Raw genomic sequence first — 56,762 nt, forward strand, 5'->3', positions numbered from 1 at the left:
CCGAACTCAGAAGTGAAACGCCGTAGCGCCGATGGTAGTGTGGGGTCTCCCCATGTGAGAGTAGGGAACTGCCAGGCATCAAACAAGTGAAGAGCCCATCCTGACGGATGGGCTTTTTGCGTTTTTGAAGTAAATTTGCTTTTTTCCTGCCACGGGCAACATTTCTCGCTCTTGTGCGGGACGCCTGCTGTCCGAGGGTATCGCTGGCTCTCATGCGCAGAATCTCCCCATCTTGTTGATACAGATAACGTTTTATCTTTTATTGCCTGCATCATCCTTGTGAGCGTCTCTGTTTCTGTGGAGGCCGCCCCGAAAACTACCAATTAGCCGCTACGAAGAATGAAAATACATTTATGGCAGCGTAATTATTTATTGGAAAATAATCGACGATAAATTCGCTTTCTGAATGAAATAATATCCTGAGGCGTTGTTTTCTATTGATTGGCAATTGACAAAGAAATAACCATATATATAAACCTGCTTCTTAATATTTAATGTGAATTATTTAAAGAATATTTCTGTGCTAATTCTTAAGTTACTCTAATGTAAATATATTAACAAACAGGTGAGAAAGCTTCGCGACGCGGCGGGCTATGGGCATAACCGCTGGACTTTTTCAGCGAAATGTCTTAGTGTCCTTAACACTTTGTTAACTCGATCTGGTTTAAGTTAATTCAAATTTGCTAAAAACATAGGGTGCATTGCCTGTATGGAAGCTAACCCGGTAACGTCTTTTGACGAATAATGCATGTTACCGGCTGGCAATATGAGAATAGTAATGAAAATTCTGATTAACTGGCCTCCTTTGCGCCAACTGATAAATTATATCCAGGAGCGTTTTACCTTTCTGGTTTTGCTCTGCTGGCCGGCGATTATCTGGCTGGTTTGTTGGCTGCTCGTATGGCTAACGGAGAGCGTAATGACGATGCTGGGCAAGTCGGTAGACCACTCATTTACCGTGAATTTACAGCCTTTTATGACGCTAAGTACGCTGCTGCGAATCTCCGTTAGCTGGGTGCTGCTGCTATTTATCCTGTTCAGCATGGCGATGGGATTCACCTGGCTCCTGCGGCGCTTTATGAACCGTAAGAAATAGAGCCGGTACGGCGACAAGCGACGATACCGGCATGACCTCAGGCCATTTCCCCGATCGTCTTACGAAAACGCAGTAGCGCGATAGTAAAAAACACGCCACCGATAGCCAGCAGCGTCAGAAACTGCGGCCAGACGATAGAGAAATCAGCGCCTCGATAAAGAATAGCCTGCGCCAGACTAACAAAGTGGGTTGTCGGCATGGTGAGCATAATGTCCTGTACTGCCTGCGGCATACTTTCGCGAGGCGTGGAGCCGCCGGATAGCATCTGCAGTGGCAAAAGCACCAGAATCATCAGCAGCCCCAGCTGCGGCATTGAACGCGCCACCGTCCCCATAAAAATGCCGATTGAGGTGGTAGCAAACAGGCTCAGGGCTACCCCCAGCATAAATAGCGGTATTGAGCCCTCTATCGGTACCTGCAGAACCCCCTGAACCATCAGCATCAGCGAGAGCCCGGAAACCACCAGCACCACCAGCCCCATTGACCATATCTTTGCCATCATGATTTCGAACGGCGTGACCGGCATAACCAGCAGGTGCTCCACGGTACCATGTTCCCGCTCGCGTATCAGCGCCGACCCGGTCAGCACGATCGCCAGCATGGTGATATTGTTAATGATTGCCATGACGGCGCCGAAACGCTCCTGCTCCAGATTCGGGTTAAAACGCATTCTGACGGCCAGCTCAACCGGCAGCGTGCCGTTGTCCCGGTAGCGGGCGACAAAGCTGTTCACCTCGCCGGTGACAATATTCTGGATATAGCTATTGCCGGTAAACGCCTGGCTCATTCGCGTCGCGTCCACGTTAACCTGCAGCTCGGGGTGGCGTCCGGCCAGAACGTCGCGCTGAAAATCCGGCGGGATATTGATGGCGAAAGTATACCGCCCCGCATCCAGTCCGGCGTCCATCTCATCAGCTGTAATCAGCTCCGGAGGCAAAAACCAGGGCCGGTAAAAACCATTGATGATACGCGATGAAAGCTGCGACTTATCCATGTCGGCAATAGCGATGGGCGCCAGATGCAGCGAACCCGGCATGACGGTTGCGGAGGAGTAAACCGAGACGGTAAAAGCGAAGACAATTAACGTCAGCATCGCTTTATCGCCCAACAGGCTACGGAGCTCTTTCATTCCCAAATTATAAATATTGCGTAGTCCGCGCATTATCCCTCCTGTTTTTTCAACAGCCACACGCTCAGGCCCAGCACCAGCGGAACCGCGATAAGTAGCGGAATAAAGGATCCCCACAGGTCGGTCAGATTCAGCGCTTTGGAAAACGTTCCTCGCGCAATCGTCAGAAAGTGGCTGGTTGGATAAATCTGGCCAATCCAGCGCCCAGGCCCTTCCAGCGAGGCGACGGGGTCGATCATCCCGGAAAACTGCGTCGCCGGGATAAGCGTAATGATCGCGGTGCCGAAAATCGCCGCAATCTGACTTTTCATAAAGGTTGAAATCAGCAGGCCAAGTCCGGTGGCGATAGTGACGTAGAGCAGCGCGGCCAGGGTGAGCGTCAGAAAACTCCCTTTGTGCGGTACGCCAAAGACAAAGACCGACAGTGCGCAGAGCAGAAAGAAGTTAAACATCCCCAGTACGATATACGGCAGCTGTTTACCCAGCAGAAATTCGCTGCGAGTGGTTGGCGTCACGTATAAATTGATGATTGAACCAAGCTCTTTCTCGCGGACCACGCTGAGCGCGCTGAGCATCGCCGGGATCATCATCAACAGTAGCGGGATCACCGCCGGAACAATAGCCGGCAGGCTCTTCACATCCGGGTTATAGCGGTAGCGGGTCTCAATGGAAATCAGTGAAGTATCGCGATTGGGGCTAGCCTGGCGGCTGGCCATCTCCTGCAGCCAGGCCAGATGCATGGCCTGCACGTAGCCGCGCACGGTTTCCGCGCGGTTCGGCATCGCGCCGTCCACCCAGACGCCAATTTGCACCGGCGTCCCTCGGGCGATATCGCGGCCAAAGTTGGGCGGGATCTCGATAGCCACCGCCAGCTCGCCGTTGCGCATTCTTCTGTCCAGTTCACTATAGCTTTGTAGCGGTGGCTGTTCGATGAAGTAGCGCGAGCCGGCGATATTTTGCGACCATCCCTGGCTGCTGACGGTCTGGTCGCGGTCGAGCACCGCAAATCGCAGATCTTCGACGTCCATACTGATCCCGTAACCCATGATAAACATCAGGATCACCGTGCCGAGCAGCGCCAGGGTCGATCGAACCGGATCGCGGCGCAGCTCAAGCGCCTCGCGGCGACTGTAGCTAAACAGGCGCTGCAGGCTGAACGCCTGTCGCGGCACACTGCTTTCGGTTTTGTGTTCTATCGCGGGAACCGCTGTAGCCTGCGCATCTGGCGGCTGCGTCGCCTCTGCCGCCTCCTGTAGCCAGGCGATAAATGCCTCTTCAAGCGTGGCCGAACCGCGCTGTTCGACCAGTGCCTGCGGCGTATCGCTGGCCAGGACTTTTCCGGCATGCATCAGCGAAATGCGATCGCAGCGTTCCGCTTCATTCATAAAGTGGGTGGAGATAAAAATGGTCACCCGATCCTGACGGGCCAGATCGACCATTAGCTGCCAGAACATATCCCTGGCCACCGGATCGACGCCGGAGGTAGGTTCGTCAAGAATTAACATTTCCGGGCGATGAATCACCGCGACCGCCAGCGAGAGCCGCTGACGAATACCTAACGGTAGCGAAGCGGGCAGGGTATCCTCTACCTCTTCCAGCATAAAGCGCTGGCTTATTTCGGCGATCCGCCCGGGGATCTCCGCATCCGGAATGTGGAACAGGCGGGCATGCAGCTCAAGGTTTTGCCGTACGGTCAGTTCGCTATAGAGAGAGAAGGCCTGCGACATATAGCCGACGCGGCGGCGGGTTTCGATATCTCTGGGATCGACCGGTTGTCCAAACAGCCACGCCTCGCCTTCGCTGGCCGGTAGCAGTCCGGTCAGCATTTTCATGGTTGTTGATTTGCCGCAGCCGTTAGATCCGAGGAAGCCGAAAATCTCGCCGCGGGCGATGCGAAAGTTGACGTGATCAACGGCGACAAATTGACCGAAGCGCATCGTCAGCCCGCGCGCTTCAATCGCAATTTCGCTTTCATCGGCATTGCGCGGTGGGATGATCACTTCTTTATGCGCCAGGCGCTGGGCTTCGGGAAGCAGAGCGATAAACGCCTGTTCCAGCGTCTGACTTGCCGTATGCGCTTTAAGCTCATCGGCGCTGCCGGTTGCCAGAACTTCCCCCGCGTTCATGGCTACCAGCCAGTCAAAACGTTCCGCCTCCTCCATGTAAGCGGTGGCGACCAGCACGCTCATGTCCGGCTGACGCTGGCGAATGCTGTCGATCAGATCCCAAAACTGCGCTCGCGAGAGGGGATCGACGCCGGTGGTAGGTTCATCAAGAATCAGCAGCTGCGGGTCGTGAATAAGCGCGCAGCACAGGCCGAGCTTTTGCTTCATCCCGCCGGAGAGTTTTCCCGCCGGACGGTCGCGAAACGGCGCCAGGCCGGTACTCTGCAGCAACTCATTGATGCGGATGTCGCGTTCGGCTTTATCATGGCCGAACAGACGAGCAAAGAAATCGACATTTTCATAGACCGACAGGGTATGGTAGAGGTTCTTTCCTAGCCCCTGCGGCATCCAGGCGATTTTCGGGCAGACGTCCCGGCGATGGCGCACATCGCTCATATCGCCGCCGAGCACCATGACGTTACCGTGCTCAATCACTCGCGCGCCGGAGATCAACGATAGCAGGCTGGACTTGCCCACGCCGTCAGGCCCGATCAGGCCCACCATACAGCGGGCGGGAATGCTCAGCGTAATGTCCTTCAGCGCGACGGTTACGCCAAAGTGCTGGCTGACGTTTTCCAGGCGGGCGACGGTTTTCATTGCGGCAACCTCACCTTCAGCGCTTCAGGCCACGCCTGCTGGTTATCCAGACGGACCCATGCCATACCGGGCAGGCCGGTCTTCACATACTCCAGATGCTCTGCCAGCAGCTCTGGCGGAATGCGGGCTTTCACGCGGAACATCAGCTTCAGCCGTTCATCGCTGGTTTCCACCGTTTTGGGCGTAAACTGCGCCACGCTGGCGACAAAACTGATATTGGCGGGAATCACCAGGTTCGGCGCGGCATCAAGGATAATTCGCGCTTCGCTGCCCAGCGCCAGCAGACCCGCCTGCTCGGTCGGCAGGAAGAAGGTCATATAAACGTCGGACAAGTCGACCATATTCAGCACCCGGCCTCCCGCCGCCAGTACCTCTCCTGGTTCGGCAACGCGGTACTGAATACGGCCATCGCGCGGCGCTTTCAGCTCGCTATCGTCGATGTCGGCGATAATCCGCCGTTCGGTCGCCTGGGCGGCCTCGACCCGGGTTTGCGCCTGAATGATGCTGGTTCGCGCCGCCTCAATCGCGGCCCTGGCGGCAGAGACCTGAGATTTCGCGGATTCCAGCGCCGCCCTGGCGCTTTCTGCCGCCGCCTGGTCGTCATCCAGTTGCTGGGCGGAGACTGCACCGCGCTGCGAGAGCGTGCTGGAGCGGACGTGGCGTTTAGCCGAGGAGTTCAGCTCCGCCTGCCGCTGCTTCACCACCGCTTCCGTGGCGCGCATTTCGCTTTGACGCTGGTCGAGCAGGGCTTTCGCGGCGGCAATCGCGCTCTCTGCTTCCTTGATTTGCGCGGCGGCCTCCAGCCGCTGTTCGTTGAGCACTCGGGTGTCCATACGCGCCAGCACATCGCCCTGACGAACAAACTGCCCCTCTTTGACCAGGATGGTATCGATACGTCCGGCGGTTTTGGTGGCAATATCGACTTCTGTGGCTTCGATTCTACCGTTACTGCTGGCAAATCCTGCCGGAACCCCCGGCGGGCGCAGCATCCACCATGCCGCAGCGGCAATCACCACTGCTAAACCAATAACGTATCCAACCCAACGTCGTTTGATTTTGTCCATACGCGACTCGCTTTTTTCCATTGGCTGAGTGGTGCGCGCTTCTCCTCCGCATGGCGAAGTTTCGTCTCTTCAGGAAAGGGAGAAATCGGGGATAAGGCCAACCGGCGCAGGGTTCCAGCAGCGCTGCTAACCGGTCAGAAGGAGGTGCGATCAATGTGGTCATCATCAGCAATCCTCGCCTTAAATGAAACACGCATATTTATTGCTACCGTCAATGTCATACTAACACCCGCGATGAGTATGTCCATATACAAAGCAGGGTCTTGTCGTTGAGTTAACATAAAAACGGTCCGCAGCGCAGTGGGTCAATATTATCCATTATGCTTATTGGGTTTTATGCTCCGGATACCGGCGCAGATAATCTTTCCGCGCTTCATTAAATCATCGTACATATAAGCTATTTTTCAGCGCTAATAACCAGAGGATATTATTCCCGGGCGACTGGTGCATTTTTAATCTGGTTGCTCCTGGAGAACTGTTGTATGATCGGCGGCCCTGAAAATACACTCACGCCGGGCGAGCGCTTTATTCAATGAAAGATGAAAGCCAAAAATATATCTCAATTATTTTTAAGGAGTGGTTGCCGCTGTACGACAGCCTGACGCCGGAAGTGAGGGCGGTACTTAAAAATATTGCCGGGCAGCAGGCGGAGGCGTTAGCGACCCGTTTTTATGATTTTATTTTCCAGGATCCTGACATCGCGCGGCACCTTAGCTATGACTTAGTTCAGGAACGGCTCAGCAGCTCGCTGGCCGGATGGGTGAAAGATATCCTGATGTGCGATAAGGAAAATTTGCAGGCGCTGGCGGAGCGGCAGTATCTGATCGGCAGCATTCATTCACGCATCGGAATCCCGGCAGAGGCGGTACTTCGCGGCGCGCGCCAGCTGAAAGCCGGGCTGATTGAAAATATCCGCGATAGTCACTTCGATCGCGAGACCAGCGTCGCCGCCATCTACTACGCCATCATGGCCATTAATATGGCGGTAGAAATGATGTGCCATGCCTATACCCTGTCGCACTATCGGGCGACGAAAAATGAAGAGGCCTACCGCCTGTATAGCCTGATGGATAACGTGCCGCTGGAATATGGCAAACAGCAGGCTTCGCTCTCCGGATGGGAAAATACCGCTATTTTTAATATTGTCAGCGATAATAAAACGGATATTAACGGGGCGTTATTATCTGATTCGGAATTTGGCCTGTGGTTCCGCCATAAATGCGTGCGTTATTTTAACAAAAATCCGCAAATGCAGGAAATCGCCGATTTAATTAGCAAGGTGGATGCGCTGTTATCCGCCTGGAAATCCTCATCTGACGGTTCTGAGTATAAAAATACGCAGGCTCTGCTGCAGGGGATCCATATCCATTGCCAGCAGATCGGCAGCCAGCTGGGCGTGCTGTTTAGCAGCCTGTCGCAGATGCAAAGCGGTAAAGATACGTTGACCAGCCTGCTGAACCGCCGCTATCTGCCGGTGGTGCTTAAGCATGAAGTGACGCTGGCGATGGAATATGAACTGCCGATGACGGTGGCGATTATCGATATCGACCACTTTAAAGAGATCAATGATAGCTGGGGTCATATGGTCGGCGACCGGGCGATTAAGCACGTTGCGGAGCTGCTCAGCGATAATATTCGCTCCAGCGATTATATCTTCCGCTACGGCGGCGAAGAGTTTCTGCTGGTGCTGGTGGAGACCGGCGCTGCGGAAGCCTTTACTATCCTCGAACGGCTGCGTAAAAAAATCAGCCAGCTGGCATTTAGCGTTGGCGCTGACAATGAGATTTCGATTACCGCCAGCATCGGCTACGCCGTCCACTCCGGTCATCCGGATTACAATCTGCTGCTGCGCGATGCCGACAGCGCGCTGTACGTCGCCAAGCGCAATGGGCGCAACTGCGTGAAGATGCATGAAGGCGACGGGAATTAATCTGCCAATCTGCCGAGCCCTTCCCGGAGGCGGCGCGCTGCGCCTGTCCGGGCTACCTGACCGCAGGCGGCGGTGAACCTGTAGCCCGGGCAAGGCGCGTCAGGCGCCGCCCCCGGGAGAGATATGGCAACGGCTTTCAACGCGGAGATATTTCCACGCCTCAAAACAGCACCGGCAGCCCCAGCCCGCGTTTTACTTCATGCAGCGTCCGTTGTGTCAGTTCGTGCGCCCGTTCGCTTCCCCGGCGCAGCAGCGCCAGCAGCATGCCTTTATCCTGAATATAAGTCGCCCGACGCTCGCGTATCGGCGCCAGCAGCTCCTGTAAGCAGGTCTCCAGCGCATTTTTGCACTGCCTGTCTCCCAGCCCTCCGCGCCGATAGTGGGCTTTCATCTCGGCAACGAAGGCCTTATCAGCATGAAAGGCATCGAGATAAGTAAAGACCACGTTGCCTTCTGTCTGACCCGGGTCGGCGACCCGCAGGTGATTCGGATCGGTATACATGGCGCTGACCGCACGATGGATCTCCTCTTCGCTGGCCGAAAGGGTGAGCGTGTTGCCCAGCGATTTCGACATTTTGGCGTTGCCATCGATGCCCGGCAGGCGGCTGACGTCGCTGAGCAGCGCTTTGCAGTGCTGTAAGATCGGCGTCGTCGTCAGGCTATTCATTTTGTGCACGATCTCGTTGGTCTGTTCAATCATCGGTAGCTGATCGTCGCCAACCGGCACCAGTTCGGCCTTAAAGGCGGTGATATCGGCGGCCTGGCTTATGGGATAGGCTAAAAATCCCACCGGCAGCGAGCGGGAAAACCCCTTCTGGGCGATTTCATTTTTTACCGTCGGATTGCGCTCAACCCGGGCGACGGTGACGATATTCATATACAGCGCGCTGAGTTCGGCCAGCGCCGGCAGAGCGGATTGCAGGCAAATGGTGGTCTTCTGCGGATCGATACCGACGGCGAGATAATCGGCCATCACCTCAAGGATATTGCTGCTGATTTTTTGTGGGTTACTGCCGTTGTCGGTCAGTCCCTGCAGGTCCGCGACGAGGATAAACTGCTGATGGTCGTGCTGGAGCAGCACGCGCTGGCGCAGGGAACCAACGTAGTGGCCGAGGTGCAGCTGGCCGGTAGGACGGTCGCCGGTCAGGATCGTTTGGCTGGTGTTCATGAGTGACTCCTTAGGATGCTATCAGGCCGAAGGGCGACACTCAGAAACAACAAAGCCGCCTTCCGGCGGCTTTGAATAGAGGAAACGTGAAATCTTGCCGCCTGTTATGCAGGCAGCCACCAACGGCGGAGGTGAGAGATGACAACGTTTCTGTTCATCTTTTTATCCTGCCACGAAAAGTGGCGCGAGTGAAAGCCCTTTTTTCATTTAGCGATAAACCGGTAGCAGGTTAAAACTGGATAAAACATGAATTATCGCGTTGGCGCCGCCGAAGCATAAAATCAGGATAATCATGGCATTGCCGCCCCAGACCCGATAGTTCGGGCTGCCGAAACGCCTGCGCGAGGCGCGCGCCAGCAGGGCGGGGACGATAGCGGCCCAGACGGTAGCGGCGAGACCGGCGAAGCCAATGGCGTAGATAAAACCGTCAGGCCACAGCAGACCGCCGGCGATCGGCGGCAGAAAGGTCACCAGCGCGGTTTTAAACCGCCCCAGCCGGCTATCGTCAAACTTAAACAGATCCGCCAGGTAATCGAACAGGCCGAGTGTTACGCCCAGGAATGAGCTGGCGACGGCGAAGTTGGAAAAGACGGTCAGCAATAAATCGAGAGTCGAACTGTTCAGCAGGCCGCTTAAGGTCTGCACCAGCACGTCGATGTTGCCGCCTTTTTCGGCGATAGCGATAAACGCCGGGCGCGGAATATTGCCCATTGTGCCGACCAGCCAGATGATATATAGCACCAGCGCCATCAGCGTGCCGAGCAGCAGGCAGCGGCGAATGATAAGCGGGTCTTTACCGTAGTACTTCATCAGGCTGGGGACGTTGCCGTGATAGCCAAAGGAGGCCAGGCAGAACGGCAGCGTCATCAGAACGTAGGGCAGATAGGACGCATTGACCTCCGCGCGGTTAAACAGAATCGCGGGCTCCACGTGCCACATCAGACCGCCAAAGGTCATAAAGAAGGTGAGAATTTTGGCGCCCAGCACGATAGTCGTCATCCGGCTTACCGCTTTCGTACTCAGCCAGACGATAAAGGCGACGATCAGCGCGAACGCCAGCCCGCCCAGGCGTGCGGGAACCGCGAGGTTCATCTGCGCAAAAGTATGCTGAATAACTGAACCGCTGGCGGAAATATAGGCGTAGGTCAGGATATATAATACAAAGGCGACGGTCAGACCGTTGATAATATTCCAGCCGTTTCCCAGTAAATCTTTCGTAATCGTGTCGAAGCTGGCGCCAATATGATAATTGAGATTGGCTTCGAGGATCATTAGCCCGGAATGCAGCATGCAAAACCAGGTAAAGATAAGCGCCAGCAGCGACCAGAAAAACCAGGCACCGGACATCACCACCGGTAAAGAAAACATGCCTGCGCCAATAATCGTGCCGCCGATAATCATCGCTCCGCCAATCAGCGATGGTGTATTAGTTGAGACCGCTTTTGAGACTGATAATGTAGCCATAAGGTGCATTCCTCACGTGGCTATATAGTAAATAACGGGCTGCGGGCAAACGGCTACCCGGCGCAACCCGAATAATTGAGCTTAAAAAGATGGAGTTAAATTAATGGCGCTCTTATTGCGAGAGCGCCCTGATAGGGTTTATTTCACCGGTTTCAGTCTGGCGACGAAGTGGCGCAGTACCGGCGGTTCATAGGTAAAGGTCAGGCCCTTAATCGTGGCGGCGCGCGCCTTAACGGCGATCAGCGCATCAGCGATATAGTCCATATGATCGTTGGTATAAACCCGACGCGGAATGGTCAGGCGCAGCAGCTCCATCGGCGACGCCTTCTGCTTACCGGTTTCCGGGTCGCGTCCCAGCAGCAGGGAGCCGATTTCCACGCTGCGAATGCCCGCTTCCAGATACAGCTCGTTGTTTAGCGCGTGCGCCGGGAACTGCTCCGGCGGAATATGCGGCAGCAGCAGCTTAGCATCGACGAACACCGCATGGCCGCCGGTCGGATACTGAATCGGAATGCCGCCTTCGCGCAGGCGTTCACCGAGGTACTCCACCTGATTGATGCGATAAGCGAGGTAATCCTCGTTGGTCCCTTCTTCCAGACCGATAGCCAGCGCCTCCATATCGCGCCCCGCCAGGCCGCCGTAGGTGACAAAGCCTTCCATCGGCACGCAGCGAATGCGCACTTCGTTGAAGAGCTCTTCGTCATCGCGGAAGCAGCACAGTCCGCCAATATTCACCATCGGGTCTTTCTTGGCGGACATGGTCAGCATATCGCCGTACTGGTACATCTCGAGAATAATCTCTTTCACCGATTTATCGGCATAGCCCTCTTCGCGCTGTTTAATAAACCAGGCGTTTTCGCAGAAGCGGGCGGAGTCGATTACCACCGGAATATTGTTCTGGCGCGCAATTTGATACACCTCGCGCATATTCGCCAGCGATACCGGCTGGCCGCCGGAACTGTTACAGGTGACGGTAGTAATAATCGCCGCCACGTTTTCCGCGCCGTGCTCGGCGATGGTCGCTTTCAGTAAATCAATATCAAAGTTGCCTTTCCAGTCGTACCACGAGGTCGTGTCGAAGGCTTTCGGCGTCACCACGTTAATGGCTTTTGCGCCGTTAAGCTCCACGTGAGCGGCGGTAGTATCGAAGTGGAAGTTGGAAATAAACACCGGATGCGCCGACTTGCGGCGAGCAATCAGGCTTGGGAACAGAATCTGCTCCGCGCCGCGCCCCTGGTGGGTGGGAATGGTATACGGATAGCCGATAATCTCTTTGACCTTTTCACACAGATGCTGATAGTTACGCGACCCGGCGTAGGCTTCGTCGCCCATCATCAGCCCGGCCCATTGATGGTCGCTCATCGCGCCGGTGCCGGAGTCGGTCAGCAGGTCGATATACACGTCCTGGCTATTGAGCAAAAACGGGTTATAGCCCGCCTCTTCCAGCGCTTTGACGCGATCGTCAAAGGTGGTCATACGAATATTTTCGACCATTTTAATGCGGAACGGCTCAGGGATACGTTTCATTTATTTTCTCCATGGGAATGCTGTGCCGCGTCTGGCTATTTGGCGACAAGTAATGGGCGCAACAAATAGCGACTAAACGCAGTGCTGAATTAATTTTTTTAGGGAGTAAACAGCAGCGGAGAATTAACGAGGGAAGTCGTTGGAGATGCGGTGATCTAAATTATACCAGTCGTCCAGGCCGCCCTGGGCGATGAGGCGATAAATCGATTTTTGCGTCATGACATCGTCCTCTGTGGTTGAAGGGATGCCATAAAAATAAGGTAATATGAGAAAATAACCACGATTAAAATCACAAAAAATTAGTTATTGATAAGTGGAGTATAAAAATTTGACGCTCGTCGTATTTTTAGCGTTATTGATTATTTGGTTAGCAGGCGATGGTTTTTTGTTTTTTTAATTGTGCCAATGACGGCTTATTTAGTAGGGGTATTTAGCGCCTTCACCGCAATAAATGAAGGCGCAGGAGTGACTTACATGCTGGAAAAGACGTTCATAATGATGCCGCCGGAGATGATCAGCACCATGGCGAGGATGGCCGGAATATCCGGTTTCTGCTTATAGAGGATCATCGAGCAAATCGTGACGCCGACGATACCAAAGCCGCACCATAACGAGTAGGCGACGCCGACCGGAATAGTGCTCATCGCGCGGGTGAGGGCGAAGTAGCACAGGCCGTAGGCGCAGACCACCAGCACCGACGGCGCCAGTTTACTGAAGCCGTTGGTCTTTTTGATCATCGACGTGCCGGTGATTTCGGAGCCGATAGACAGCGCCAGCCATAAAAATCCGAGGTTAAACATATGCGATTCCTTTTCAGTTAGTTGGCGACTTTTTTGTCCAGCGATGAAGCAGCCGAGGCTTCTGCGGGCGCTTCCTCGCTCTCTTCGCTACCCATTTTGGAAAACAGATTCATGATCACAATACCGCTGGCGATAACCGCCATGCCGATAATGGCGGCGGTATCCGGGTGCTGGCCGTAAAACGCCATTCCCAGCGTCGATACCACGAGGATGCCGGTACCGGACCAGGTGGCGTAGGCCAGACCGACGGGAATATCTTTCACCGCGCGGGACAGCGAGTAGTAGCAGGTGCAATACAGCAGTACCAGCAGCCCGAGCAGCAGCATTTTGGTTATCCCTTCACTGCTGCCGAACATTTTGAGGGTGGAGGTGGCTGAGGTTTCGGAAACGATAACCAGCAGCATCCATAGCCAACACTTTGTTTTTGAAGACATAAGTTAAACTCCGGGTTTACTATTTAAGGTAAGGTTCTTTTTTTCTGTTTTTTAAAAAATCGATAGCGGCATCGGTTAACTGCGCTTGAGGCGCACCGGCCAGCGCCGGATTATTCACCACGTCTGTGACAGTGAGATAACGGCGCGGACCGCTCGCCGGCGCCACCGTTACTTCGCGACCCGACGCCAGCTTCTCCAGCAATTCGTTCATGGTGCACAGCGTGACGCCGCATTCGGCCAGGCGGGAAAGCGTGGCCTGCATATGCCCGGCGTAAGCGGTATCAGGCTGCGCGCCCCGCAGCTGGTTAAGCTCGCTGGCGGGATCGCAGTGATAGCGCAGCGCCAGCACCGGCAGACCGCTCAGCAGAGCATCGTGCACGCGGCGGGCAAAGGGACTGTGCAGAGAACCATTCACCAGATCCGCCGCCAGCGGGTAGTCGAGAAATGGCAGCAGCAGCGCTTTATACGCAGCGGACGGCAGCCCATATTGCCAGTCAGCCGCCGGTAGCGTTTTACCGATACTCTGCCACTGCTCGCCGTCGTCAATGCCGCTATCCAGCGCCAGGTGCAGGCTCTCGCCGCAGCCGGCCAGCCGCTGGCGAATAGCGTGCCGGTAGCCCGCCGCGGCGGTCACCATTACCAGTACCGGCGGCCGCAGACGCTGGACAATGCGTTCAACCAGCTCTTCCATCTGTTGGTTGGTCATGGCGAGCCTCCGTTAGCCGATGAGCGCGACCTGCGCGCCGTTTTTCAAGCCGGCGGCGTTGGCCTCTTCGGTATCAATATGAAACTCCAGCGCGAAGTCTTCGCGTACCCGCACGACCACTTCATCGAAGGTCAGCTGGCGTTCACCGTTGCTGCGGACGCTAACCTTCTGGCCGTTGGTGACGTTCAACTGGCGGGCGTCCTGCGGTGACATATGGATATGCCGCCAGGCGCAGATCACCTGAGACCGCAGTTCAACGTGGCCTGCCGGGCCGATCAGCAGCGCGCTGCCCGCATTCTCCAGCTGGCCGGATTCGCGAACCGGTGCTTTGATGCCGAGGGTAAAGCAGTCGGCGCGGGAGATTTCCAGCTGCGATACCGGGCGGGTTGGGCCGAGGACGCGCACGTGGGTGAGCGAGCCCTTCGGACCGACCACAGTGACGCACTCCTGGGCAGCGAACTGTCCCGGCTGACGCAGCGGCTTAAACGGCGTCAGGACATAGCCCTTGCCAAACAACGCTTCGACGTCCTGCTGCGCCAGATGGACGTGACGGTTAGAGATGCCGACCGGGATAGCCGGCGCAACGTGGCTCAGGCGGGCGGCGATTTTTTCATGGAGCAGGGTGTCGATCATGCCTTCTTCCCTTTCCTTATCGCCGCGTTTTTATCTTCCGTCGCCGCGGGCGCGGCGGCGGGCTCAGTGGGTTCCCTTGTTTCCACAGCGGCGGGTGCGACGATTTCAGCCTCAAGCGGGGCTGCAGCGGCAGCTTCCGCACGCGGCGGATGGCCTTTGAGGGTGCTGAGGGCTTCCACGACGCTGCGTTCCGGACGAGCGATCATCAGGGATTTCACCTGCGGGTCGATAAGCTCAGCGACGGCCACGCCGCGTTCGATGGCGGTGTGAATCGCGCTGATCTCCCCCTCAAAGCAGACGCTAACCAGCCCCGATCCGACTTTGCGGTAGCCAAAGCAGGTCACTCCTGCGCTTTTACAGGCGGCATCTACGGCCTGAACGGCGGCAACTAACCCTCGAGTTTCAATTACGCCTAAACTTTTCATTGTCGGCTCCTGTTAATGGCGGACTAAGCGAATATCAAAATCAAACTGCGTGAAGAACGTTTCCAGCAGGTCTAACTCTTCGGCGGAATATGTCGGGTCCCGGGCGATGGGGTAGGGCATATCGAGGCGCTCATATTTTTTGCGCCCGAGCTGGTGGTACGGCAGCATATCGATGCGGCGGATATTTCCGCGCTTCGCCAGCTTTTGGACATAATCAATGGCCCCGGTAATGGCATCGAACGAGTCGTTATAGCCGCGAACCAGCGGCATGCGGATAATGACGTTAGCGCCGGAATCCACCAGCCACTCCAGGTTGCGGCGAATGCCTTCGTTGCCAATGCCAAATAACGCTTTATGGTGCTCGCTATTAATTTGCTTAATATCGAATAAGAAGGTGTCGGTCACCGGCGCCAGCTTTTGATAATTAGCCAGCGGCGTAGTGCCCTGCGTTTCCACGGCGGTATTGAGCATCATCTTTTTGCATTCGCTAAATAGCGCGACGGCAAAATCGGTCTGCAGGCTCATTTCTCCGCCGCCGATGGTGACGCCGCCGCCGGAGGAGATATAAAAGTCGTAGTCCTGCATGATGATCTCCATCAGTTCGCTGACGGTGACATCTTTACCCATAATATCCAGCGCGTTCTGCGTGCAGATCTCTTCGCACTTGCGGCAGCCGATGCAGTCTTTATTGCGGTTGACGAAGTGCTTCATTTCGCCGTTTTCTTCCGCCCGATAATGAATTCCCGCCGGGCAGACGTTGACGCAGTCGCCGCAGTTAATGCATTTATCCTGGGAGAACATCACCTGAAACTGGCTATTCAGCCCTTCCGGGTTAGCGCACCACGGGCAGCGAATATTGCAGCCTTTGAAAAAAACCAGCGTGCGGATCCCATCGCCGTCATAGATCGAATATTTCTGAATATTGAATATTCGCCCGGTTAATTCTTGTTTTGCGCTCACATTTACCTCCAGAAATACGATCGGGACATCCGTGTCCAAAAACGTCCGTGTTTTTATCAGAACTTCTCAATTACCGTACGGCTGATAATCTCGTCCTGAACTTCTTTGCACAGCTCAACGAAGTAGGCGCTGTAGCCCGCGACGCGGACGATCAGATCGCGGTATTTTTCCGGCTCCTGCTGGGCTTTTTTCAGCACTTCGTTATCGACATAGCTGAACTGCATCTGGCCATTGCCGAGAATCGACGCGGTGCGCAGCAGGGTAATCAGGCCGTGACGACCTTCCGGGGTATCCAGCAGCCCTTTGAGGAACTTGAAGTTGTGCACCATGCCGATATTCATGGTTTCGACGTTCATCTTGCTCACCGACTTGATGATCGCCGTTGGACCCTGTTTATCCGCGCCCTGGGTTGGGCTGATGCCGTCGGAGAGCGGCATCCACGCCAGGCGACCGTTCGGCGTGGCGTTGGTCAGCTCACCGATCGGCGTGTTGTTGGAGATGGATAGTGTGCCGTGGCTCAGGGTGGAGTAGAGCATCTTGTACTTACGGCACTCGCGCTCGGTCCACTCGGTGATATCCAGTGCATACTGGTCAACGTAGTTATCATCGTTGCCGTATTTCGGCGCGTTGAGGCAATCGCGACGCAGGCCTTCAAAGCCTTCGAAGTTCGCCAGCAGCGCGTCGCGCATCTGCTCAAGGGTGTATTTCTTATCTTCAAACACCAGTTTACGAATCGCCGCCATGGAATCGACGTAGGTCGCCAGACCGGAGAAGATCAGCCCCGGGCCGTGGTTGATCATCGCGCCGCCGGCGGCAACGTCTTTCCCTTTTTCCATGCAGCCTTCTACCAGCAGCGACATCAGCGGCTTCGGCGCCACGTCGCGGTGCACGCGCTGGCTGATGACCGTACCGATCGCCGACAGGCGTACGATATGGGCAATCTGTTTTTTCACCGCCGCGTCGAACGCTTCGAAGGTGTGCAGGTCGCGCAGGTCGCCGGTATCCAGCCCCTGATAGCTGTCAAACAGCACCATCCGACCGCGGTTTAAAACGAACTCAATGGCGATGGGCCACTGGGTGTAGCCGGTGGAGGTCCACTGGTAGATGCGGCCGGATTTCTGCGGCTCAACGCAGCCCATCAGGCAGTAGTCGCGGGCGTCTTCGAAATCGAAGCCTTTTCGCAGCATCATCTTGATATGGGAGTCGTCGAAGTGGCAGGCCGGGAAGCCCATCCCCGCTTTGACGACGTCGACGATTTTTTCCATATACTTCTGCGGCGACTGGTTGTGAATACGGCAGGCCAGCGACGGCTGGTAAACCTTCACGAAGCGCACGGCGTCCATGATCAAATAAGTCAGGTCGTTACAGGCATCGCCGCCGGAGCGCTTCTGACCGCCGACAGTCAGGTTGATAAACGGCTGATAGCCGGCGAAATATTTCGCCCCAAGCTCGCTGGACATCCACATCAGCTCGGCGCATTTGATGATAAACGCCTGCAGCAGCTCCAGCGCGGTGTCGTGAGTCAGGCGGCCTTCGCGGATATCGGCTTCAAACATCGGGTAGCAGTACTGGTCTACGCGACCCAGGGACAGCCCGGTCTGGTTCTCTTCAATTTCAAACAGCGATTCCACGGTCCAGATGCTCTGCAGTGCCTCCTGCAGCGTTTTCGGCGGGTTCGCCGGCACGTTCTGGTTCACCTCAGCGATGGTCAGTAGCTCGGCGCGGCGCTGGGCGTTCTGTTCAACGGCGGCCAGTTCGCGGGCGCGGGCGGCGATGCGGTGTGCGTAGTTAATCACCCCTTCGCAGGTTTCAATGGCCGCCTTGTAGTAGTAAATACGGTCGATATCTTCCGGGTTTTCCATGCTCAGGCTGGCAAGATGCGCCTCGGCGTCGGCTTTAATGCCGTTCATCCCTTTGGTAAACAGCAGCACATCGTAGCCCGGGCAGGTGTCGCCGCCGCCGTTGATCTGGTGGTAGGAGAGGTCGCTGACGAAGGTTTCGCCGCTGAATGCCCATACGCCCGCTTCGCGGTACTGGGCTTCGCAGATTTCGTCCAGCGAGCGGCCTTCCCAGAACGGTACGATCTCTTCGCGGATGGTTTTCTTATCTGCTTCGCTGATCTCAAACGGATCCTGCGGACGGGTACTCATGGTGTCGAGTTCGTCGCGCACCCAGCGCCAGGCGATATCCGGCGAGAAGGCGCCCGCGCGCGGCTTGCCGCACGGATGACCGACGATCAGCTCATCATCCTGAATCAGAATTGGCGCGGTTTCGCAGGCGTGGCGGAAGGCTTTGGCGCGCAGCAGAATTGTCGGCATGCCGGGGTTGGCTTTGACCACTTCGGTAAAGGCCAGCGCGCGATAGATAGAGACGCTCGGGCGCACGGTCAGGTAGTGGTTGCGCAGGCGCTGCATGCGCGGAGTCAGCCCTTCTGCTGCCGGCGTATCGCCGGCGGCGGCAAACGGGGCGGCGGAAACGTGTTGTACTCCCTTGAACAGACGCACCGGCAGATTCAGGGCGCTCAGGTTTTGCTGCGCGCTGAGGAACATGTCGGAGAGTTCGTTGATGCACGCATTCTCAAGGCTTGCGCCGTGCAGCATGGCGTCAAACATCGGATAACCGTCGATCGCGCAGGCGGCGCGCACTTCGCACAGTTCCGCCAGCTTGAACCACAGCGATTCGACGATTTCATACGCCTGCTGCGGGGAGAGCGCGCCGTTGTTGATATCGTGCTGGTAGTAAGGCAGCAGGGCTTTGTCGGCGCCTTCCGGGTTGACGGCGTAGCTGCCGTTATCCAGCTGGAGCGCCAGCTGGAACAGATAAAAGGCCTGGCACGCCTCTTTGAAGCTGCGCGCCGGATGCGCCGGAACATGGTGCAGAATGGCGGCGCTGTCCAGCAGTTCCGCCCGGCGGTAAGCGTTGGTTTCCGCGGCGGCCAGCTGTTCCGCGCTGTTGGCCAGGTTTTGCGCCAGCGCCAGCAGGGCATCGCAGGCGTAGATGGCCGCACGGCAGCCGTTGACGTCGTCCATGCCGCTGCGGCTGACGGCGCTGCCCAGCGCGCGGGTTTTCTCTTCCAGCTGATGTTTTATCGCCAGTACGCCTTTTTCGACCACCAGCTTGTAATCCGGGGAGTCGAGATCGCTATTCAGATTGAGAAACTGGAACGCGGACGGGCGACGGGCGGCGCTCTCGTCGTGGAAAATCGCCCCGTGCGGTTTGCGGGTCTGGTTGCCGACGATCAGCTCGTCGGCGCTGATGCACAGCGGCAGCTGGCGCATCAGTTCATAGAAACGGCGCGCCGGTTTGACGGCGGCGGGAACCCCGGCGATATCGCCATCAAGGGCGTTGAGTGTGGTGGCATGTTCGGTGCACAGGGTGCTTTTTTGTGAGAGTAAACGTTCTGCCAACACTTTGACGCGCGGCGTTAAGCTGTAGTGTGCCATGGGTAAGGTTCTCCAAATCTTGTTATCAGTGGCCCTGAACGGCGTTGCCGGTCCATGCCCGGCGATAGAGTTCGGTCAGTGCGTGAGCATCCGGCGCGCGTGGGTTCGTCGGGGTACAGCTGTCGCGTAACGCCTGGCCGACCATCTCCGCCAGCCGTTGTTCAAACTCGTCTGCAAGGACGCCGGTATCGCGGATGCCGGCCGGCATGCTCATTTCGTCTTTAAGCGCCTGAATGGCGACCAGCAGACTGGCGACGCCCTGGCGGGTAGTGGCCGCAGGCAGATCCAGCAGATGGGCTAATCGGGCATATTTGCGGGCGGCATCGGTATCGCACAGCCCGTGATAATCGGCGTTCCAGGCCACCACGTCCGCCATCAGCAGGGCGTTGGCGCGACCGTGGGGGACGCGAAACACGCCGCCGAGCGCGTGGGCAAGGCTGTGGGTAATGCCCAGCGAGGCGTTGGTGAAGGCCATGCCCGCCATGCAGGAAGCGTTGTGCATCTTTTCCCGCGCCAGCAGATCGCCACCGTTGCGCCAGCAGGTCGGCAGAAAGCGAAATACCTGCTGAACCACTTTCTCCGCCAGCGCATCGGAAAAGTCGCTGGCGGCGCGGGAGACATAGGCTTCCAGCGCGTGACACAGCACGTCCATCCCGGTATCGGCGGTGATCGCCGGCGGCACCGAGGCCACCAGCGCCGGGTCAAGAATGGCGATATCCGGCAGCAGCGACGGGTCCACCAGTACCAGCTTCTCGGCGTGGGCTTTTACCACTGAAAAGGCGGTGACTTCAGAGCCGGTGCCGCTGGTGGTGGGGATCGCCACAAAGCAGGGCGGCTCGCGGTGAGCGTCCGGACGGGTTTGCGCCAGGGCGAAAATAACCGCTTTGGCTGCATCAATCACCGAACCGCCGCCCAGCGCGATAACCAGATCCGGATAGCGGGTATCCATCCGCTTCATACCGCGCACCACGGTGGCGATATCCGGGTCGGCCACCACGTCGTCCCAGACCTGGAAAGCGATGCCGCGCGCATGGAGGATCTGCGTGACGCGATCGGCGAGGCCAAACTTAACCATCGCCTGGTCGGTGACCAGCAGCACGTTGCGGGCGGGCAGCTCGTTCAGGATGGCAAGCGCATCCTGACCAAAGCGAATCCGGGGTTTCAGCAAAAATTCACTCATTGGGTTATTGACTCCTTAAGCGTCCCGAAACACGTTCTCGACAATGGCGACCACCGACATGGCCTTGTAGTGCTCTTTGTTGAGCGCCAGGTACTCTTCGGCCAGCACGATGTCGTGCATACCGGCGCCGACGCTATCAACGGCAACCCAGGTCTGGTCTTTCATCGGCTGCTGGTCATCATCTAATTTGACGATCAGCAGCAGGTTGCTGCCCCTTAGCTCATCGCACTTCTGCGTGGCGACGACATGTCCGACTACCTTTGCGAGAATCATTGTTTTTATCGCCTTATATCAATGTGTTACTTACCAAGGCGTTCCAGCACCTGGCGGATGACGCGTTCCACGTTTTGCTCATTAATCTCGCTGTCCGCGCCGACGGCGGCGGCAGTCGCAAAGCGATCGTCGGCGCTGGCCGGGTGGGCTGCGGTGGCGGCGGTCGCTGGGGCGTTAAAACGTTCATCGTCGAAGATGCTGCGGTTCGGGCCGGACGCCGGGCTGACGATGGTCGGCTGCGGTTCCGGGCGGCTACCCGGCGCGCGCAGTTCATCGATGGAGCGAACGCCGTAGCCCACTTTGCGGATGTTGAGCAGGTTCATCGGTCCGACGTTATCTGAGCTGGAGCCGCCGCCGACTGCGCCGCAGCCGAGGGTCAGGGCCGGAGTGATATTGGTGGTCGCGCCGATGCCACCCAGCGCCGCCGGGGTGTTGATCAGAATGCGGTTAACCGGTTTTTCCAGGCAGAACTGGCGGATGACGTCCTGATTGCGGGTGTGGATCACCAGCGTGTGGCCGAGGCCTTCGTTGGTCAACAGTTCCACGACGCGGTGACAGGCGGCTTTCCAGTCCTCTTCGACGTACAAGCCGAGTACCGGGCACAGTTTTTCCCGCGAGTAGGGGTTGGTATGCGATACCGTGGTCTGCTCGGCAATCAGCACTCGGGTGCTGGCCGGGACGCAGAAACCGGCCATCTGGCTCAGATAGAGCGCGGTTTTACCCACCACTTTAGGGTTGATGGTGCCGTTAGGACGCAGCAGCAGGGCCGCCATTTTCGCCGCTTCGTTTTCGTTCATGAAGTACGCGCCCTGCGCTTCCAGTTCGCGATGCACTTCGTCGTAGATGCAGCGTTCGACGATAATCGACTGCTCGGAGGCGCAGATCACGCCGTTATCGAAGGTTTTACTGGTGATGATATCTTTCACTGCGTGGGGGATATCGGCGCTGCGTTCGATAAACGCCGGGCCGTTACCCGGACCGCCGCTAATGGTCGGCGTGCCGGACGCGTAGGCGGCGCGCACCATGCCTTCGCCGCCGGTCGCCAGGATCAGCGACACGTCTTTGCTGTGCATCAGCTCTGAGGTGGCTTCGAGGGTCAGTTGGCTAATGGCGTCGACGCTACCGGCAGGCGCCCCTGCCGCTTCCGCCGCGCGCTTCACGATTTCAATCGCTTTCCAGCTGCACTGGCGGGCGCCGGGATGCGGGGAGAAGATAATCGCGTTGCCGGCCTTCAGGGCAATCAGCGTTTTGTAGATGACCGTGGAGGTCGGGTTGGTCGACGGTACCAGCGCACAAATCACCCCCAGCGGCACGCCCACGTCCATCACTTTTTGTAGCGGATCGTCATGAATGATGCCGACGGTCTTCATATCTTTGATGGCGTCGTAGACGCGCAGCGAGGCGAAGCGGTTCTTCAGCACTTTGTCCTGCCAGTTGCCAAAACCGGTTTCTTCCGCGGCCATTTTCGCCAGCGCTTCGGCATGATGCGCTGCTTCCTGGGCCACGTTCTTCACGATGGCGTCGATTTGCTGCTGCGAAAAGGTGGCCAGAATCGCCTGCGCCTTTTTGGCATTGCGCACCAGTTCCCGGGCGTTCTGCCGGGACTGCAAATCGTTATCCAGTTCAATCATGAGTCTATCCTTCATCAGACTAAAAGAGTGGAGACGGGGCGCGCCCTGTCAGGTCATGCTTTGTGCTGCGCCGCGATTTTTTCGATGTCGTTATGCGGACGCGCGATGACGCGAGAGGTGACGACTTCGCCGATGCGTTTTGCCGCTTCCACGCCGGAATCTACCGCGGCATTCACCGCGCCGACGTCGCCCTTCACCATCGCGGTGACCAGGCCGGAGCCGACGTTTTCATAGCCAATCAGCTCAACGTTAGCGGCTTTGCACATCGCATCCGCCGCTTCAATACAGGCCACCAGACCTTTGGTTTCGATAAGCCCTAGCGCTTCTTTCATCAGGTTTTTCTCCGGTTAATCTATGATTTTGTAATGCGAGACGATTTTGTTGATGTCGTTATGCGGGCGGGCGATAACCAGAGAAGTCACCACTTCGCCGATGCGCTGCGCGGATTCGACGCCGGAATCCACCGCCGCTTTCACCGCGCCGACGTCGCCCTTCACCATCGCGGTGACGAGGCCGGAGCCGACGTTTTCATAGCCAATCAGTTCAACGTTGGCGGCTTTACACATGGCATCCGCCGCTTCGATACAGGCCACCAGACCTTTGGTTTCGATCAGACCTAATGCATCACCCATTTGCGTTCTCCTGGCCATCAGGCCTTGTGTTTAATGACGATTTTGTTGATGTCGTTATGCGGACGAGCGATAACCAGCGAGGTCACCACTTCACCGATGCGCTGCGCGGATTCCACGCCGGAATCCACAGCCGCTTTCACTGCGCCGACGTCGCCCTTCACCATGACGGTCACCAGCCCCGAGCCGATGTTTTCATAGCTAATCAGCTCGACGTTGGCGGCTTTACACATCGCATCCGCGGCTTCAATGCAGGCCACCAGACCTTTGGTTTCGATAAGCCCTAATGCATCACCCATGGTTTCTCCTCCAGAACAGGTTTTGTGATTCGGAAAACCGACCGCGTAACGGCGTCAGGACGCGGATGCGGCGTTCGGGGTTCACTATAGGGAATGGCGAATGAAGTGAAATTTAAATCTGCTGACGTGGTATTTTTAGTCTTTTACTCTGTGATTTAGATTGGTTAAGGCGCTTATTTATGCATTTGTGCTGCGATGGCAGGGCGGATTGAGTGACGATTGTGGCGCTTTTTTCACCATTTAGCCTGAGGCGGATTGATGTTAATAAGTTGCTAATTTATTGCAGATCGGGGGTAATTTATTCCCATGCTAAGTGTGGGGAGGATCGTGTTTTCTTCGGCAGGCTAAATGCAAAACGTGCGGTTTTACTAACGGGAAAGCGAGGAAGGAAAAGCGGGTGTGAGCTTAGTCAAGCTTGCTGCCGGACTTCAGCGTGCAGACGTAGAGCGGTGAGTTGATAGAGCTGAGAAGAATGGCTTTCTCATTGAGCTTCTGTGCGTTCAGGAACAGGCCATCGTGGCTGTCGGACATCTCGCGCATAAAGTAGTCGAAGATCACGTCCGGCGACTCATCGATGGACGAGGCGCTGGATTCCCACTTGCTGATGCGATAGTGGCGCTCGGTGGTGGAGATGCGCTTGCTGGTGTAGCTGAATTTGACGTAGCGCTGGAGGTAAAGCCAGCCGGCGGCGGAATCGGTGTAGCCTTCAACGACCATCGACCCTTTGCCGTTGGCGGCAAAGTTGAAATGGATATTGCCGTTAACGTTCTCCTTCTCCATGTTCTCAAAGCGCATAATCGCTTTTGTCGAACAGCTCATTACCCCGCCGTTTTCGACCGGCAGCAGCTTCCAGGCGCAGAACCCGGCGGCGGCAATAAACACCAGGCTGGAGAGGGCGAAAAAGGGGCGCGGGGCGATTCTCATTGCGGCTTCCATGAATAATAAAAATAGTTATCGCAGTAGCTGAACGGGTTATCTTCATGCATCGCGCAGTGGGCGAGGAACACCCGGCCCAGACCGTTGGTTTCCAGCCGGTCGCCATAGAAGAAGACGAAGCGTTCGCCGGGCTTGCACTCCAGCTTCAGGCGCTGGCGTACAGCATCAAAATTCTTGCCGTAGGCGCTTTCGGCAACGGATCGCAGCATCTCATCGCTGGCCAGCAGTTCGCACTGGCTGTGGCGTATTTGCGTCAGGGTAATGGGGTGCGCTGTGCTGCCGCCGAGAAAACTGCAGACCACCAGCAGCAGGGCGATGGTGAGCAGGCAGCCGCCGGCCAGATACCAGCAGGTGCCGCGCGCGTGGCGACTGGAAACGGTCTTCTGTTCTGCCGGGGCGGTGGCCAGATCTGGCTCAGCTTCTGCCGCAGGCGCCGGTTCCGGCTCCGGGCTGGCGTCGAGCATCTCGATAGCGAGGTCCGGATTGAGCTGTAGCAATCCGCGCGATACGGTGACGATAATGTTGTCGATATCGTAGTGGCGAAAGGTTTTGCGCAGCATGCTCAGATATTGATTGAGATTGCTGTTGGATGAGGTTAACCCATTGTCATCCCAGACTTTTTTAAGCACTTCGTCGCGGCTGACCACCTCGGTGTGGCGCAGGAAGAACCACAGCAGCGCGTTGGCGGTGATGGACAGCTGGCTGTCCGCCTCATCGCTTCCCGGTAACGTTAGCGTGCCGTCCATTGCATCATAAATAAGACGGCCATGGATGTTATAGCGCATCGTGGCCTCAACATGCTTCACGCAGGAAGCGTCATCTTCGTCAAATCGCTGACCAGCGACTGCCGGTGCCCGGGGCTCATGGTGCGCCCCTCGGTTAATTCCGATAGCCAGATGCCGTCCGCCGCATAGCGCACCAGCGTGCCGGTATGGCTATTGTCCAGTTCATCCCCTTTCGCCAGATGGTCCAGCATCCAGTCGCGCCAGCATTTTCGCAGCACCGGTTCATCCGGCATGGCCAGCGACAGCACCATCAGCTGGCGGCTCTCCTGGGTGTCCGTGAGTTCCGGCGCCGACAGATAGCGCAGATAGGCGCGGGTAAATCGGCCATAAGAGACGTTATCCGCGGCCATAAGCTCTGAAATCGCTTCTTCCATAATTGCCAGCAGACGGGCAAAGAGAGCGAAAATCAGCGCCTGCTTGTTGGGGAAATGGTGCAGTAAGCCGCCTTTGCTGACGCCCGCTTCGCGCGCGACGGCGTTCAGCGACAGCGAGGCGATACCGTCCCGACCGGCGATAGTGGCTGCGGATTCCAGCAGCTGCTTATGCAGGCGGACAGGATCTTTTTTACGATGTTGGGCTTCCATATTCATGGCCCGAATCATACCGACCAGACGGTATGATTATTCTTGATCGCTATCAATATGCGAAGGGGCGTAGCGGGGCGTGATGCCGTTATTGCGTGGAGGCTCACAGTTCACCTTATGAATTGTGGTGATATTCGCCGCGCCGCGAATATCACCCACCGAGATTCACATAGGCTTCACGTGGATAGCGAGGCCATTTTCTCCAGGCGCCAGCTCCGGACGCAGGTTCAGAGAGGGGATCAAATAGTCGCCGTGATTCTGACGGCGGAAAGGAATGGGCGGCGTTTCAGAGAGGGTATCCAGCCGCCGGGCCAACTCCTCGCGCAGGATGGCGAAGCGCTGTTCATCGAGTTTGTCGGTGCGGTAGAACACCACCGGCGGCAGCACCTCAAATCCGGGATAGAACAGCATCCCGTGCTGAATGGGGAACAGAATGCCGTCGATAGACCCGTTAATTCCACGCGGAGCATAGTGCTCCGCCCATCCGCCGGCGGTAACGACCAGCATCGCCCGTTTACCCGAGAACGTGCCTTCGCCGTAGCGATCGCCCCAGTGCGTATCGCTATGCTCGCCGACGCCGTAGGCAAACCCGTAAGCGTAAACCCGATCAATCCAGCCTTTCATGATGGCGGGCAGTGAAAACCACCACAGCGGGAACTGGAAAATCACCGTATCGGCCCACAGCAGCTTCTCCTGTTCGCCCACGATATCCGCGCTCTGCGTGCCGTGAGCGAAGGCATATTGCGAATCTCGCGTCGCCCGCCAGCTTGCACCCACCGGCGGGGCGCTGCTGTCGTCGGCATCAAATCCCGCCTTCCAGCGCATGGCGTAGAGATCGGACACCTGCACGTCGTGACCGGCGTTTTGTAGATGTTGCACGGTAAAATCTTTCAGCGCGCCGTTAAGCGAACGCGGTTCAGGATGGGCGTAAACCAGTAATATTTTCATTGAAATCATCTCAGCATAAGGGAGAGCTGCAGAGTAGAGTTGGCGGCGCTATAGTAGAAATGAATTACTTTAATGACAGGTATAGTCATGGTTAATCTCCAGCGTCTGGATCTCAATCTGCTACGCACGCTTCACGTCCTGCTTAGCGAAAATAACGTCACCCGGGCGGCGCAGCGCCTCAACCTGTCGCAGCCGTCGGTTAGCGTCCAACTGGCGAGACTGCGGGAAATTTTCGCCGACCCGCTGCTGCTGCCGGGGCCGCGCGGAATGCAGCCCACCGCCCGCGCCGATGAACTGCGCGGGCCGCTGCGCGATGCGCTGCTGGCGCTGGAGCTGGCGGTGGCGCCGGTTCAGCCTTTTGACCCGGCCACGGCGGCGCAGACCTGGCGGGTGGCGGCGACCGACTATATGGCGTCGGCGATTTTGCTGCCAGCGCTCAACGCGCTGCGCATCGCCTCTCCGGCCAGCCGTCTGGCGCTGTTTGAGCTGCAGCCTTCGCGGCTGGTTCAGCAGGCGGATCGCGACGAAGTGGATCTGTTTTTTCACACGCGCGATGGTGCACCGCCCGCGCTGCATCAGCGTTTGTTGTTCCACGAACGCTACGTGCTTGCCGGGCGGGCCGGGCACCCGGCGCTGCAGTCGGCGTTAACTCTGGCGCAGTTCTGCCAGCTGGAACAGGTGATTGTCTCGCCGGACGGCGGAGGATTCAGCGCCGCGACCGATAGCGCGCTGGCGAATCTCGGTCTGGCGCGGCGAGTTGTCCTTTCCGTGCCACATTTCCTGTTTATGCTGGAGACGCTGCGCAATAGCGAGCTGGTGGCGGTGCTGCCGGAGCGGCTGGTGAGCGGAGCTGCGGGTCTGACGGTGGTCGAACCGCCGCTGGCGGTCGCCGGATTTGATATGTTGATGCTGTGGCACGAGCGCTGGCATCGCGACCCGGCGCATCGGTGGCTGCGTCAGCAAATCGTAACGTCATTAGAGGAGAAGCCATGTTAAGCGGATTAAACCATCTGACTCTGGCGGTCAGCCAGCTGGCGCCGAGCGTGGCGTTTTATCAGCAGCTGCCCGGGATGACGCTGCGCGCGCGCTGGGATAAAGGCGCGTATTTTTCCTGCGGCGACCTCTGGCTGTGCCTGTCGCTGGACCCGCAGCGGCGCGTTACTCCGCCGGAGGAGAGCGACTACACCCACTATGCTTTCAGCATTGCGGAGGCGGATTTCGCGCTTTTTGCCGGACGGCTGAATGCGGCTGGCGTGCCGGTTTGGAAAACCAATAAAAGCGAAGGCGCGTCGCACTATTTTCTCGACCCGGACGGCCACAAGCTGGAGCTGCATGTTGGCAACCTCGCCCAGCGCCTGGCGGCGTGCCGGGCGAAGCCCTATAAAGGTATGGTGTTTTTTGGCGAGGACGAACAGGCGGCCGGGAACCCGTAGCCCGCCTAAGCGCAGCGCGAGCCGGGGAAAAGCGGAGGCTGCATTGCGCGTTGTTTCCCCGGAGGCGGCGCTGACGCGCCTTGTCCGGGCTACCGGCTCGCAGACGGCCGGGAACCCGTAGCCCGGCTAAGCGCAGCGCGAGCCGGGGAGATAAATCGCGCTAGCCTTCCAGCTTCAGTTCCACATTGCGCTTGAGCACCAGGCGCATCAGCAGGTAATAGACCACGCCAACCGCCAGCCAGCTCAGCCCAAGCACCTTGGCCTGCACGTCCATCTCATAAATCACAAAGCCGATAATGCACAGGCCAATCACCGGGAACAGCAGGTGCATCACCAGATTGCGTGACTTATTGCGGATCAGATAGTGGTTGATGACCGCAATATGCAACACCAGGAAGCCCATCAGCGCGCCGAAGTTCACCAGACGGCTGAGGTTATCGATATCGCCGTAGAACCAGAGGCCGGAAGCCAGCGAAATCAGCGCCACAAACAGGGTGCTAACGTAAGGCGTTTTCAGCCGCGGGTGCACTTTTGCCAGCAGCTGCGGCAGCTGCTTGTCGCGCGCCATCGCAAACAGAATGCGCGACACGGCGGCCTGCGCCACCAGGGCGTTGGCAATCCCCCAGGAGATCACAGTCGACCACATGGTGACATACTTCAGCCAGCCGCCGCCCGCCAGATTCGCGGTATCGTAGAAGGCGGTATCAAGGCTGCTGAACGTCATCCCCTGCGCCAGATCGGCGGCGATCCACGTCTGCAGGATAAACAGCGAACCGACCAGCATCAGCGCGCCCAGCGACGCCTTACCCACGGTATCTACGCCGCCTTTCGTTTCCTCCGACAGCGTGGAGATCCCGTCGAAGCCGAGGAACGAGAGCACGGCGATGGAGACCGCGCCCATCACCAGCGGCAGGCTGAACTTATCGGCGTTATAGAGCGGGTCGAGGGTCAGATGGCCCGCCCCGGCGCCGGAGTAGAGCGCAATCAGCCCCAGCACGACGAACACCGACAGCACCACGATCTCCGCGATCAGAATCGTGTTATTGGCGCGCGCGGTAAAGGTAATGCCGCGCAGGTTAATCAGGCTGTTAATCGCAATAAAGCCGACAATCCACAGCCAGCCCGGCACGCCAGGCAGCATAGGCGCCAGCGCCGCCGCGCTGACGATGTAGAGCAGCGAGGGCACCAGAATATAGTCCAGTAGGATTAGCCAGCCGGCAAAAAAGCCGACAATCGGATGAATACCGCGCTGGGCATACGCGTATACCGATCCGGAGACAGGGAACGCGCGCGACATCGACCAGTAGCTCATGGCGGTAAAGAACATCGCCACCATACCGATGAGATAGGCCAGCGCCACCATGCCCTGCGCGCCGTCCCAGACGTAGCCAAAGACGCCAAACGGCGCGATGGGCACCATAAATATCATGCCGTAGACCAGCAGATCGCGGAACGTCAGCGCCCGATGCAGCTCCTGCTTATAGCCAAATTGTTCAACGCTCATGCCTGCTCCCCTTCGACGCTCAGGGAGAGCTGCTTCGTCACCGATTTGGGTAACGCATAGCGGCAGGTTTTCAGCGGATCGACCACCTGACAGATTTGCAGGTCGCCGGCGATGCTCAGAATACTGATCGCTTCAGCCAGCGTCAGGGAGGTATTGTCGGCGATAAAATGCGCCATATTGCGGGTGGCCAGGGCGGCGGCATCATCAAGCGTCTGTGCCGAAGCGAGGGTAAACAGGGTCTCGCTGTTTTCGAGCATCGGCAGCGGCAGGCGACGGTTTTTAACCACCGTCAGTTCGACCAGCACTTCGCCGGGGATTTCCAGACCGCAAACCGAAACTTCGCCATCGCCCATCGCGGCGTGTAAATCCCCCAGCCCGAACAGCGCGCCGGGAACGTTGACCGGCAGCCACAGGGTGCTGCCGGCGGTAATCATTTTGCAGTCCATATTGCCGCCGTGGCTATCCGGCGTGCCGCAGGAGATGGCTTCCCCGGCAGGCGCGACGCCGATCACGCCGACCATCGGGTTGAGCGGGACGCGCACGTTGCCGGGCAGCACGGCATGGTCGTTTTCAATCGGGACGATAGTGACCTTCGGGGCATCAAGCTCATCGCCAATCACTCCGAGCTGCGGCGCGGTGACCATCACCGCCTGCTGGCTGCTCAGGGTAATGCGCTTGATGGTGACCTTGAGCGCATCACCCGGCTCGGCGCCCTCGACGTAGACCGGCCCGGTCGCCGGGTTGATGCGCTGCCAGTCCAGCTCGTTGAACACGGCATCGGCGGAGGTGATTTGGTCGGAGAAGCAGTCGCAGGTTTCAAACAGCACTTCGCTTCCGCTGCTGACGGTAGCGACAGGAGCGTTATCGCGCGACATGGCGTAGACCACCTGGTCTTTGGTTATTTTCATGACATTCATCCCGGTTATATTGTTGCGTTTTTTATATTTAGAGTTTCCCGCAGGGGGAAGGAGTGAATTTATCGGGATTAGCACGGGAAGGCAATTACGCCCGCTTCCTTAAAAATAAAAGATATATATTTGCTGATAAAACATGCGGTTAATGATTTTTGTTGGGTTGCTTTATATGCTGGTTATTTAGCAAAAAACATTTTTGTTATTTTGTCGTTAGTTGTCATTTGCTAATTGTTTACTGTATTGGGTTTATTATCCAGCATATTACGCTGCTGCCTGCGCCGGTATGGTTTTTAACTATGCGGTGATATGAGCGCATCGTAAGGTTTGGGGCCAGGAGAAGAGAGCCCCCGGAGGCGGCGCTTGACGCGCCTTGTCCGGGGTATCGGCCTGCACACGACTGAACCGTACTGCGTCGGTTCACAATCCCGCGCTGTATTGAGTATTTACATTTAACTTACTCATGGGCGTGGTTATTATTGGTGAACTTGATGTTTCACGGAAGAGAACGCTAAAAATGAAAGCTACAGAAGCCCGCTTACTTGATTTTCTTAAACGCTCACAGCAATTCGTTATCCCAATCTATCAACGCACCTATTCATGGTCTAAGCAGCAGTGTCTTCAGCTTTGGGACGATATTATTCGTGCCGGACAGCGCGATGATATCTCTGCACATTTTATTGGCTCCGTTGTTTATATCGAACAGGGGCTGTATCAGGTGTCGGGGATTTCTCCGTTGCTGGTCATTGATGGTCAGCAGCGTCTGACCACCGCAATGCTGCTGCTAGAAGCGCTATCCCGTCATCTTGGCGATGAAGAGCTGATTGACGGCTTCTCCGCGATGAAATTACGTAATTACTATTTGCTCAACCCTTATGAATCCGGGGAGAGAGGCTATAAGCTGCTGCTGACGGAGACCGATAAAGACAGCCTGCTGGCGCTGATTAAGCAAAAACCGCTGCCTGAAAACGGTTCGCAGCGTATCGCGGCCAATTTTGAATTCTTCGATGAGCAAATCAGTAAATTAGGCGATGACCTGATTCCGCTGTGTCGTGGATTATCTAAGCTATTGATTGTCGATGTGGCGCTCAATCGCGGGCAGGACAACCCGCAGCTGATCTTTGAAAGCATGAACTCAACGGGGAAAGCGCTCAGCCAGGCCGATTTAGTTCGCAACTTTATTCTGATGGGGCTGGAGCCGGAGCATCAGACGCGGCTGTATGATGACCACTGGCGGCCGATGGAAATTGCCTTCGGGCAGAAAGGCTACAGTGAATATTTCGATAGCTTTATGCGCCATTATCTGACGGTCAAAACGGGGGATATTCCCCGTACTGATGAAGTTTATGAAGCCTTTAAGCTGCATGCGCGTAGCCTGCCTGTCGCCGAAGCGGGGGTCGATGCGCTGGTGGCGGATATTCAACGCTATGCGGAATATTTTTGTGCGATGGCGTTGGGCAAAGAGAGCGATAAACCTCTCGCGGCTGCGTTTCAGGATTTGCGCGAGTTAAAGGTCGATGTTGCCTATCCATTCCTGCTGGCGATGTATTACGATTACCGTGAGGGTGATTTATTGCCTGACGATTTCCTGAGTGCAATAAGGCTTATTGAGTCGTATGTTTTCCGCCGCGCGGTGTGCGCCATTCCCACTAACTCGCTAAACAAAACCTTCGCCACGTTTTATAAGGTATTAAATAAAGAAAACTATCTGGAAAGTATTCAGGCGCATTTACTGGAACTGCCGAGCTACCGACGTTTTCCGGATGATGATGAATTCAGCCTTAAATTAAAAGAGCGCGATCTGTATAACTTCCGCAGCCGCAGTTACTGGCTGCGTCGTCTGGAAAATTATCAGCGTAAAGAGCGCGTGGCGGTGGATGAATATACGATTGAACACATTATGCCGCAGAATGAAAATCTGCCGGCAAAATGGCGTGAAGAATTGGGCAGCGACTGGCAGCGGATACATAAAGAACGGCTGCATACGCTGGGGAATCTGACGTTAACCGGCTATAACTCGCGTTACAGTGATAAAGCCTTTGTGGAAAAACGCGACATTGCTGGCGGTTTCAAGGAAAGCCCACTGCATTTAAACGCCGGGTTAGGGCAGTGCGAGAAATGGGATGAAGCGGCAATAGATGCGCGGGCCGAGCGTCTGGCGAAGCGGGCCGTTCAGGTCTGGTGCGCGCCTGCGCTGAGTGAAGAGGTGCTGAGTCAGTATCGTCAGCAGCCTGAAAAAACCATGAACTACAGTCTGTCGGACTTTCATCAACTGGAAGTTGGTTCGCACAGCCGGATGCTGTTTGACCAGCTGGCGCCGGAAATTTTAAAGCTGGATGCAAGCATCACCCAGGAGGTGCTGAAGCTGTATGTCGCCTTCAAGGCGGAGACCAATTTTGTCGACGTGGTACCGCAGAAAAGCCGACTGCGCCTGTCGCTGAATATGCCGTTCCATGAGCTGGTTGACCCGAAAGGGATGGCGAAAGACGTAACGGATCTTGGCCGCTGGGGCAATGGTGATGTAGAAGTCGGTTTCAGCGATATTGCTCAGCTGCCGTATGTGATGGGGCTGATCCGCCAGGCGTTTGAAAAACAGATGGATAGCGCGGCGGCGTAGCCTCGATGTCAACCCGGCAGCGCGGAGGCTGCCGGGTGGCTGGTTTTAATTTTTCTGCCTGCGGGGCTTGTCGCCAATCACGGCAATAAACTCCTGCACCTGCTTCTGTTTGCGCGCCGACAGCTTATGCAGCTGGCGCAGAGACTCTACCAGTTCCGGCTCCGGCTGCTTCGCGGTAATCACGATACAGCCTTCCATTACTTTGATATCGATTTTGGTGCCGGTGGCAAAACCGGCAGCTTCCAGCCACTGGCCTTTCATGATAATCGCCGGGATAGGCTGGCGATCTTCAAAGCGGCTCGCGTAACTGACGGTGCCTTTACGGTTATTTTCCGGGGAGACTTCTGGATCGGTGAATTCTGCAATAGAATGCGGGGTAGTCATGGTCTCTATTCCTTTTCAATAGGGATTGTGATTAGCGAGGCGCTCGTGTTGCCGCACGGGCGTCTTGCGAAAAATACCTGGATATATCATCAGGGAATAGAAGGAAAGTCCAGCTGAAAATGAATGAAAATAATGGCGGGGATAAAGGAAAGGATTATTTTTGGTGATGGGAATAAAGCGGCTATTTAGCCGCTTTATTGGTTTATGAAGGGCGGGTTAATTGATGGCGGCGTCGGTGAGGGCGTCTGCCAGGTGGAGCTGGGTTTGTTGGGCGGATTTTAGTTTTGCTTTTATATTTTCACATAAAATCTCTAATTTTTTAATTTTATTCACAATTCTAACTTGCTCTTTATAAGGAGGAAGTGGGAATTCGATCGGTGCGAGTCTTGATATGCTCAAATGAGCTATATTTGTTGTTTGTGTTGCTGCTTTTTGAAATCTTCCTGAATAGAGGCAATGTCGGAAATATTCAAGAATATATTCATTGCTAACTGACTCATTTGCTCTCAAACGGATTAAAGTGTTTTGGAAGCATACTTGTGCTATTTCATCTCTGAAAATTGCTGAACGCCCTACCAATTCTAAACTCTGTCCTTCATTTAGCAAAATATCACCAAATTTGAGTGAGTATAGAGTTTGTTCCTCCGGTGTAAAGTTCATAAGCTTGATATCATCAGTTCGAATTTCATTATCATGAACATTTGCAACCCGTAGGTAAGGGATCATATATGGGCCGTGGTGATCTTTCGGGGATCGTTGCCGTCCAAGCTTTAAATCACCTATATCATTAACTTGGCACCATTCCCACCCATCTGGCAATTCAAACGGTTTTTCCTCATCGCTAATCGGTGGCAACGGTTTTTGCTTTTTAATTTTCCCGTCTTTCACCAGTTGCGCTTTTTCCTGCGCAATACGTTTGAGCAGTTCAGAGGCCGGTTCATCGTTCGGGTCCTGCGGCACCAGTTTGCCCATCACCGCCAGTTGCAGAATGGTCTGTTTTAAGGCATCAATGCTGGCTTCGGTGGTAAACAGCGTGTCGAAATGCTCGCTGATACGCGACCAGTTTTCGGCCAGTTCATCGGCGTTCTGGCTGTCAGTTAGCGTGGTTAGCAGGGTTTCAACCAGCTGTTGATGGGCGTCCAGACTGGCCAGTGAGTGCTGTTCCAGTTCGTCGCAGAGGATCATCAATTGAGTAAAATTGTTTACTATTCGTTCTTGTTCTTGTAATGGAGGGAATGGTAGCGGATAGTTTTCAAAGAAATTTCTAGGCACACGCTTCTGGCCTGCGGAGCCTGTCATCTGAGATTCACCGGTTTTAAGAAAACCAGGTGATTTAAAGTTTAAAAGAAGATATTGCTGATTAACTGCCTGGCTGTACGGGCGCGCGACATGTAATTCTGTTGTTCCAACACCGACATTATTTTTTAATCCAGAAAATATTGCTGCTTTGCTATTTTCAAAGCAAGGTGTAATTTTTGCAATGGCTATATCACCATTGGCAAAGTGGGTATAACCTTTTTTTATCTCTTTCCATTTTCTGACTTCAAAATCATGAGACCCGTCAAATTTTGTTGATATGAGAGGCATCGGAACAAAAGATATGTCTTGCTCATCATCAGATACATCTATTTTGGGATTTATTTCTGCAAGAGTATTGAGTGTTGTCCACTCCCACCCCACCGGCAGCTCAAACGGTTTCTCCTCCTCGCTAATCTCCGGCAGCGGCTTCTGCTTTTTAATTTTCCCCTGCTTCAACAGCTCGGCCTTTTCCGCCGCAATACGCTCCAGCAGCACCGACGCCGGTTCATCGTTCGGATCCTGCGGCACCAGCTTGCCGCGTACCGCCAGCTCCAGAATCAGCTCGCGCAGCTTCTTAATGCCGTACAGGTCAATCTTACCCGAGCTGCCGCGCCCGGCGGTGGAGCGGGTTTGCAGCGCCGTGGTCCAGGTATCGATATGGTCGACAATCAGTTTTTCCACCACCATTAGTTGGCCTCCTTACCGGAGAGCGCCGCGCCGAGGATATCGCGCAGCTGGTGGCGCAGGGTCTGGATCTCCTGCTGCTGCTTCGCGTACTGTGCCAGCAGTTCGTCCGGATCGTGGCTGACGATTTCCGCCTGGTGCGGGTTTTTGATATCGAGGTTAAAGTTGCGGGCAATCACCTCGTCGATGCTGACCTTCCACGCCTGTTCGTTCTCGACGCGGCTGGCGAAGCCGTCGGCCTCGTTGCCCCACCAGTCGATCTCGGCCTGGAATTCCTCAAACTTCATCGGTTTGGTTTTGCTGTAGTTCTTCACGCCCGCCGGGTACGGATGCTCGTAGAACCAGATCTCTTTGGTCGGCTGGCCTTTGGTAAAGAACAGCAGGTTGGTTTTGATTCCGGTGTACGGGTTAAACACGCCGTTCGGCAGACGCACGATGGTGTGCAGGTTGCACTCCTCGGTGAGCAGCTTTTTGATCTTGGTTTTGACGCCTTCGCCAAACAGCGTGCCGTCCGGCAGCACCACCGCCGCGCGGCCGTTCTTCGCCAGCACTTCAACGATCAGTTGCAGGAACAGATCCGCCGTTTCGCGGGTCTGCATCTCTGCCGGGAAGTTCTTCTCGATACCGTCTTCTTCGGTGCCGCCGAACGGCGGGTTGGTGACGATCACATCCAGCTGTTCATCCCACGACGACAGCGGCTTGTTGAGGGTATTGTCGTGACGGATTTGCACCGGCACTTCGATACCGTGTAGCAGCATATTGGTGGTCGCCAGCAGGTGCGGGAGCTGCTTTTTCTCCACGCCGTGGATCTGCTGTTGCAGCGTCTGGTGATCGGCCACGCTCTGCACGTAGTTGTTTTTTACGTGATCGAACGCGCAGGCGAGGAAGCCGCCGGTACCGCAGGCCGGATCCATAATTGACTCGCCGAGCTTCGGATCGACGCGATCGACCATAAAGCGGGTCACCGCTCGCGGGGTGTAGAACTCACCGGCATTGCCCGCCGATTGCAGATCTTTGAGGATCTGTTCGTAAATATCGCCGAACAGGTGGCGTTCGCTGGCGCTGGTGAAGTCGATTTCGTTGAGCTTGTTGATCACCTGACGCAGCAGGGTGCCGTTTTTCATGTAGTTATAGGCATCGCTGAACGCCTGTCTGACCACAAAGCCGCGCGGATTTTTATCGATGGGGGCGGTGAGGTTTTTCAGCGTCGGGAACAGGTCGTCGTTGACGAACTCCAGCAGGGCGTCGCCGGTAATGCCCTCGGCGTTTGCCGCCCAGGTGCGCCACAGGTAGCGCTGCGGGATCGGGTACTGATAGCTATCCTGCTCCAGTTCCAGCGCTTCTTCCTGGGCGTCAAAGATTTTCAGAAACAGCAGCCAGGAGAGCTGGCCGAGGCGCTGCGCATCGCCGTCCACGCCGGCGTCTTTGCGCATAATGTCCTGTAATGATTTGATAACCGAGCTGATTGACATGATGTGTTCCGTGTTTCATTAACAATAAGGCCTTCTGCTACGCGGTGGCAGCAGAAGGCGCAAAAGGGGAGTGGTTACGCGGAGCGGGGAGGTAAGTGGTAGATTTCGCTCTCCAGCTCGCTGATGGCCTGATTATACCCGTTACGGTCGCCGAATCCGCTTTTAATGATCTCCGGCAGCGTACCCATGCTGTCGAACGGCTTGAGCTTCAGCACCTGAATACTCTCTATTTCCTGCACGCCCGCGTCGGCGTATTTATCCAGCAGCGTGTTCAGCACCGCCTGCGCGGCGTCGGAGTATTTGGTGAAGTAGTTGCGCTTGCGCACGTTCTCCGCCCGCTCTTTGCGGGTTAACGGCGGCTGACCATACACCACGTGGCACAGCATGTCGAACGGGTCGAGCTCTTTACCGACCTCTTCCGCCAGCACTTCCCAGATAATCCCCTGCTGTTCCAGTTCCTTGATAATGGCTTCTTTGCGCTCGGCGCCCTGCCATTTGCGGGTGAAATCATCCAGCGAGGCGTACTCTTTGAGCAGCGTTTTGCGGGTGTAATCTTTGAAGGATTCGGTGACCAGCTTGCCGTCGGCATCGTAATACTGCACGCGCTGGGCAATCACGCCGACAGCCACGCCGTTGACGTGAAACTTGCGCACTTTGTTCTCGTCATCTTCCGGCAGCGGGCCGACATCGCCGGAATCGGTGACGGTATACGGGGCGGGATCTTCATCGACACCGGTGATGTCGTCTTCAGTCTCTTCTTCGTGTTCGTCGAATTGCTCTTCAAAATCAGACTCCGGGTCGGCGATATCTTGCGGCGTGGTGTCCATCACCTTTTCCGGGATGCCGTCGAAGCGCTCGTCGGCGAACAGTTCGGTGGCCTTTTTGAAGTCGAGGATGGTGAACCATAGCTTGCCGTAGCGTTCATCGATGCGGGTGCCGCGGCCGATGATCTGCTTGAATTTGGTCATCGACTGAATGTTTTGGTCCAGCACCACCAGTTTGCAGGTTTTGGCGTCCACGCCGGTGGTCATCAGCTCGGAGGTGGTGGCGATAACCGGATACTCTTTTTTGGGATTAATAAAGTTATCCAGCTGGGCTTTGCCAATGTCGTCATCGCCGGTGATTTTCATCACGTACTTGTCGTTCTTTTTGACCTGTTCCGGGTTGAGATTGACCAGCGCGCGGCGCATCCGCTCCGCGTGATCGATGTCGTTACAGAAGATGATGGTTTTATCCATCGGGTTAGTGCGTTTGAGGTAATCGGTAATGGTTTTCGCTACCAGTTCGGTGCGCTCATCGATCACCATCGTGCGGTCAAAATCTTTCTGGTTGTAGATACGGTCGTCGATCAGCTCACCGTTTTTATCCGTCTGGCCTTTGGTCGGGCGCCAGCCCTGGAGATCGACGTCGATGTCGACGCGCACCACTTTATAGGGAGCAAGGAAGCCGTCTTCGATACCTTCTTTCAGCGAGTAGATATACACCGGGTCGCCGAAGTAATCGGTGCTGGAGACTTCATGAGTCTCTTTCGGCGTGGCGGTTAAGCCAACTTGCGTGGCGGCGCTGAAATAGTCCAGGATTTCGCGCCACGCGCTGTCTTCGGAGGCGCTGCCGCGATGGCATTCGTCGATGACAATCAGGTCAAAGAAATCCGGCGCTACCTGTTTAAAGGCTTTTTGTTCTTCTTCCGGGCCGGTGATGGCCTGGTACAGCGCGAGATGGATTTCAAAGGCCGGGTCGATGGTGCGCCCGGTGACCTTGGTCATCGCCGTGCCAAACGGCAGGAAGTCGTTATTCTTGGTCTGATCGACCAGAATGTTGCGATCGGCGAGGAACAGGATCCGCTTCTTATTTTTCGCTTTCCATAAGCGCCAGATGATCTGGAAGGCGGTGTAGGTTTTCCCCGTTCCGGTTGCCATCACCAGCAGAACGCGGTTCTGCCCGGCGGAAACGGCTCCAATGGTTTTATTGATGGCCTGTAGCTGGTAATAACGCGGCGCTTTGCCGCTGCCGTCGTCGTAGTAGTCCTGGGTAATTACCGGAAGTTGGGCTTCGGTGTAGCCTTTCCAGACGCAGTATTTTTGCCACAATTCGTCAGGCGTTGGGAATTCATCGAGGGTAATTTCTCGCTCAATCTCGCCGGTTGCCGTTTTATCATGGAAGATAAAGCCATCGCCGTTGGTGGCGAAGACGAAAGGTACGTCCAGCAGGCGTGCGTACTCGATGCCCTGCTGCATCCCTTTGCCGATTTCATGCTTGTTGGCTTTGGCTTCAATCACCGCCAGCGGAATGCCCGGCTTGTGATACAGCACGATATCGGCGGATTTCACCGTTCTACGCGCCGCGACTTTGCCGCGCACGATGACCTTACCGTCCCGGAGTTTGACCTCTTGTCTGATTTGCGTTGTGTCGCTCCAGCCGGCATCGAGGATGGCGGGCATAACGCGTTTGGTGATGATGTCTGCTTCCGTCAGGGTACTCAGGTTCAGGTCAGCCATAGTTCTCTCTTTACGTGAACAGGAACCTTCTGATTTTACATAATTATTAATTCTGGGAGAAGATATTTATACACTCATTCAGGTATAGGTTTTTATCGATTTTATTAATGTGTGAGGGCTTTATTTTTAAATCATAAGATAATTCGCAGAATTCTTTCTTGTTCACCATTCCCTTTCCGTCTGCTAATTTTATTTGATTAGCTGAATAATAAGAGATGCTAATTGATAAGAGAAGGATAATTGCACTGGATGGTTTTTTGTAATACATCGACAAGTAACGAAATGATGGAGCTATTAATAGTCTGAATGTAAGTGTAAGAACAAGCAATGCCAATATAAAACCTATCATTAGATCAATGTTGCCAGATGGTCTGTTAAAATCTCCAGTAAGGAAAATTCTGTTGATGGCAATGCAAAACAAGAAGAATATTATTACATTAATAACCGCGTAGGTTTGAAGCACCTGAAAGAAATAAACACAATGACACACATTTTTTTTAAATCGAGTTGCTGTAGACATGCACAGCCAGAAAAAGACTCCAAACTTTATAGGTTGGATTAACAAAAGAATGTACCAATATAGTTGATTGAATATTAATTTAAAGCTAGTTATGGGAGCTAATTTTATTGAAAGAAAACTGAATGCAGCTATCAATGAGCCTACAATTAATGTTGATTTTAATAAATTAGCGCCAGAATTTACCAGTGGAGCATATTCATGGGTGCCGTCATATATTTCCGGGTGTTTAATGAATATATACATTTCCGAGAGGAAATCATATCCTGGAATAATTTTTAATGCATTGGTCGAAAATTTTTTTAAGTTGCTTTCCATATATTTTCCATTAGTTAAGATGATTAATCACTCCATCGCCACCTTGACCGCCATGCCCAGCTGCACCATCACCTCTTTATGCTTCTCTATCGGCGGCAGAGCGCAGTTGATCCTTAAGCAGTTGCGGTATTTCCCGGATGCGGAGAACAGCGATCCCGGCGCGACCTGGATCTTCAGCCGGCACAGCTGCTTCGCGACGCAGACCATATCCACCTGCTCCGGCAGCTCGACCCACAGCATAAAGCCGCCTTTCGGGCGGGTAACGCAGATCCCGCTGGGGAAAAACTCCCGCAGCCAGCAGGTGTAGATCTCCATATTGCGCTGGTAGATCTGCCGCATTCTTCGCACGTGGCGGTGATAGTGGCCTTCGCGAATAAAATTACAAGCCGCCAGTTGGGTGGAGGGAACGTTGGTGCCGCTGGCGGCATACTTCATCTGCAGCAGGCGATCGTAATAACGGCCGGGGGCAATCCAGCCGATGCGCAGGCCGGGAGCGATGGTTTTGGTAAACGAACTGCAGAGCATCACCCGGCCGTCGATATCCCAGGAATGGATCGTGCGAGGGCGCGGGTATTCGGTTGCCAGCTCGCCGTAGATATCATCCTCAAAGATAACGATATCGTGGCGCTGGGCGAGGCACAGCGCCGCCCGCTTGCGGGCATCCGGCATGATAAATCCCAGCGGATTATTGCAGTTGGGGACCAGGATCACCCCTTTGATCGGCCATTGATCGAGCGCCAGCTCTAACGCCTCGATGCTGATCCCGGTTTCCGGATCGGTGGGGATCTCGATGGTTTTTAGCCCTAATCCGCGCAGCATCTGCATGGTGCCGTAGTAGCAAGGGGATTCGACGGCGACGATATCGCCAGGCTGACACACCGACAGCAGCGCCAGCGACAGCGCGCTGTGGCAGCCGCTGGTAAGTACCAGATCGTTGGCGGTGACCACCGATCCGCCGTCGAGCATCAGGCGGGCGATCTGTTCGCGCAGCTCGCGACGCCCGGCCAGCTCGTCGTAGTTCAGCACTTCGCTAAGGTTGTGCTGAATTGCCCGGCTCAGCTCGCGCCAGATAGGCTTCAGGCTTGGCTGGGTGACGTCCGGCGAGCCGCCGCCGAAGGGGATAATCGATTTATCGTGGCGGGCGTCGAGCATGGTCAGCACCTGATCCCACTGAGTGATCTCTACCGGGCGCTGGACCGGCCGCGACATCGGCGGCACCGGCGGCTGAGCTTTGCACGGGGCTACAAAATAGCCGGAACGCGGCTGCGGTACGATCAGCTGCTGCTGTTCCAGTGTCTGGTAGGCTTGCTGAACGGTGCTGATGCTGACGCCGTGCTCCTGGCTCAGGCTGCGCACCGACGGCAGCTTTTCGCCGGGGCGATACAGCCCCTGTTCGATGCGTTCTGCCAGCAGGCTGGCCAGATGTTGATAGCGGGTCATGCTGTATCCTTGATCGTCGCCATACAGATCAATAAACCAGTACAGATTGGCGGTAAAAGTGAGGTCTGCTGTACGTTTTAGCGAATCTGTATGTTAAAGAAAAGTATTTTGTGAATCTGTATTGTTTGGCCGCGGATCCGTGAAGATAAAGCCTCTGGCAAGGTGAGGAGGTAGAGGATGGAATTTCACGAAAATCGGGCAAGACAGCCGTTTATCGGCTTCGTATTTCTGGCGCGGGCGTTCAAAAAGTGGTGGCTTCGTGAGCAAACGCGCAGAACATTGCAGCGTATGAGCGACGAACAGCTAAAAGATGTCGGGCTGCGCCGGGATCAGATCAATTAAAAAGTGCGATTTGTTACCCGGCATTTTCCCGGAGGCGGCGCTTGACGCGCCTGTCCGGGCTACCATACCGCGCAGAGCTGTAGCCCCGGTAAGCGTGAGCGCGGCCGGGGATTTCCCCGGAGGCGGCGCTTGACGCGCCTGTCCGGGCTACCAGAACGCGCGGAGCTGTAGCCCCGGGAGCGTGAGTTCGGACGGTGGATTTCCCCGGAGGCGGCGCTTGACGCGCCTGTCCGGGCTACCAGACCGCGCGGAGCTGTAGCCCCGGGAGCGTGAGTGCGGACGGTGGATTTCCCCGGAGGCGGTGCTTGACGCGCCTGTCCGGGCGACCAGACCGTGCAGAGCTGTAGCCCCGGGAGCATGAGTGCGGACGGTGGGTTTCCCGGAGGCGGCGCTTGACGCGCCTTGTCCGGGCTACCAGACCGCGCGGAGCTGTAGCCCCGGTAAGCGTGAGCGCGACCGGGGATGATACATTCACATAATTTATCAATTCATGCTTATCCACTCTTCGTTTCTTGATACTTATCGTGATAAGTATTATTTTCTTCACAGCTAAGTGAGGAAAGTAAAATGACCGAAGACGACCTGTTTGCCCGCCGCCCGATGGGCATGCGCATGGCGATGGTGGTGCGCCAGTGGCGCGCGATTATTGATTCTGCCATCACCGACACCGGCCTGACCCAGTCAAGCTGGACGGTGCTGATGCAGCTGCACCAACTGGGGGATAACGTCTCGGTCAGCGAGCTGGCGGAGGTGCAGGGCATTGAACTGCCGCCGCTGATGCGCACCCTCACGCAGCTGGAAAAGCAGGGCTATCTGCTGCGTTCAACATCGCCTTATGACAAACGCATACGCCTGCTGACGCTGACGACGGAAGGCCGCGCTATTCTGGAGAAGCTGAACCGCGTGATTGAGGCCTATCAACAGCGCGTCACCGAAACCCTCCCTGAAGCGCAGCTCGCCGCCTTTAGCGCCACGTTAAATCAAATCGCCTGCAATCTGCGGACTATCCGCGAAGAAGATAACAAGATCTAAAACACTATGATGACCCCTGAACAGAAATTTGCCCGCTGGGTAAGGGTGAGTATTGCCGCCTTCCTGGTCATATTCGCCTGGTTTATCGTTGCCGATATCTGGATCCCGCTCACGCCGGATTCCACCGTGATGCGCGTGGTCACGCCGGTCTCGTCGCGCGTCTCCGGCTATGTCTCCCATGTCTATGTGCATAACAACAGCCAGGTGAAGAAGGGCGATCTGCTCTATGAACTGGATCCAACGCCGTTTATCAATAAAGTGGAAGCGGCGCAGATCGCGCTTGAACAGGCGAAACTCAGTAACCAGCAGCTGGACGCGCAGATCGCTTCTGCCCGCGCCAACCTTCGTACCGCCCAGTACACCGCGCGCAACGATAAGGTCACGTTCGATCGCTATCAGCGTCTGAGCACCATGCAGAACGTTTCCCAGTCGGATCTGGATAAAGTGCGCACCACCTGGCAGACCAGCGAACAGTCGGTCAGCGCGCTCAACGCTAGTATCCACAATCTGCTGATCCAGCGCGGCGAGCGCGACGATGGGCGCAACGTCACGCTGCAGAAGTACCGCAACGCGCTGGAAGAGGCGCAGCTTAACCTCGGCTGGACGAAGGTCCGCGCGGAGACTGACGGGATGGTGAGCAACCTGCAGCTTAACCCTGGTCTGTACGCCACCGCCGCCACGCCGCTGCTGGCGCTGGTGAGCAATCAGACCGATATCGTCGCCGATTTCCGCGAGAAGAGCCTGCGCCACACCGGCGTGAATACCGATGCCGCGGTGGTGTTCGATGCGCTGCCGGGCAAAGTCTTCCCGGCGCACGTCACCAGCAGCGATGCCGGTATTCTGGCTGGACAAGAAGAAGTTAACGGCCAGCTATCGCAGCCGGAGCAATCCACCCGCTGGGTGCGCGACGCGCAGCGCATGCGCATTCACGTCGCTCTGGACGAGCCGCTGGATAAGCCGCTGCCCACCGGCGCCCGCGCCACGGTACAGCTCTATAACAGCGATGGCCCGTTCGCCCGTACCTTCGCCGGCGCGCAGATCCATCTGGTGAGCTTCCTGCACTATGTCTATTAATACCCTGGCGCGGGTCTTCACCCCGCACGGCAACATCGTCTACACGGCGAACGATTTTCGCCAGACCTTGCGTATCGCCGTGGCCGGTACTATCGCGCTGAGCATATCAACTTTCTATGACGTGCAGTACGGCGTCTTCTTCGTGGTTTATCCGCTGATGCTGCTGTCGCTGGTGCCGGTGTTTAACCGCCACGTGGCGCGGCAGTTTGTGTTCAGTGCGGCGGTGAACTGCGTCGAAATGGTGTTAATCGTCGGCTATTTATCGCAGTGGCCGGTCATCATGACGCTGGTGGTGTTTGGCCTGTACGTGATGCGCTTTCGCTTTATGAGCCAGGGGCCGCTGTTTCTGCTGGGGTCGATGGGCGTGGTGTGTCAAAGCACGATGCTCAACTTTATGAGCTATCCCACCAGCAACTGGCACACGCTGATGTTCTCCAATATGGAGGCCTGCGTGATGGCGGTGGCGCTCAGCGCGCTGCTGAACTACTTCATCCCGGACGTTGAACCGCGCAAGCCGCCGCCGCGCATTGAAAAAGATGCCGCGCGTATCCGCCACGAATCGCTGCTTTCCGGCAGCGTGGCGACGATGATCTTTGTGATTTTTCAGGTCTGCGATCTGAGCGACTCGCTGTCGGCGCTGATGGCGGGCATCTTAATTCTGTTCCCGATGCACTATCGCGGCGCGGTGATCAGCTCGATCTGGCGCGTGGTGGGGGTGGTGCTGGCCTGCCTTTATATCCTGGTGGTGCAGCTGATTATCTACGACTTCAGCAACCATATGGTGCTGATGATGCCGTTGATTGGGCTGGGGCTGGCGTTTAGCGCCCGGCTGCACGTGATGGAGAAGGTGGGGGCAGGCGTTGGCTTCGCCAGCATCACCACTATTGGCATCATGTTCGGCCAGAACCTGCATCCGGACCAGGACCTGGTGTTCAGCGATCTGTACCGCATTACCTCCGTGACCGTGGCGCTGATCGTTACGCTGACCATGGTCTTTCTTATGCATCGGCTGCTGAACTGCTTTGCGCCAACCCGGTTCGTGGTGACCGAATAAGCTCAGGCCGCCAGCGCCCGCTGCGCATCGCGAAAAGCGTTATGCAACAGCCGCCACATATGATGCGCCGCCGGGGAAAAGCGGCGATCGGAGTTGCGTAGCAGATGGCACTGGGCGCTGCTGGCAATAGGATGGTCGATAGGAACCGCCCGCAGAATACCGTGGGCGATCGCCTCCCGGGCGGCGTATGCGGTCATAAAAGAGACGCCTAATCCCGCCTGGCTCAGGCTCATGGCGGTCGAAAAGAGGTTGCAGCGATAGGCCGGGTGAAACTGCCGTCCTGCAGTTTTAAACATGGCGTTCATATGGCGCTGCAGGCCAAAGCTGTCGGTGAGCGCGATCAGGCGATAGTGTGTGAGCTCATCGATAGTGACGGCGGGCAGGGCAGCGATGGGATGCTCAGGAGAGACCACCGCGCAGATGGGGCCCCACTGAAAGCTGTGGCGTTTAAGCTCAGGGTTGCCGATGGGGCCGAAGGCGACCGCCATATCCGCTTCGCCGCTGGCGATATCGTTGAGCATCTCCTGCATGCTGCCGACAATAATATCCACGAACACGTTAGGCCAGGACTGAGAAAAGGTGCTCATCACTGATTCAATAAAGGTGGTGACCAGCCCGCCGCCAATCCTCACCGAGATAGTCCCGCCGCGCATATGGCGTAAATCCTTCAGGTGACTTTCCAGCTTTTCCCGGCGCTGACGGCTTTCGTAGTAGTCCTCCGCCAGCAGACGCCCTGCTTCGGTGAGCACCACGTTTCGTCCCTGCCGCTCCAGCAGAGGTAGCTCCAGCGCCCGTTCCAGCTGCGCTATCTGGCGGCTGATGACTGACGGATTAATCCCCAGCATATCGGCGGCCCGGCGAATGCCTCCCTGAATCCCGACTTCATACAGATAGCTCATAGGCCTCTCATGCAACATCGTTTCTCACTCCTTTGTTGACCTCAGGTCAACAATAACACCCTTTCACAGGTATTTATCATCCCGACGAGTTATAGATAATCGTAATTCGGACAAAAACTGGCAGGGAGGAAAAATCTCATCGCTTATTCCCGGCTTGCTATTAAGTTTGCAAGGCTCAGGAAGTCGAAGAATAAGAAATCGTGATGGTACTGACTGAGGGAATATGGAAAAGCTTATCAGCCGAAATAATAAATTTGAATAACAATAAATTGACATAATTTCAAATTGCAAACAATCGCACTAACATTTCATTATGTGAGGACAGGGTATGAGTGAAAATAAAACGTTGGAATGTTCCTCCGACGAAACGACAAATGAGTGGAAAGTCGGGCCCGGGGCCTGGATTTCACTGGTCATCGTATTATTAGTTTTCTCCGGGCTGCTGTTTAAAGTGGAGGGGATGGCCTGGCTGGGGGCATTTGACTTTACCACTCTCGGCGGTGCGTTCGGCACCATGAAAACGCCGGAAACCAACACCTTTATCGGCAGCGGCGGCATCAGCGCCAAGGCCGGTTTTCTGTTTGCGCTATCGCTGGTGCCCACGGTGATGCTGGCGCTGGGGCTGCTGGAGATATTTACCCATTACGGCGCGATTCGCGCCGCGCACAAACTGCTGACGCCGCTGCTGCGCCCGCTGCTCGGGATCCCGGGTTATACCGGACTGGCGCTGATTACCGATTTACAGAGTACCGATGCTGGTGCTGCGCTAACCAAAGAGCTGTATGACAGCAAGAAAATAAACCGTAAGGATCTGGTCATTATGGGGGCCTGGCAATATTCCGGCGCCGGTCTGATAAATAACTATTTCTCGATTGGTTCAGCGCTTTTCGCTTCGTTAACCATTCCTATCATTATTCCGCTGCTATTAATGTTTGTGCTGAAATTCGTCGGCGCGGCAATCACCCGTCTGGTACTGAATACTGCTTATAAAGGCGATTTTGAAAATGAATAATTCGGCAAAAGTCTCCAGTAACCCGTTCGATATTTTCGTTATCGGCGCGCGTAAAGGATTTAATATCGCCATCAACAATCTGATGCCGAATGTATTAATGGCTTACGTGATCGCCGAGATGCTGAATTTGCTCGGCGTGATGCAGATAATCGGCCACGTCTGCGCGCCGCTGATGGGCCTGTTCGGCCTGCCGGGCGAAGCGATTACCGTGCTGCTGACCTCCTGGCTTTCCGCCTCGGCGGGAACCGGCGTGGCGGTGAGCCTGTTGAGCAAAGGCACCCTCAACGTGGCGGATATCACGATTCTGATCCCGGCGATTTTCCTTATGGGGTCGCAGCTTCAGTACATGGGGCGCCTGCTCGGCGTGGCGGATGTCCCGAAAAAATATTGGCCGCTGCTGATGGCGGTGAGCATTATCAATGCCGTCATCGCCATGCTGGTCATGCGCGTGATTGCATAATAGAAGGCAAGGAGTCAAACGTGTCGCGAACTTTAGAGCATTTCAATTATCTGCACCAAATTCCTGAACTGGGCTTTGAGGAGTACAAAACGTCGGCATACATCGGCGATGCATTAGAAGCCGCGGGGTTTCAGGTGCAGCGCAACGTCGGCGGTACCACCGGCATTGTTGCGCTGCTGGATAGCGGTAAGCCGGGGCCGGTCGTGGCGCTGCGGGCGGATATGGATGCGCTGGGCCATATGATTGATGGCCGCCTGGAGGCTCGCCATACCTGTGGCCATGACGGGCACTCTTCGGTGGTGTTGACCGCCGCGGAAGAGATCCTCGCCGAGGGGCTGGTAAAACGCGGGAAGCTGAAAATACTCTTTCAGCCTGCCGAAGAGCTGGGTACAGGGGCGATCGCGCTGACGGAAGCGGGCGTGCTGGACGACGTGGAGATGCTGTTCGGCTTCCACCTCAGGCCGCTGGAGGAGTGTCCGAAGGGCAAGGCGGCGCCGGCGATGTACTACTCCGCCTCGGCGACGGTGATGGCCGACTTTCACGGCAAAGCCGCACATGCCGCCCGGCCTCATCTGGGCGTTAACGCGCTGGATGCCGCGTCGCACGCGGTGCAAGCGGTAAACGGCATTCATCTGGCGCCTTCGCTGACCTGGAGCGCAAAAGCGACTCGCTTCCTGTGCGATGCGGGGGTAACCAATTCGGTGCCGGCGAAAGCGCACGTGTGCTGGGATTTGCGCAGCGCGGAAAATGACGGTATGGCGATGCTGAAAGAGCGGGTGGTACGGGCGATAGAGAGTAGCGCGGCCGCTTACGGCGCCACCGTCGATATCCAGATCGTCAAGGAGATGCCTGCCGCGATTATCGATGAACAGGCCACGGCTATCGTCAGCCAGGCGATTCGGGAAACGTTTGGCGAAGCCGGCTTAACGGCAGCGAAGAGTACGCCGGGCAGCGAGGACTTTTTCCACTACCTGCGCCTGCGTCCACAGGTGAAGGGCGGGTTCTGGGGGCTGGGCTGCGACCTGCTGCCGGGGCTGCATCATCCGGAGATGCACTTCGATCGCGCCGCGCTGGCGGATGGCGTGCGGGTGTTTAAATCCTGCATTCGCCAGCTGCTGGGATGAGAGGATAAATCCCGACCTTGCGCTCGTTTCACGCCGGGCGGTACCCGGCATACAAACGGTGATTGCGCTCGCTGTACGCCGCCGGGCGATGATTCACGCCCTGGTTACGCCTGCTGCGGAAACTGAGCCAGCAGCTGATAATCATCCCCGGCCACGCGAAACAGAGCTTCCGTCTGGCCGGGGAGAATCCACCTCTGCTCTTCGCCCGGCTCACAGCTCAGATAGATGCAAAGCCCGCAGCCGCCGCGCAGCTGGCGCGGAATATCCTTCACCCGGAAGGTCATGCCCGCCGCCTGCAGGGCTTTACGCATTCGCACCACCCCCACCGTTGAGTGAAATAAAAACAGATATTCCGTCACCGGCGGCTCCTCTGACGTAAACCGATCAGCGCCGCGCCGATCGCCCCGGCAAACTGTGCGTCGGGATGCGTCTGTACCTCCATACCCACGTGCCCCTCCAGCCTCCGCGCGAAGGCCGCGCAGTGGCTGACGCCGCCGGTAAACAGTAGCGGGCCCTGCGCCGACAGACGGCCGATAAAATTGGCGCTGCGTCGGGCCATGGCGTTGATCACCCCGGCGAGGATCGCCTCCGGCGGCACCCCGGCCGAACGCAGGCTAATGACCTCCGATTCGGCAAATACCGTACACATGCTGGTAATCGCATGGGGCTCAATACCATCGGTGATGCTGTCGAGCTGCTCGACGCTGGCCCCCAGCGTACGCGAAATCACCTCCAGGAAGCGCCCGGTGCCCGCCGCGCATTTATCATTCATCAGGAAATCAGTCAGATTACCCGCCTCGTCCAGCTGGATAACCTTACTGTCCTGGCCGCCGATATCGATGACCGTGCGAGTCTGCGGGGCCAGCAGGCGTGCGCCGAGTCCGTGGCACGAGATCTCGGTGACCTGCTTATCGGCGAAATCCACCAGTTGGCGTCCGTAGCCGGTTAAGGTTAAAAAGGGGGGCTCGCTTAGCCCAGCGCGGAGCGTTTCCCACGCCTCAACGATGGCGTCGGCGGGGCGAAACGGCGTCGGGCAGAGAAAGCGGCGCTGAATCACGCCGTCGTCGAGCAGGATGCCTTTGGTGGCGGTCGATCCGGAATCAATCCCTACGGTAACTGTCACGCGCGCTCCTAAAGCATCTCAATGAAGGCCGCCACGCGGGTGCTGAGCTGACCGATATCCGCCGTCGAATAGTCGGTCTCAATGGCGATGTAGGGGATGTTGTGCTGCTGGCGCACGTGGCGTTTTATCGCCAGCGATTCCACCGCATAGGTATGGCAGGCCTGCAAAATAACATCCACCACGCCGTCTGCCTGATACTCGTCCACCATCTGGCTGAGCAGATCCAGGCGCTGGTCGTTCGGCGAGATGCAGGAGCAGCCGATAGCGAGATACTTATCGGTCAGGGCGTCGTAAACGTCGCCAGTCTCCTCCACGCAGCGCTCGGTGGCTTTCGCGCCGGTGCAGTTTTCAAAACCGACCACCCAGCCGCCGTTGTCTTCAATGGCCTTCACCACTTTTTCCGCCGCCCCGCCGATCGGGCAGCCGGTGATCAGAATACGCGGCCGCGCCTCCAGCCCTTTCCCCTCTTGCCACTGCAGACGCACCCGATCGGCCATGCCGTTGAGTTCATCGATTAGCGCCGCTTTATCGAAGCGAAAGGTCGCACCGTAGACCACTTTTAAAATATCGCTACCGCTGAGCGCGGGCGGATTGAGCTGGCCGACGCGATAAAAGTTCGCCAGCGCCCGCCTTTCGCGGTTCTTGAGGATAATCGCGTCGCGCAGGGAGGCTTCGGTGATCGGCGTACCAAAGCGATCTTCCACCGCCTTTTGCAGGCGCAGGATTTCCGCTTTCCACAGCGCTCGCGAGGCATCATCGCTGGCGCTGTTCGGCAGCTGCATCACATGTACGGCTTTGAATTCAGCCATGTATTCATACATTTTCTTTTTGCCATCGCAGGTGGTTTCGCCCACCACGAGGTCGGAAAAGTAGAAGTAGGGGCATTTGTCGGTCTTGCCAAAACCGTAGCTGCTTTTTATCAGCGGACAGAGGTTGCGCGGCAGATCCTTTTCGGCCTCTTCAATCGTCTCGTCGGAGGTGGAACACAGCGACACCACCACCGCGCCCGCGGCCAACGGGATCTCCTGCGGCATAAAGGTGCAGTAGGTGCCAACCAGCGGAATATTTTGCTCTTTAAGCTCCATGACCGTGAGGAAACCCTGCTGGCGGGCTGAAGAGAAGTGGTCAAAAATGGCGGGTAGATCGGTGATAAGCGACATGGTTTTCCTTCCCCGTACACGGGAGATGATGAAAGAGGTCGCATTATAGCCACATTTTGTATGGGTATTTATTGATCTTCCGCTAATAGACTTTTTTCAGATCCATCTCTTCCTGAATTCGATCGCTCCATGCAAGGTGGGTGGCGATGGCCGCATCAATCCCGGCGTTATAAAACATTGGACCCAGCTCTTTCGCGATAAAGTCGACAAAAAATTCCGCGTCAAATTGCTCCAGTTCCAGTTCAAAATTCTCCTGGCAGTATTTATACAGCTTTTCGCGTAGCAGATCGCGTTGCGGCGGGCTGAGATCTATATCGCTCATAGCGTTCCTTAATCAATATTGTTACGGTTAAACAGGGCTGCTGATTATATCCGATCGCGGGGAGTCAGTTGTGATATGGCGTGATGTTTTTGGCCATAACGAAGGAGGTTGATTAAATCGCTCAGGAGCTAATTGTGACTGAGATCACAGTATTCTCGTTAAAATGAAGACAATAAGAGCGATTCTCATAACTTCATGAATTTAAATGAGATAACATGTTTTTTATGGTGTGAATAACATTTAGTTGCGCTCGCCTTTTTTCAGCATGTGGTATCTGGATGAATAATCTATAGACCTGTTTTCAGGTTATCTGGCTTACGGATTTTTTCTATAAGTATATTCTGACGGCGATTCATTTATCAGGGGTGAAGGATGAAACGCGTAAAACTGGATATGAATGTTTTTGACGCTGCTCTGATGCGCCTGGATTGGGTATTTGATACCTTCGAGCAGGTCTGTTTATCTTTTTCCGGCGGTAAAGATTCAACGGTATTATTTCATCTGGCGGCAGCCGTTGCGCGTAAAAAAGGGAAAAAATTTGCGGTGCTGTTCGTGGACTGGGAGGCGCAGTATTTATTAACCATCCAGCACGTGCAAAATATGAAAGAGCGCTATCAGGATGTAGTGAGCCGCTTCTATTGGGTGGCGCTGCCGATGACGACGGTGAGCGGCGTATCGCAGCATGAGCCTGAATGGGTCGCCTGGCGGGCCGGGGTTGAATGGGTCAGGCAGCCGCCCGAGGATGCCATCACCGATGCCGGTTTTTTTCCTTTTTATCAGCCGGAAATGACCTTTGAAGCGTTTATTCCGGCCTTTTCCCACTGGCTGGCCGCGGGGAGAAGTCTTGCTTCGCTTATCGGCATCCGCACCGACGAGTCGCTGCATCGCTACATGGCGCTTACCTCGCAGACCAAACTGCGCTTTGAGGAAGATAAGCCGTGGACGACCGCCTCGCCGGAGGGATTCAGCTATACCTGCTATCCCCTTTATGACTGGCGGACCCGCGACATCTGGATCTTTAATCATAAATCACGGCTCCCCTACAACCCGCTTTATGACCTGATGCATCGCGCCGGGGTGCCGCTAAAAAATATGCGCGTCTGCGAACCCTTCGGCCCCGAGCAGCGGCGCGGGCTGTGGCTGTATCACATTCTTGAGCCGGAGACCTGGGAGCGGATGTGCCGACGCGTATGCGGCGCGCACAGCGGTGCGATTTATGCCAACGCCAGCGGCGACTACTTTGCGCTGAAGACCAAAATCCGCAAACCGGCGCATTTTAGCTGGCGCGAGTACGCGCTCTTTCTGCTCGACAGCATGCCGGAAAAAACCGCCGAGCATTACCGTAATAAAATCGCTATTTATCTGCACTGGTACCAGACCCGCGGGTTTCCCGACGATATCCCCGATGAGCAGGAAAAAGATCTCGGCTATCGCGATATCCCTTCATGGCGCCGCATCTGTAAGACGCTGCTGAAAAACGATTTCTGGTGCCGGATGCTGTCGTTCAGCCCGACGCAGCCTAAGCACTATGAGCGCTACTGTCGACTGATGAGTAACAAACGTAAAGAGTGGAGGACGCTCTGATGTCACCGGATGTGGCTAAGACAGTGATTGAATATCTCGAGTCGTTTGACGATGTTGACCTGAAAATCAAAGCGATTAACGAGCTGAAGAGCCTGATCCACCAGCACAGCCCGTTCTGCCGCGAGCCGGTGGACTGCGTGCTGTGGGTTGAAGCTAAAACGGTTGAGGCGAATGACTACAATCCTAACGTGATGGCGACGGTGGAAAAAAAGCTTCTGGAACGATCTATCGAACTGGATGGTTTTACCCAACCGGTAGTGGTGGCTCGCCAGCAGCGACGGCACCTGGTGGTGGATGGTTTTCATCGCCACCTGATTGGGAAGAGCCGCCCGGAGCTGAGCCGGCGTCTGCATGGTTATCTTCCGGTGACGCTTATCAATGCCGAGCGCGAGGGGCAGAAAGAGCGTATCGCCGCCACTATTCGCCATAATCGCGCCAGGGGTAAACATCAGATCGCGGCGATGTCCGATATCGTCCGCGATTTACATCGTCAGGGCTGGGACGATCGGCGCATCGGCGAAGAGCTCGGTATGGATGCTGATGAGGTGCTGCGTCTGAAACAGATCAGCGGCCTGACGGAGCTGTTCGCCGACGAGAGCTTCAGCGAAGCCTGGACCGTGGAGTAGCGCCTTTCGCTACTCCTGCTGTGCCAGCATGGCTTCGGGACGCTGGCGTATCCGGCTTAACAGCCCCGCCAGACAGCACGCGGCCGCGATCCCTGCCGTTACCCCCAGCAGATGGAACGGCAGCCTGCCGCCGTTAAACCACAGCCAGCGCGCCGCTTCGATAGAAAGTGCGCTGACGCTGAGGATCACGATATTCAGCGACGCAGAAACGGTGCCCTTTGGCAGATCGTTGGAAAACAGGGTAAAGCGGAACAGCGTCGGGAAGATCAGGCCAATGCCGAAAGCGTAAAAGCAGGTGCCGATCACCGACCACAGCCAGACGTGCGGCCACAGCAGGTTGCCGAGGATCAGGATCGCCAGCCCGGTCATCTGGATGGGCACCGCGCGCCAGATAAAGCGTGGGCGGGTGGGGTCTTTGACCCAGCGCGCTACCGACAGGTTGGCAATAATCACTGCGCTGAAGACCGGTACCTGGGTCCAGGCAAACTCGGCGGTGGTCAGTCCGCCGTCGTCAATCAGGATAACCGGCGAGACCGCAACCCAGCTCATCAGCGGAATATAGCTGAGCGAGAGCGTGGCGGCACCGAACAGGAAAATGCGGTTGCGGAAGACATCGCGAAAATCGCGCAGTACGCCGCTGGCGCTGAAGGGAACGTCGCCGCGCCGTACGGTTTCCGGCATGTTCAGCAGCAGACCCAGCCAGGCAATAAACCCCATCGCCGCAATGATCCCGAACAGCACCTTCCAGTGCACGAAATGCATCAACGCGGCGCCGGAAAGCGGACCAATGATCGGCGCGATCAGCACGATCGAGGTAATAATCGCCATCAGCTTAATGGCTTTTGTCTGGCCGAATGCCTCCTGCACGGTGACGTAGCCGACCGTGGCGATAAAGCAGATGCTGGTGCCCTGAACAAAGCGCGCCGCGAGGAACTGCTCCATTGAGGTGGTGAACAGGGTCGCTACGCAGGCCAGGGTAAAGATCAGCGCGCCGGTGAGCAGCACCGGACGGCGGCCGATACGATCGGAGAGCGGCCCGAGCAGCCACTGTAGCGCCATGCCACCGGCCATATACAGACTGACCGAGGCGGGAGCCAGCGCCACGTCGGCGTCAAAATCGCGCACAACGTGGATAATCCCCGGTTGAATAAGGTCGGTGGTCAGATAGGCGGCAAAGTCATACAGGATCAGCGCCGCCGGAAAGAACAGCGTGGCGGAATGGCGGGCGAAAAAACGGGTCATCCATTGCAACATCGGTGGGCTCCTTGTTGAGTCTCTACGCAACGACGATCGGAAAGGGGCGAATCTATCCTGAGCTTGCGTGTTAAAACAGCGGTACGCGCTTAGCCGGTGCCCGCTGTTTCAGCACTTCACACTGCAATAAATTTAGGATCAACTTAAAAATCCCTGCTTTTTTAGTGGTTAATATATATTTATGGAAGAAATACTTTTAAAACAAAAAGTTGAATTAAATATGTAAATGCAGCAGCGACGGAATTTGTGAAAACAGCCACAGCAGCAGACCGATGGTGCCGCCAACCAGCGTGCCGTTAATACGGATAAACTGCAGATCCTTCCCGATATTCAGTTCGATTTGCCGCGACATATCGCGGGAATCCCAGCTTTTGACCGTATCGCTGATATGGCGCGTCAGGAAGGTGGCAAACTCCGGTGCCACCCGGTGCGCCGCCTGCTCGAGATGTTCGTTCAGCGATTCGCGCAGCGCCTCATCGTGGAGCAGCGTTTCGCCAAACCACTGCCCGGCTTCGGCAATGCGCTGTTTAATGCGTGAATCCTCGCTATTGACGTCGTTTTTGACCCAACCGCGCAGGTCGGCCCACACTTCGCCCAGATAGCGGTTAAACGTCTCATCGTTTTTCAGATACGCTTTGATACTGTCCGCTTTTTCCGCCATCTGCGGATCGGACTTCAGGTTATCGATCAGCTTAAGCGCCGCGCGATCGAAGGCCTGACGGATCTGATGAGCGCGATCCTGACTGACTTCGTCGAGCAGCGTGTTAACCGCATCGGTAACCATTTCAGCGCTGTGCTCGCCCAGCCATTCGGTAGGCAGTAGCCTGGCTTTAAGCGGATGCTCGGTCTCCAGCCAGTGCACGATACCGCGGGCAATAAACGCCCGCGAGCTGTCGCGCTGGAGCAGGGCGATCAGCTGGCTAATCAGCGAATCCAGCAGCTTCTGATGGCGGTTATCGCGCGTCAATCCTTCCAGCATCATGGCGCTGGTTTGGGTTAAATCGACCTTATCAATCGCTTTATGCACCGCCCGACGCAGCAGGCGCTGAATGCGCGCGTCGTCGGTAAGCTCCAGAAAGCCGCTCATCACCTGCAGCAGATGCTGGCCGACCCGACGCGCGTTTTCCGGCTGGCTGAACCAGTTGCCGAGCATCAGCGCCGGTTCGTAGCGGCGGATCAGCGCGACCAGCGAGGGCGTGTCGAGAAATTTTTCTTGCACGAAATAGCCGAGATTGTCGGCAATTCGGTCTTTATTACGCGGGATAATTGCCGTATGTCGCGACACGAACGGCAGCGGAATGCGGCGAAACAGCGCAACCACCGCGAACCAGTCCGCCAGCGCGCCCACCATCGCCGCTTCGGAAATAGCCTTTAGCGCACCGACCCATGGCGTCGGCGGCAGCACGAGGGTAGTGATAAAAATGGCGACTGCAATCAACAGCAGCGAGAGCGCCAGCAGCTTGGCGCGTTTCAGTTCAGCGAGTTTTTCCATAGGTCTAAGCATATAGCCTGACGGCTAATGCGTAAAATCTTCGCTATTTGACTTCCTGGGCATGCGGATTCTTTTTTCACGACGATAGCGATGATGAGGGTTAATTTAATTTTCGTAGCTTAAATTCTATTTTTAAATATTTAAAGTTAAATGCATTCACAATATATATGTTATATAAGGTTTTTCTTAAATTAATTATTAATAAGTGACCATCATCACATTATGGTTAAGGATAAATAAGGCATTGTTTATTTCAAGGAGAACGGTAATCACTTTCTCTTACTACTAATCTTTTATAAAAGGAGTTGAGCATGATTGGTA

The 56,762-nt window shown here is 56.0% G+C and carries 54 protein-coding genes and 1 rRNA gene (1 of these 55 running past the window's edge); 16 read left to right on the top strand and 39 right to left on the bottom strand.

Going from position 1 to position 56,762, the window contains the following annotated elements:
* Positions 1 to 77: ribosomal RNA gene (gene rrf, locus K2184_RS18135) — 5S ribosomal RNA — on the top strand; the annotation flags it as partial.
* A 701-nt stretch (positions 78 to 778) separates the two neighbouring features.
* Positions 779 to 1,096 (top strand): hypothetical protein, encoded by a 318-nt coding sequence (locus K2184_RS18140; RefSeq protein ID WP_004108706.1) that lies wholly within the window; start codon positions 779 to 781, stop codon positions 1,094 to 1,096.
* A 37-nt stretch (positions 1,097 to 1,133) separates the two neighbouring features.
* On the opposite strand, the gene K2184_RS18145 is transcribed toward K2184_RS18140, so the two are convergent.
* From K2184_RS18145 to K2184_RS18155, 3 genes are read right to left on the bottom strand one after another with little or no spacing between them, the layout of a single operon-like run.
* The gene (locus tag K2184_RS18145) at positions 1,134 to 2,258 is read right to left on the bottom strand and encodes an ABC transporter permease (protein ID WP_004108704.1); all 1,125 of its coding nucleotides are present in this window, start codon (positions 2,256 to 2,258) and stop codon (positions 1,134 to 1,136) included.
* Positions 2,258 to 4,987, bottom strand: a complete 2,730-nt coding sequence (gene rbbA, locus K2184_RS18150; protein WP_163525815.1) for a ribosome-associated ATPase/putative transporter RbbA — start codon at positions 4,985 to 4,987, stop codon at positions 2,258 to 2,260. The genes K2184_RS18145 and rbbA overlap by 1 nt, the downstream gene beginning before the upstream one ends.
* Entirely contained in the window at positions 4,984 to 6,051 is a 1,068-nt protein-coding gene (locus tag K2184_RS18155) for an HlyD family secretion protein (RefSeq protein ID WP_049592124.1), read from the bottom strand. Before K2184_RS18155 ends, rbbA begins: the two co-directional genes overlap by 4 nt.
* Before the next feature lie 532 nt (positions 6,052 to 6,583).
* On the opposite strand from K2184_RS18155, the gene K2184_RS18160 reads away from it, so the two are divergent.
* Positions 6,584 to 7,981 (top strand): diguanylate cyclase, encoded by a 1,398-nt coding sequence (locus K2184_RS18160; RefSeq protein WP_004108697.1) that lies wholly within the window; start codon positions 6,584 to 6,586, stop codon positions 7,979 to 7,981.
* A gap of 160 nt (positions 7,982 to 8,141) precedes the next feature.
* On the opposite strand, the gene trpS is transcribed toward K2184_RS18160, so the two are convergent.
* From trpS to K2184_RS18265, 21 genes are all read right to left on the bottom strand, one after another.
* A complete protein-coding gene (gene trpS, locus K2184_RS18165; protein ID WP_004108695.1) occupies positions 8,142 to 9,149 on the bottom strand; it encodes a tryptophan--tRNA ligase in 1,008 nt (335 codons plus the stop codon).
* 207 nt (positions 9,150 to 9,356) lie between these two features.
* Positions 9,357 to 10,613 carry a tryptophan permease gene (mtr, locus tag K2184_RS18170; RefSeq protein WP_004108693.1) on the bottom strand — a complete coding sequence of 419 codons (1,257 nt, stop codon included), beginning with the start codon at positions 10,611 to 10,613 and terminating at the stop codon, positions 9,357 to 9,359.
* A 138-nt stretch (positions 10,614 to 10,751) separates the two neighbouring features.
* Positions 10,752 to 12,140: a tryptophanase gene (gene tnaA, locus K2184_RS18175; RefSeq protein ID WP_004108691.1), complete on the bottom strand. Its 1,389-nt coding sequence runs from the start codon at positions 12,138 to 12,140 to the stop codon at positions 10,752 to 10,754.
* A 123-nt stretch (positions 12,141 to 12,263) separates the two neighbouring features.
* Entirely contained in the window at positions 12,264 to 12,359 is a 96-nt protein-coding gene (gene tnaC, locus K2184_RS18180; protein ID WP_004098218.1) for a tryptophanase leader peptide, read from the bottom strand.
* A gap of 251 nt (positions 12,360 to 12,610) precedes the next feature.
* Complete coding sequence (locus K2184_RS18185) at positions 12,611 to 12,940, bottom strand: DMT family transporter (RefSeq protein WP_004108688.1); 330 nt, start codon at positions 12,938 to 12,940, stop codon at positions 12,611 to 12,613.
* 17 nt (positions 12,941 to 12,957) lie between these two features.
* Positions 12,958 to 13,374 carry a DMT family transporter gene (locus K2184_RS18190; RefSeq protein ID WP_004108687.1) on the bottom strand — a complete coding sequence of 139 codons (417 nt, stop codon included), beginning with the start codon at positions 13,372 to 13,374 and terminating at the stop codon, positions 12,958 to 12,960.
* Positions 13,375 to 13,393: 19 nt separating this feature from the next.
* Entirely contained in the window at positions 13,394 to 14,080 is a 687-nt protein-coding gene (locus K2184_RS18195; protein WP_064407096.1) for a hypothetical protein, read from the bottom strand.
* Between the two features lie 12 nt (positions 14,081 to 14,092).
* Positions 14,093 to 14,713 carry a phosphate propanoyltransferase gene (locus tag K2184_RS18200; protein ID WP_004108682.1) on the bottom strand — a complete coding sequence of 207 codons (621 nt, stop codon included), beginning with the start codon at positions 14,711 to 14,713 and terminating at the stop codon, positions 14,093 to 14,095.
* Positions 14,710 to 15,138, bottom strand: a complete 429-nt coding sequence (locus tag K2184_RS18205; RefSeq protein ID WP_064407095.1) for a BMC domain-containing protein — start codon at positions 15,136 to 15,138, stop codon at positions 14,710 to 14,712. The genes K2184_RS18200 and K2184_RS18205 overlap by 4 nt, the downstream gene beginning before the upstream one ends.
* Before the next feature lie 12 nt (positions 15,139 to 15,150).
* A complete protein-coding gene (gene cutD, locus K2184_RS18210; RefSeq protein WP_064407094.1) occupies positions 15,151 to 16,098 on the bottom strand; it encodes a choline TMA-lyase-activating enzyme in 948 nt (315 codons plus the stop codon).
* 56 nt (positions 16,099 to 16,154) lie between these two features.
* A complete protein-coding gene (gene cutC, locus K2184_RS18215) occupies positions 16,155 to 19,541 on the bottom strand; it encodes a choline trimethylamine-lyase (protein ID WP_163525814.1) in 3,387 nt (1,128 codons plus the stop codon).
* Positions 19,542 to 19,566: 25 nt separating this feature from the next.
* The gene (locus K2184_RS18220; RefSeq protein ID WP_032728849.1) at positions 19,567 to 20,721 is read right to left on the bottom strand and encodes a 1-propanol dehydrogenase PduQ; all 1,155 of its coding nucleotides are present in this window, start codon (positions 20,719 to 20,721) and stop codon (positions 19,567 to 19,569) included.
* A gap of 15 nt (positions 20,722 to 20,736) precedes the next feature.
* Entirely contained in the window at positions 20,737 to 20,994 is a 258-nt protein-coding gene (locus K2184_RS18225) for a EutN/CcmL family microcompartment protein (protein ID WP_023320274.1), read from the bottom strand.
* A 26-nt stretch (positions 20,995 to 21,020) separates the two neighbouring features.
* Positions 21,021 to 22,625: an acetaldehyde dehydrogenase (acetylating) gene (locus tag K2184_RS18230; protein ID WP_023320275.1), complete on the bottom strand. Its 1,605-nt coding sequence runs from the start codon at positions 22,623 to 22,625 to the stop codon at positions 21,021 to 21,023.
* A 53-nt stretch (positions 22,626 to 22,678) separates the two neighbouring features.
* On the bottom strand, positions 22,679 to 22,957 hold the full coding sequence (locus K2184_RS18235; protein WP_002442217.1) for a BMC domain-containing protein: 279 nt from the start codon (positions 22,955 to 22,957) through the stop codon (positions 22,679 to 22,681).
* A 15-nt stretch (positions 22,958 to 22,972) separates the two neighbouring features.
* Positions 22,973 to 23,257 (bottom strand): BMC domain-containing protein, encoded by a 285-nt coding sequence (locus tag K2184_RS18240; RefSeq protein WP_004108664.1) that lies wholly within the window; start codon positions 23,255 to 23,257, stop codon positions 22,973 to 22,975.
* A 17-nt stretch (positions 23,258 to 23,274) separates the two neighbouring features.
* Positions 23,275 to 23,553, bottom strand: coding sequence for a BMC domain-containing protein (locus tag K2184_RS18245; protein ID WP_004098239.1), 279 nt, complete (start codon positions 23,551 to 23,553; stop codon positions 23,275 to 23,277).
* A 405-nt stretch (positions 23,554 to 23,958) separates the two neighbouring features.
* Positions 23,959 to 24,477: a FidL-like protein gene (locus tag K2184_RS18250; protein WP_004108661.1), complete on the bottom strand. Its 519-nt coding sequence runs from the start codon at positions 24,475 to 24,477 to the stop codon at positions 23,959 to 23,961.
* Positions 24,474 to 25,274, bottom strand: a complete 801-nt coding sequence (locus tag K2184_RS18255; RefSeq protein ID WP_004110280.1) for a winged helix-turn-helix domain-containing protein — start codon at positions 25,272 to 25,274, stop codon at positions 24,474 to 24,476. Before K2184_RS18255 ends, K2184_RS18250 begins: the two co-directional genes overlap by 4 nt.
* A 17-nt stretch (positions 25,275 to 25,291) precedes the next feature.
* Positions 25,292 to 25,876, bottom strand: a complete 585-nt coding sequence (locus tag K2184_RS18260) for a TetR/AcrR family transcriptional regulator (RefSeq protein WP_004108647.1) — start codon at positions 25,874 to 25,876, stop codon at positions 25,292 to 25,294.
* A 147-nt stretch (positions 25,877 to 26,023) separates the two neighbouring features.
* On the bottom strand, positions 26,024 to 26,806 hold the full coding sequence (locus K2184_RS18265) for an NAD(P)H-dependent oxidoreductase (protein ID WP_163525813.1): 783 nt from the start codon (positions 26,804 to 26,806) through the stop codon (positions 26,024 to 26,026).
* Between the two features lie 87 nt (positions 26,807 to 26,893).
* Between K2184_RS18265 and K2184_RS18270 the strand changes: the two genes are divergently transcribed.
* Both K2184_RS18270 and K2184_RS18275 read left to right on the top strand, forming a co-directional pair.
* Positions 26,894 to 27,802, top strand: coding sequence for a LysR family transcriptional regulator (locus tag K2184_RS18270; RefSeq protein WP_017145062.1), 909 nt, complete (start codon positions 26,894 to 26,896; stop codon positions 27,800 to 27,802).
* Positions 27,796 to 28,239 carry a FosA family fosfomycin resistance glutathione transferase gene (locus K2184_RS18275; protein WP_004108641.1) on the top strand — a complete coding sequence of 148 codons (444 nt, stop codon included), beginning with the start codon at positions 27,796 to 27,798 and terminating at the stop codon, positions 28,237 to 28,239. Before K2184_RS18270 ends, K2184_RS18275 begins: the two co-directional genes overlap by 7 nt.
* Before the next feature lie 160 nt (positions 28,240 to 28,399).
* On the opposite strand, the gene K2184_RS18280 is transcribed toward K2184_RS18275, so the two are convergent.
* Both K2184_RS18280 and K2184_RS18285 read right to left on the bottom strand, forming a co-directional pair.
* Complete coding sequence (locus K2184_RS18280; RefSeq protein WP_017145060.1) at positions 28,400 to 29,743, bottom strand: APC family permease; 1,344 nt, start codon at positions 29,741 to 29,743, stop codon at positions 28,400 to 28,402.
* Entirely contained in the window at positions 29,740 to 30,651 is a 912-nt protein-coding gene (locus K2184_RS18285) for an acetamidase/formamidase family protein (protein WP_163525812.1), read from the bottom strand. The genes K2184_RS18280 and K2184_RS18285 overlap by 4 nt, the downstream gene beginning before the upstream one ends.
* A gap of 520 nt (positions 30,652 to 31,171) precedes the next feature.
* Here K2184_RS18285 and K2184_RS18290 point away from each other — a divergent pair.
* Positions 31,172 to 33,271: a GmrSD restriction endonuclease domain-containing protein gene (locus K2184_RS18290; protein WP_049127298.1), complete on the top strand. Its 2,100-nt coding sequence runs from the start codon at positions 31,172 to 31,174 to the stop codon at positions 33,269 to 33,271.
* A gap of 45 nt (positions 33,272 to 33,316) precedes the next feature.
* On the opposite strand, the gene symE is transcribed toward K2184_RS18290, so the two are convergent.
* The 6 genes from symE to K2184_RS18320 all read right to left on the bottom strand — a co-directional run bounded on the left by symE (position 33,317) and on the right by K2184_RS18320 (position 41,883).
* Entirely contained in the window at positions 33,317 to 33,655 is a 339-nt protein-coding gene (symE, locus tag K2184_RS18295; protein ID WP_049127297.1) for an endoribonuclease SymE, read from the bottom strand.
* A 216-nt stretch (positions 33,656 to 33,871) separates the two neighbouring features.
* Entirely contained in the window at positions 33,872 to 35,641 is a 1,770-nt protein-coding gene (locus K2184_RS18300; protein ID WP_049591312.1) for a restriction endonuclease subunit S, read from the bottom strand.
* Positions 35,641 to 37,110, bottom strand: coding sequence for an N-6 DNA methylase (locus K2184_RS18305; protein WP_049591311.1), 1,470 nt, complete (start codon positions 37,108 to 37,110; stop codon positions 35,641 to 35,643). The genes K2184_RS18300 and K2184_RS18305 overlap by 1 nt, the downstream gene beginning before the upstream one ends.
* Positions 37,111 to 37,184: 74 nt before the next feature.
* Positions 37,185 to 39,608 carry an EcoAI/FtnUII family type I restriction enzme subunit R gene (gene hsdR, locus K2184_RS18310; protein ID WP_049127294.1) on the bottom strand — a complete coding sequence of 808 codons (2,424 nt, stop codon included), beginning with the start codon at positions 39,606 to 39,608 and terminating at the stop codon, positions 37,185 to 37,187.
* Positions 39,609 to 39,654: 46 nt separating this feature from the next.
* Positions 39,655 to 40,443, bottom strand: a complete 789-nt coding sequence (locus K2184_RS18315) for a hypothetical protein (RefSeq protein ID WP_224239856.1) — start codon at positions 40,441 to 40,443, stop codon at positions 39,655 to 39,657.
* A gap of 27 nt (positions 40,444 to 40,470) precedes the next feature.
* Positions 40,471 to 41,883, bottom strand: coding sequence for a PLP-dependent aminotransferase family protein (locus tag K2184_RS18320; RefSeq protein ID WP_163525811.1), 1,413 nt, complete (start codon positions 41,881 to 41,883; stop codon positions 40,471 to 40,473).
* 177 nt (positions 41,884 to 42,060) lie between these two features.
* On the opposite strand from K2184_RS18320, the gene K2184_RS18325 reads away from it, so the two are divergent.
* The 4 genes from K2184_RS18325 (at position 42,061) to K2184_RS18340 (ending at position 45,385) form a co-directional block, all read left to right on the top strand.
* Complete coding sequence (locus K2184_RS18325; protein ID WP_004108628.1) at positions 42,061 to 42,225, top strand: DUF1127 domain-containing protein; 165 nt, start codon at positions 42,061 to 42,063, stop codon at positions 42,223 to 42,225.
* Between the two features lie 567 nt (positions 42,226 to 42,792).
* Positions 42,793 to 43,257 (top strand): MarR family winged helix-turn-helix transcriptional regulator, encoded by a 465-nt coding sequence (locus tag K2184_RS18330; RefSeq protein ID WP_004108626.1) that lies wholly within the window; start codon positions 42,793 to 42,795, stop codon positions 43,255 to 43,257.
* A 6-nt stretch (positions 43,258 to 43,263) separates the two neighbouring features.
* Positions 43,264 to 44,331, top strand: coding sequence for an HlyD family secretion protein (locus K2184_RS18335; RefSeq protein WP_004108624.1), 1,068 nt, complete (start codon positions 43,264 to 43,266; stop codon positions 44,329 to 44,331).
* Entirely contained in the window at positions 44,321 to 45,385 is a 1,065-nt protein-coding gene (locus K2184_RS18340; RefSeq protein WP_004098265.1) for a DUF2955 domain-containing protein, read from the top strand. Before K2184_RS18335 ends, K2184_RS18340 begins: the two co-directional genes overlap by 11 nt.
* A 2-nt stretch (positions 45,386 to 45,387) precedes the next feature.
* Here the strand turns inward: K2184_RS18340 and K2184_RS18345 are convergent, their stop codons facing one another.
* Positions 45,388 to 46,302 carry a LysR substrate-binding domain-containing protein gene (locus K2184_RS18345; RefSeq protein WP_004108616.1) on the bottom strand — a complete coding sequence of 305 codons (915 nt, stop codon included), beginning with the start codon at positions 46,300 to 46,302 and terminating at the stop codon, positions 45,388 to 45,390.
* A 310-nt stretch (positions 46,303 to 46,612) separates the two neighbouring features.
* Here K2184_RS18345 and K2184_RS18350 point away from each other — a divergent pair, with 310 nt between their 5' ends.
* From K2184_RS18350 to K2184_RS18360, 3 genes are read left to right on the top strand one after another with little or no spacing between them, the layout of a single operon-like run.
* Positions 46,613 to 47,296 (top strand): nucleoside recognition domain-containing protein, encoded by a 684-nt coding sequence (locus K2184_RS18350; protein WP_004108614.1) that lies wholly within the window; start codon positions 46,613 to 46,615, stop codon positions 47,294 to 47,296.
* Positions 47,289 to 47,756, top strand: a complete 468-nt coding sequence (locus K2184_RS18355) for a YjiG family protein (RefSeq protein ID WP_004108612.1) — start codon at positions 47,289 to 47,291, stop codon at positions 47,754 to 47,756. The genes K2184_RS18350 and K2184_RS18355 overlap by 8 nt, the downstream gene beginning before the upstream one ends.
* Positions 47,757 to 47,776: 20 nt before the next feature.
* Positions 47,777 to 48,880, top strand: a complete 1,104-nt coding sequence (locus K2184_RS18360) for a M20 peptidase aminoacylase family protein (RefSeq protein ID WP_004108610.1) — start codon at positions 47,777 to 47,779, stop codon at positions 48,878 to 48,880.
* A gap of 104 nt (positions 48,881 to 48,984) precedes the next feature.
* Here K2184_RS18360 and K2184_RS18365 read toward each other — a convergent pair whose 3' ends face one another.
* The 4 genes from K2184_RS18365 to K2184_RS18380 all read right to left on the bottom strand — a co-directional run bounded on the left by K2184_RS18365 (position 48,985) and on the right by K2184_RS18380 (position 51,485).
* Entirely contained in the window at positions 48,985 to 49,239 is a 255-nt protein-coding gene (locus K2184_RS18365) for a DUF3343 domain-containing protein (RefSeq protein ID WP_004108608.1), read from the bottom strand.
* Positions 49,236 to 50,003 (bottom strand): putative 2-hydroxyacyl-CoA dehydratase activator YjiL, encoded by a 768-nt coding sequence (gene yjiL, locus K2184_RS18370; RefSeq protein WP_004110300.1) that lies wholly within the window; start codon positions 50,001 to 50,003, stop codon positions 49,236 to 49,238. Before yjiL ends, K2184_RS18365 begins: the two co-directional genes overlap by 4 nt.
* Before the next feature lie 8 nt (positions 50,004 to 50,011).
* Entirely contained in the window at positions 50,012 to 51,163 is a 1,152-nt protein-coding gene (locus K2184_RS18375) for a double-cubane-cluster-containing anaerobic reductase (protein WP_017145057.1), read from the bottom strand.
* 82 nt (positions 51,164 to 51,245) lie between these two features.
* On the bottom strand, positions 51,246 to 51,485 hold the full coding sequence (locus K2184_RS18380; protein ID WP_004108602.1) for a DUF2164 domain-containing protein: 240 nt from the start codon (positions 51,483 to 51,485) through the stop codon (positions 51,246 to 51,248).
* A 372-nt stretch (positions 51,486 to 51,857) separates the two neighbouring features.
* Between K2184_RS18380 and K2184_RS18385 the strand changes: the two genes are divergently transcribed.
* Together K2184_RS18385 and K2184_RS18390 are read left to right on the top strand one after the other, a co-directional pair.
* Complete coding sequence (locus K2184_RS18385) at positions 51,858 to 53,069, top strand: phosphoadenosine phosphosulfate reductase (RefSeq protein ID WP_004108600.1); 1,212 nt, start codon at positions 51,858 to 51,860, stop codon at positions 53,067 to 53,069.
* Positions 53,069 to 53,695, top strand: a complete 627-nt coding sequence (locus tag K2184_RS18390) for an IbrB-like domain-containing protein (RefSeq protein WP_004108598.1) — start codon at positions 53,069 to 53,071, stop codon at positions 53,693 to 53,695. Before K2184_RS18385 ends, K2184_RS18390 begins: the two co-directional genes overlap by 1 nt.
* A gap of 9 nt (positions 53,696 to 53,704) precedes the next feature.
* On the opposite strand, the gene mdtM is transcribed toward K2184_RS18390, so the two are convergent.
* Together mdtM and K2184_RS18400 are read right to left on the bottom strand one after the other, a co-directional pair.
* Entirely contained in the window at positions 53,705 to 54,949 is a 1,245-nt protein-coding gene (mdtM, locus tag K2184_RS18395; RefSeq protein ID WP_004108596.1) for a multidrug efflux MFS transporter MdtM, read from the bottom strand.
* A 214-nt stretch (positions 54,950 to 55,163) separates the two neighbouring features.
* Positions 55,164 to 56,453 (bottom strand): DUF445 domain-containing protein, encoded by a 1,290-nt coding sequence (locus tag K2184_RS18400; protein ID WP_004108595.1) that lies wholly within the window; start codon positions 56,451 to 56,453, stop codon positions 55,164 to 55,166.
* Positions 56,454 to 56,752: 299 nt separating this feature from the next.
* On the opposite strand from K2184_RS18400, the gene K2184_RS18405 reads away from it, so the two are divergent.
* Positions 56,753 to 56,762, top strand: partial view of an RICIN domain-containing protein gene (locus K2184_RS18405; RefSeq protein WP_049129287.1) — the 5' end (the start) only. Its footprint extends 425 nt past the window's final position; the window shows 10 of its 435 coding nt (coding positions 1–10); it begins with the start codon at positions 56,753 to 56,755; the stop codon falls past the right edge of the window.

This window comes from Klebsiella sp. K5-306, assembly GCF_051835185.1.
GTDB classification, from domain to species: Bacteria; Pseudomonadota; Gammaproteobacteria; order Enterobacterales; family Enterobacteriaceae; genus Klebsiella; species Klebsiella oxytoca.

Excerpts from the sequence above, each read along its gene's own strand:
- K2184_RS18245 (WP_004098239.1), bottom strand. The coding sequence starts at position 23,553 with ATGGGTGATGCATTAGGGCTTATCGAAACCAAAGGTCTGGTGGCCTGC.
- K2184_RS18205 (WP_064407095.1), bottom strand. The coding sequence starts at position 15,138 with ATGAAAAGTTTAGGCGTAATTGAAACTCGAGGGTTAGTTGCCGCCGTT.
- K2184_RS18335 (WP_004108624.1), top strand. The coding sequence starts at position 43,264 with ATGATGACCCCTGAACAGAAATTTGCCCGCTGGGTAAGGGTGAGTATT.
- tnaC (WP_004098218.1), bottom strand. The coding sequence starts at position 12,359 with ATGACGCAAAAATCGATTTATCGCCTCATCGCCCAGGGCGGCCTGGAC.
- K2184_RS18235 (WP_002442217.1), bottom strand. The coding sequence starts at position 22,957 with ATGAAAGAAGCGCTAGGGCTTATCGAAACCAAAGGTCTGGTGGCCTGT.
- K2184_RS18285 (WP_163525812.1), bottom strand. The coding sequence starts at position 30,651 with ATGAAAATAACCAAAGACCAGGTGGTCTACGCCATGTCGCGCGATAAC.
- K2184_RS18140 (WP_004108706.1), top strand. The coding sequence starts at position 779 with ATGAAAATTCTGATTAACTGGCCTCCTTTGCGCCAACTGATAAATTAT.
- K2184_RS18375 (WP_017145057.1), bottom strand. The coding sequence starts at position 51,163 with ATGTCGCTTATCACCGATCTACCCGCCATTTTTGACCACTTCTCTTCA.
- mdtM (WP_004108596.1), bottom strand. The coding sequence starts at position 54,949 with ATGTTGCAATGGATGACCCGTTTTTTCGCCCGCCATTCCGCCACGCTG.
- K2184_RS18255 (WP_004110280.1), bottom strand. The coding sequence starts at position 25,274 with ATGCGCTATAACATCCATGGCCGTCTTATTTATGATGCAATGGACGGC.
- K2184_RS18380 (WP_004108602.1), bottom strand. The coding sequence starts at position 51,485 with ATGAGCGATATAGATCTCAGCCCGCCGCAACGCGATCTGCTACGCGAA.
- K2184_RS18350 (WP_004108614.1), top strand. The coding sequence starts at position 46,613 with ATGAGTGAAAATAAAACGTTGGAATGTTCCTCCGACGAAACGACAAAT.
- K2184_RS18400 (WP_004108595.1), bottom strand. The coding sequence starts at position 56,453 with ATGCTTAGACCTATGGAAAAACTCGCTGAACTGAAACGCGCCAAGCTG.
- K2184_RS18230 (WP_023320275.1), bottom strand. The coding sequence starts at position 22,625 with ATGATTGAACTGGATAACGATTTGCAGTCCCGGCAGAACGCCCGGGAA.
- K2184_RS18385 (WP_004108600.1), top strand. The coding sequence starts at position 51,858 with ATGAAACGCGTAAAACTGGATATGAATGTTTTTGACGCTGCTCTGATG.
- K2184_RS18305 (WP_049591311.1), bottom strand. The coding sequence starts at position 37,110 with ATGTCAATCAGCTCGGTTATCAAATCATTACAGGACATTATGCGCAAA.
- K2184_RS18155 (WP_049592124.1), bottom strand. The coding sequence starts at position 6,051 with ATGGACAAAATCAAACGACGTTGGGTTGGATACGTTATTGGTTTAGCA.
- K2184_RS18330 (WP_004108626.1), top strand. The coding sequence starts at position 42,793 with ATGACCGAAGACGACCTGTTTGCCCGCCGCCCGATGGGCATGCGCATG.
- K2184_RS18185 (WP_004108688.1), bottom strand. The coding sequence starts at position 12,940 with ATGTTTAACCTCGGATTTTTATGGCTGGCGCTGTCTATCGGCTCCGAA.
- K2184_RS18265 (WP_163525813.1), bottom strand. The coding sequence starts at position 26,806 with ATGAAAATATTACTGGTTTACGCCCATCCTGAACCGCGTTCGCTTAAC.
- K2184_RS18225 (WP_023320274.1), bottom strand. The coding sequence starts at position 20,994 with ATGATTCTCGCAAAGGTAGTCGGACATGTCGTCGCCACGCAGAAGTGC.
- K2184_RS18275 (WP_004108641.1), top strand. The coding sequence starts at position 27,796 with ATGTTAAGCGGATTAAACCATCTGACTCTGGCGGTCAGCCAGCTGGCG.
- K2184_RS18340 (WP_004098265.1), top strand. The coding sequence starts at position 44,321 with ATGTCTATTAATACCCTGGCGCGGGTCTTCACCCCGCACGGCAACATC.
- symE (WP_049127297.1), bottom strand. The coding sequence starts at position 33,655 with ATGACTACCCCGCATTCTATTGCAGAATTCACCGATCCAGAAGTCTCC.
- K2184_RS18190 (WP_004108687.1), bottom strand. The coding sequence starts at position 13,374 with ATGTCTTCAAAAACAAAGTGTTGGCTATGGATGCTGCTGGTTATCGTT.
- K2184_RS18145 (WP_004108704.1), bottom strand. The coding sequence starts at position 2,258 with ATGCGCGGACTACGCAATATTTATAATTTGGGAATGAAAGAGCTCCGT.
- K2184_RS18200 (WP_004108682.1), bottom strand. The coding sequence starts at position 14,713 with ATGATCGACACCCTGCTCCATGAAAAAATCGCCGCCCGCCTGAGCCAC.
- hsdR (WP_049127294.1), bottom strand. The coding sequence starts at position 39,608 with ATGGCTGACCTGAACCTGAGTACCCTGACGGAAGCAGACATCATCACC.
- K2184_RS18260 (WP_004108647.1), bottom strand. The coding sequence starts at position 25,876 with ATGATTCGGGCCATGAATATGGAAGCCCAACATCGTAAAAAAGATCCT.
- K2184_RS18355 (WP_004108612.1), top strand. The coding sequence starts at position 47,289 with ATGAATAATTCGGCAAAAGTCTCCAGTAACCCGTTCGATATTTTCGTT.
- K2184_RS18240 (WP_004108664.1), bottom strand. The coding sequence starts at position 23,257 with ATGGGTGATGCATTAGGTCTGATCGAAACCAAAGGTCTGGTGGCCTGT.
- K2184_RS18345 (WP_004108616.1), bottom strand. The coding sequence starts at position 46,302 with ATGTTGCATGAGAGGCCTATGAGCTATCTGTATGAAGTCGGGATTCAG.
- K2184_RS18280 (WP_017145060.1), bottom strand. The coding sequence starts at position 29,743 with ATGAGCGTTGAACAATTTGGCTATAAGCAGGAGCTGCATCGGGCGCTG.
- tnaA (WP_004108691.1), bottom strand. The coding sequence starts at position 12,140 with ATGAAACGTATCCCTGAGCCGTTCCGCATTAAAATGGTCGAAAATATT.
- K2184_RS18290 (WP_049127298.1), top strand. The coding sequence starts at position 31,172 with ATGAAAGCTACAGAAGCCCGCTTACTTGATTTTCTTAAACGCTCACAG.
- K2184_RS18160 (WP_004108697.1), top strand. The coding sequence starts at position 6,584 with ATGAAAGATGAAAGCCAAAAATATATCTCAATTATTTTTAAGGAGTGG.
- mtr (WP_004108693.1), bottom strand. The coding sequence starts at position 10,613 with ATGGCTACATTATCAGTCTCAAAAGCGGTCTCAACTAATACACCATCG.
- K2184_RS18320 (WP_163525811.1), bottom strand. The coding sequence starts at position 41,883 with ATGACCCGCTATCAACATCTGGCCAGCCTGCTGGCAGAACGCATCGAA.
- K2184_RS18250 (WP_004108661.1), bottom strand. The coding sequence starts at position 24,477 with ATGAGAATCGCCCCGCGCCCCTTTTTCGCCCTCTCCAGCCTGGTGTTT.
- K2184_RS18300 (WP_049591312.1), bottom strand. The coding sequence starts at position 35,641 with ATGGTGGTGGAAAAACTGATTGTCGACCATATCGATACCTGGACCACG.
- K2184_RS18220 (WP_032728849.1), bottom strand. The coding sequence starts at position 20,721 with ATGAGTGAATTTTTGCTGAAACCCCGGATTCGCTTTGGTCAGGATGCG.
- K2184_RS18325 (WP_004108628.1), top strand. The coding sequence starts at position 42,061 with ATGGAATTTCACGAAAATCGGGCAAGACAGCCGTTTATCGGCTTCGTA.
- K2184_RS18270 (WP_017145062.1), top strand. The coding sequence starts at position 26,894 with ATGGTTAATCTCCAGCGTCTGGATCTCAATCTGCTACGCACGCTTCAC.
- K2184_RS18390 (WP_004108598.1), top strand. The coding sequence starts at position 53,069 with ATGTCACCGGATGTGGCTAAGACAGTGATTGAATATCTCGAGTCGTTT.
- K2184_RS18315 (WP_224239856.1), bottom strand. The coding sequence starts at position 40,443 with ATGGAAAGCAACTTAAAAAAATTTTCGACCAATGCATTAAAAATTATT.
- cutC (WP_163525814.1), bottom strand. The coding sequence starts at position 19,541 with ATGGCACACTACAGCTTAACGCCGCGCGTCAAAGTGTTGGCAGAACGT.
- rbbA (WP_163525815.1), bottom strand. The coding sequence starts at position 4,987 with ATGAAAACCGTCGCCCGCCTGGAAAACGTCAGCCAGCACTTTGGCGTA.
- K2184_RS18195 (WP_064407096.1), bottom strand. The coding sequence starts at position 14,080 with ATGACCAACCAACAGATGGAAGAGCTGGTTGAACGCATTGTCCAGCGT.
- trpS (WP_004108695.1), bottom strand. The coding sequence starts at position 9,149 with ATGAACACCAGCCAAACGATCCTGACCGGCGACCGTCCTACCGGCCAG.